The sequence below is a fragment of the uncultured Amphritea sp. genome, assembly GCF_937127095.1.
Lineage (GTDB): Bacteria > Pseudomonadota > Gammaproteobacteria > Pseudomonadales > Balneatricaceae > Amphritea.
Map to the genome: position 1 here is coordinate 57,672 of NZ_CAKZLP010000068.1, position 55,686 is coordinate 113,357.

Sequence of the window (55,686 nt, forward strand, 5' to 3'; positions counted from 1 at the left end):
CGACTACGCCAGCTCTCAGCCCAGAGCGAAGAGCAAACCGCCCGGCTGCAATTACTGAGCTATCAGGCTGAAGAATTAGAACAGCTGGGCATGGCTGAAGGTGAATATGAAAAACTGGCTGAGGAACAAAGCACACTGGCCAATGCCGGTGAGATTCTGCAGTCCGGCCAACAGGTATTGCAACTGACCAGTCAGGATGAAGAGATCAACTGCTTAAGCCTGCTCAATCAGTGTCAGCATCTGCTGGGCAAAATAAAAAGCTCCTCACCCTCTGTCAGACAAACCATTGAGATGCTCAACAGCGCTCAGATCCAGATAGAAGAAGCCGCCCAGGAGATTAGCCATTACATGGACCGGGTCGAACTGAACCCGAAACGTCAGGCTGATGTTGAAGAGCGGCTCAGCAGCATTTTTGACATGGCCCGCAAACACCGCATCTCTGCAGAACAGATGCCGCAGTTCTATCAGGACATTCAAAAAGAACTGGAAGGCCTGAGTATGTCAGATCAGGCACTGGAGCAGTTACACGAGGAAACAGAGAAGGCACGTCAGGCGTTTATCAAAAGCGCTGAAACGCTGAGCGCCGCACGTAAAAAAGCGTCACTGGCACTAAAAAATGATGTTAACAAACAACTTCACAGTCTGGGCATGACCGCAGCAGAGTTAAGCGTGTCGATCACCCCTTATGACAAAGACCAGCTAAGTGCTCACGGTCTGGAAGAGGTTGAATTTCTGATTACCACCAACGCCGGTCAGCCACCCCGTCCGCTAAATAAAGTGGCTTCAGGCGGCGAGCTGTCAAGGATATCCCTGGCCATTCAGGTCATTACCGCACAAACGTCCAGTACACCAACGCTGATCTTTGATGAGGTCGATGTCGGTATCGGTGGTGCTATTGCCGAGGTGGTTGGCCGACTGTTGCGCCAGCTGGGCGAAAACAGTCAGATACTGGTTGTTACCCACCAGCCGCAGGTTGCCTCTCAGGGGCACCAGCACCTGTTCGTTAGCAAACAAACCGTTAAAGATAAAACCATTACCCGCATCGACCGGCTCAACATGAATCAGCGCGTCGGCGAAGTAGCCCGCATGTTAGGCGGCATCGATGTCACCGAAACATCGCTGGATCATGCCCGCGAGATGCTCGGCCTGGATGGATAACAAGCGAATATAACTCGCCGATAGCGTTGACTGACTGCATAGAAAAACCGGCCAGGCCGGTTTTTTTTATATCTGAAATATTTTCACAACGCTTATTTAGGGCTGCAGCCATCGGCGCACTCGCCGTACAGATAGAGAGTCCGGTCAGTAATTTTAAATCCCAGCTCCTGAGCGATCTGATCCTGACGTTTTTTTAGCGCAGGATCGCTAAACTCGCGCACTTTGCCACACTTCACACAAACAATATGGTCGTGCTGCTCATCCTGAGTCAGTTCAAAAACTGAATGACCGCCTTCAAAATGATGCCGTGAAACAAGACCTGCAGCCTCAAACTGAGTCAGAACACGATAAACCGTTGCCAGTCCAACATCTTCGTTATGTTCCAGCAGAAGCTTGTAAATATCTTCTGCACTGAAATGATCACTTTCGCCTGCTCTCTCAAGAATTTGATAAATTTTCACCCGAGGCAGGGTAACCTTCAGGCCAGCTTTACGTAATTCTTGATTTTCAAGTGCCATAATCTTTCTCTATGATGTTTATCTCAACGAATGTTAGACTTGCGAACTCAATTATCTGATTTTATACGCGAAAGTGGAAGTCATTTACTAATGCAAAAAATTCTTATTAGCGTTATCGCCGCTATTTTACTGGCCGGGTGCGCCGAGTTCCCCGGTGTTTACAAGATTGATATTCCACAGGGCAATGTGGTTACCCAGGAGATGGTAGATACTCTCCGCCCGGGAATGACTCAGAACCAGGTGCGTTATGTGCTGGGTACACCGCTGGTGACCGACAGCTTCAACAACAATCGCTGGGACTACATCTACCGTAATCAATCGGGTGAAACCGGTGTTATCACCCAGCAAAGCCTGACCATTCTGTTCGATGCCAACGGCAACCTGTCGGGCATGGCGGGTGATTTCCGCCCCGGCGGTGGTCAGCAGTAACGACCGTCTCACTGGCGCATAAAAAACCGGACCTCGTCCGGTTTTTTACGTTTCAACGAAGCTCTGTGTTACAAAGGTTCTGCTACAAAGACTCTGCCACACAAAACGTTCGATCTGACAAACTCAGTCAGATCAACCCTGCGCGTCTCGCTCTGCTTTCGCTTTTGCCGCCCGGCGTGCTCGCACCTCTTTCGGATCGGCAATCAGCGGCCGATAGATTTCAACCCGCTGATCTGGCTTAAGAATATGCGTTTTCGGATCGGCTATCGCCTTACCAAAGATCCCCATCGGATCGCTCTCAACATTGATCTGCGGAAAGATCTGCGCAATATGCGATTGCACCACCGCTTCATAGGCAGAACATCCCTCTTCCACCTGCAGCGCGATAATCTTCTGCTCATCAGGCAGTGCGTATGCCACTTCAACTTTAATCATGCCCGTTACCTAAATCCTTACGCCCTTAACTCTGAAGAGCCAGCCCTGAAGCCGCTTAGCCATTCAGCCATAGACCTGATCGGCGCGACTAACAAACGCGTCAACCATCGTCGCCGCCATCTGATTAAACACTTTACTCATCGCCAGATTTGTCAGCTTACCGGAAAAATCAAAAGTCATGCTCAGGCTCACTTTACATGCCTCATCACTCAAAGGCTTGAATGTCCACACCCCTGACAAGCTGGAAAATGGCCCTTCAACCAGTTCAATACGGATCATTTCCGGACGTTCCAGTTGATTGCGGGTGGTAAAACTATACTTGAGGCCCGCCTTGGCAACCTTCAGACTCGCCTGCATCGTTGTCTCAGTCGACTCAATCAGTGTGCTACCGGCGCACCAGGGTAAAAACTGAGGATAGTTTTCCACATCATTTACCAGATCAAACATCTGCTCTGCCGTATGGAGCACCAGGGCACTCCGGTCTACCTGTGTCATGCGCTCAGCCCAGCTTATCAATCAGATTGAAAATAAAGATCGCAGCAACTGCGACCGGAGCAATATAACGGATCGCGACCGACCAGGCCAGATAGTAAGCCGGATTAGAAACCGCCAGTTCATCGCGCGTAATACGCTGGGTCAGCACCCAGCCCGTAAAGCAGGCGATAAGCAAACCACCCAGTGGCAGGAATATATTAGCGGTAATAAAGTCGAGGAAATCGAAAATATTCATACCGAACAGTGATACATCACTGCCGAAGTTAAACGAACTCAGTGCCGCGATGCCCATCAGCCATACCACCAGCCCCAGCATAATGCAGACAGGCCCCCGTTTCAGGCCAAAGCGCTCAACCATCCAGGCAACCCCCGGTTCCATCAGCGAGATCGCCGAGGTCCAGGCGGCCAGCGCCACCAGCACAAAGAACAGAAAGCCAAACACCTGACCACCGGGCATATGGCCAAAGGCCACCGGCAAGGTAATAAACATCAGACCAGGCCCCGCGCCGGGGTCCAGCCCATTAGCAAAAACGATCGGGAAAATCGCCATCCCTGCCACCAGCGCCACAATCGTGTCCAGTGCAGCAATCGTCAACACGGTTCCACCAATCGAAGCCTTCTTAGGCATATAAGATCCGTATGCCATGATCGACCCCATCCCCAGCGACAGGGTAAAAAACGAGTGCCCCAACGCTACCAGCACCGCATTCCAGGACAGTTCCGATGGATCAAAATGGAACAAAAAATCCAGACCTTCACCAAACGAGCCGGAGGTCATCGAATAGCCTAGCAACAGCAACAGCAACACAAACAGTGCTGGCATCATAATCTTAGTAGCGCGTTCCAGACCTTTGTTAACGCCACCCAGCAATACCACCATCACCAGCACCACAAACACGGAATGCCAGATCAGCAGAGCCTGAGGGTTAGCCAACAGCTCATTGAATGCTTTACCCGCCTGTTCACTACCAATATCAAGAAACTCACCATTTGCCATGGACGCCACATAGGCCAGCACCCATCCGGCCACCACCGAATAGAAAGAGAAGATCAGAAACCCGGCTAATGCACCCACCCAGCCGACCAGAGCCCACTTAGGTGACTGATCCGACTCGATGGCGACCTCCCGCATTGAGTTAATCGGGCTTTGACGCCCACGCCGTCCTACCAGCACCTCAGCCATCATAATCGGCACGCCGACCGCAAGAATAAACACCAGATACATCAGGACGAATGCACCGCCACCATTCTCACCTGCAATATAGGGAAACTTCCAGATATTACCCAGGCCAACAGCAGAACCGGTCGCAGCCATAATAAAGACCCAGCGACTGGCCCATGAACCATGAATATTTTGACGATCTTTCATCTGAATCTCTTAACGTAGGCGGATATTTCAAACAACTCATGCGAATCGTTAAACAGCCCGGCATTGTCCTTATTTTGGCCACTCAATTCAATGACACAGGCCAGCCCCCGGCAAAAAACCCTTTTTCACTCAGCAATACACAGACTCAAGCCCCTCGCCACTCAATTCTCTTTCATTGAACTGTAACGCTCTATATAATCCCGCCCCATGGTAAAGAAGAAAGCAAAACCCAGTGGCAATACCATCTGCCAGAACAGAAAAGTCCGACATGAGTATTCTATTGATACCAAGTTCGAGGCCGGACTGTCTCTCACCGGATGGGAAGTAAAAAGCCTCCGCGAAGGTCGCGGCCAGCTTGTAGACTCCTATGTAGTTCTGCATAACGGCGAAGCGTGGCTTGTTGGCGCCCATTTTACGCCCCTGAAAACTGCATCCACCCATGTTGTGGCTGAACCCACACGCCAGCGCAAACTGCTGCTGCACCGTCGCGAAATTGATCGTCTGATCGGCGCGGTTCAGGCTAAAGGTTTCACCTGCGTCGCCCTCTCCCTTTACTGGAAGAACGACCGGGTCAAATGCGAAATTGCCCTGGCCAAAGGTAAGAAACAGCATGACAAACGGGATGCAGAAAAAGAGCGTGACTGGAACCGTCAGAAACAACGCGTACTGGCAGCTAAGTAACCTGTTACTGAGATAAAGCTATATTCTTGCTGTAAACCGGCTATAATGCCGGCCCGTCTTACATAACATCCTGACGAATTGCTTCAACAGAACTATCAGGCAATTATGTGGTCGGAAATACTATGGGGGTGACTTGGCTTCGACGCTGATTACGAACCCTTTGGTGCATGTCGTGAGTGTAGTGAATCACGTAAATCAATTACTACACAGTTATAGTTGCAAACGACGATAACTACGCTCTAGCAGCTTAAGTCTGCTTGCGCTGCTCCTTCAGGTGTCTATAACTAGAGGATTTTGCAGTGTCATTCGAGATAGAATCGCCCGGAAGCTTTGTCTCAAGACGAAGGGTTAAAACTAAAGAGGCTCGCCCTAAACGCCCTGACCTTCGGGCCGTGCTGGGTTAATTAAGTAGAAGTGTCTAAACATGTAGATCTAGAGGCAGAGGATTGGCGGACGCGGGTTCGAAACCCGCCACCTCCACCAAATGCAAAGAAAAAGGGCTGCCCTCCGGGTAGCCCTTTTTCTTTGCTCTGATGAAAGTTGGGTGGGTATTGAGCAGCCGCGGAGCGGGTTCGAACCGAGCGCGTTTTTTTGCGCGACACATCATCGTCGCTCTTCACGATGACCCGCAGGGCAAGGCCGGAACGGCCGCAGTAAACCCACCTCTGCACCTTGAAGAAACGGACTTTTGTATATCTGTCACTATGGGAACTGTGGTTTATCAAAAAGATTTACATGTTCCTACAGATGGCAGAGACTTACAGAGCCAGGCGGATGCTGCAATGTACGAGTCTACAAAGGCTGGCAAAGAGGGATAAGTAAACCCTGACTATATAGAAACCGACGAATATAGCGTTTCACGAGCCAGCCAAAACGCTCTGCTATGCTCAAAATACTATGCGCAAGCGCTTAAGCCGCGTTTGATTAAATGATATATGCCCACTGCTGGAGTCAACTGTCGTGCTCTTTGGACTATTTAGAATATTTAGTAGAAACAAAAAGAAAACAGCGGATAAGAAGCCGAAGCCAACCAGGCAGTCCAGCCAGTTGACGGGTAAACCTTCAATGCCTTTTGGAGAACTCTTGAATGAGCCCGCTAATTTGGGCGCGTCCGGATTGTCGCAAGAGATGCTCGCTTCGCTTACCGGGTTTGATCTGTTTGTCGCAACACAGATTGATGAAAAACAAGCAGACCGGGCCCGACAATTATGCGAAAGGCTGCCAGACCCGCACCCCGTGCAATCGAAGTTAGCGGGCGGCCTGGATACACCACAGGAGCTGGTTGCCACCCTTGCCGCCGATCCCGGACTGACAGCAGGTGTGTTGCGAACGGTGAATTCTGCAGCATTTGCGTTAACCTCCCCTATTTCTAGCGTCCAGCACGCGGTAAATTATCTGGGTGTCAGTTTTGTTAAGGGTCTGGTCTCCCAGGCGGCCACTGCTGATCAAACTAAAGACTGCTCTGAAGCACAGAGAGCTGCCTTGCAGCGTGTATGGTTATCCACTGCTGTGGCGAGCGCTTTTGCTAATTTATTGGGACAAAGTTCTGGTCATTACCGCCCTTCGGTGCTGGCAACCAAAGCCCTGTTTTTTAATCTCGGCGACTTAGGTATTATCCTGGGTGAGGAAGCCGCTCACGCCTGGTATGCAGAAGGCATGACGGTGCTGGATAGAATTAAAGCACAGCAACAAGGTTGCGGTTTGAACTCATCGATCGTTGGCTCAACATTAGCCCGGAACTGGGGATTACCAGAGGATATTGAACATGCAATCGCCAATTCAATGCTGCCTCTGGTCAAAACGCCCGCGCAGTTGTCGTTTGTTGTGAAAGAGGATGAACTGAAAGATACCGTGTTACTTTATCTGGCTGGACGTATCGGAGACCGTGTAGCGTATCAAGGCCTGCGTGACTTATCCGAATTCAATATCGAAGCAGCAGATGAACCCTGCACCTTTTTTATAAAAGGCCACTTGGAAGCTTCCGACCAAAAGTTGGTTGTTAATTTGCTGTCAGATCCAGGTTTTCGTAAGAAGTTTAATCGACTTCTGTCGTCATTAGCTATTTGAACAAAATGCTAAGAAAGAAGGCCGCCCACCCGGGTCGCCTTTTTTTGTTACATGTTTTTTACCTTTACACCGTTTATTAACATAAGGATTATCCATCATGGAAGCACGACAGAAGCACAACCGCCGCCTGCGTAAAAAACTATACCTGGGTGAATTTGCCGTTAATCTCTTTGAAATACAGGTAAAGCTATCCACCAGCGAAGAGCGTGACCTGGACGCATTCATTGGTAGTTTCGTTGACCAACTTGAAAAGCAAGGGCTGACCTACTTTGGTTACTCTGATGCTGACGGGATTGAGGGGCATGTACTCTCTCAAAAGCGCTACGAGTCACCGACAGAGGGTCAGAAACAGGAACTGTCCGAGTGGTGCGGCGCATACCCCGGTATTAAAAGTTACGACCTGGGTGAGCTTGTGGATATTAATCAGGCTTAGCACTCTAACGTCTGACGGGTCAGCAGGCCTGGCCAGTTAGCAAACAGCAGAATTTATGGAGCATGCCGACGGAGCAGCCCCTCTTCATATGATTGCTGACGTTGGTGGGTATTGAGATACTGTAAAAGGATTCAAACCTAACGTGTTTAAAACCCATCACCGCTGCTCGTCCTATGAGCAACGGTGATCTGATTTACGCTCTACTCAAAAAACTCCCTGCGATCCGCCAGAATAACCGCGGGAATATCGATCCATCCAGCGATATCACGGCTCCAGATAAGTTTTCCGATATCAGCGCTTTATCCAGACCCACTGATGTCCACATCTTCTGAGTGCGACCTTCACAGAACCATTTATCCTGATTGCGCTTAGTCTGCTTACAGAATGCCAGGGACTCCACTAAACGCTTACCTTTTTTCACCGGCTTGGGCTTAGATGGAGTCGTGTCATTATTGGCCACCGATGAGTCAGGGCTGGACGAACCACCGCCCGGATTAATGGTGACTGTGGTTGTACCCCCAATTTTGGTCGCTTTCTCGATGTCTTTCACCGACACCGCATTTGGCACCTGAATATCGAATGACTGTTGCTGAGGACAGCCTTCATAAGCGGTTTTCTTCTCAGTTGTCGGCGCTTTTCTTATAGCCACCGGCGCTTGTTTCCGGCTATTTATCAGGGCCTGCTGCTCTGCCCGTTTCCGATTTAGCTCAGCCAGTTTCTGCTGCTGATTAAGCCGCTTAGCTTCCTCTGCTCGCCACCATTACTCTTGACCACAGCAGGGAAACGTCTGCCATCACAGGCACCGATCAACAGCTGCTGCTGAGCATCGCATTTCTCCAGATATCCCTGACTCCATCGGGTATAAACAACGCCAAAGAAAAGACCAAAAACCAAACCCGTTAATATGATCTGACAATGCAGCAGATGTAGCCATAATCAACCAGACATCCATTCTTAAACAAAAAAAACAGGCGCCGAATCTCTCCGGCGCCTGTTTAATACCTGTCTATCTTAGCCTGTGATTATCTGGCGACTGGTAGATAGATCCCCTCAAAGAAGGCTGTCAGTGCCTGATAGCCATCCAGTGGCAGAACCTGAGCAATGTACTGATCCGGGCGCACAACAATCATGCAGCCCTGCTCACGGCTAATGCCACGCATATCGTAGATATCACCCAGGCCTTTATGATCGACACAGAACACTTTCTCGTGATCCTGCAGACCAAGCTTACCTTTGGTCGGGCAAAGCAACGCAGGCATATCCTCATAAGCCAGCTGATCGAAGGTTTGCTGGAAGACCGCGCGCAGATCAATCAGCCCATCAATGTCTTCATCTTTACCGGTAAATTTCACCACCGGTGAGTTCAAATCGTTCTGCAACCAGTCTGCCAGTTTATGAATCGCTGAACCCGGCGCAGAGCTGTCGTTTTGTCCGGCAAAGGCATAGATTCTCCAGCGGGTATCGGCTTCAGCTACATGGCCAAGCTGCATCTGTTTGGCATCCGCAACGCGAACCACCGGAGCGGAATGGAAACGGCGACCGATCTGTTCACCGGTCGCCAACGCCTGATGCGCCAGCGGGCCGATCAGCGCGGACTCATCATACTTAACCGCCAGGCCGCCAGTGAACTCCAGATTAGCTTTGAACTGCCGTATAAAGCGTGGCTCTTCACCATTATCCAGCACAGATTCGCCAGCCGGGGCTGACATAATGCGGGCCCATTCATGGTCAGTATCGACCAGACGTTTAGCTTCAGCCCAGCGCTCAGCAGAATAACTGTGCAACAGCGCCGCATCGGCACGCCCCTGTAGCACATGCGCCAGTTTCCAACCGAGGTTAAAGGTGTCCTGCATCGAAACGTTCATCCCCTGTCCCGCCTTAGGGCTATGAGTATGGCAGGCATCACCGGCGGTAAACACGCGGGGATTACGAGTGGCAGACTCGCCTTCCGGCACATCATCAAAGCGGTCGGTCATCCGGTGCCCGATCTCATAGATAGACCACCAGGCAACCTCTTTAACATCGATACTATAAGGCTGCATAATGCGGTTAGCCCCGGCGATCAGGTCATCAACGGTAAAATTACGACTAGACACACGCTCATCCGAATTAAGCTTATCCAGCTCGACATACATGCGGAAAAGATAACCGCCCTCCCGTGGCAAAATCAGCACATTACCCTCATGAGCAGAGGTGATCAGGCATTTCTGCCGCACATCGGGAAAATCGGTGTTCGCCAAAATATCCATCACACCCCAGGCCTGATGCGCTGCATCACCGTGGAGCTCGCCACCAATCGCTCTGCGTACATTAGAGCGTGCGCCATCACAACCAACCACATAGTTAGCCCGCACCGTCTTCGTTTCGCCGGCATTGATGCCGGTGTTTGCCAGCGTTACGGTAACGGGATAATCATCCGTAGTGGTATCGACCTCAACATCCACCACAGACCAGCTATAGTCTGGCGTAAGGCGTGTCCGGGAGTTCTCCATCACTTCAAGGAACAGTTGATGCACCCGCGCCTGATTGATCAGAATATGCGGCATCTCGGAGGAGTCATCGGCAACATCCTGCACCCGACCAATACGTTTGATATTGGCAGGTTTTTCCGGGTCAGGCATCCAGAAATTGGTCTGATTAACCCAGTAACTCTCGCGCTTTACCTTGTCGGCGAAGCCAAATGCCTGAAACATCTCCATGGTGCGGGTGTTGATGCCATCGGCTTTACCCTTTTCAAGAGGACCGGGAGCCGGGTCCACAATCATAGTGTCGATATCAGCGAACTGAGACAGCTGTGCCGCCAGACACAGACCGGTAGGGCCACAGCCAGCGATCAATACATCTACTTTTTCCGGCAGCGGCGCAAACTCGCTGCGATCACGACGTTTCTCTGTCGCAATTTTTATATCCGGATCAACCCCACGAAAACCATCTACATAATACTGCATCGCTTACACCTTCCGATCTTCTTGTTATAAAAAGAGGACCACTTTAACGCATCTTAAATATAGAGAATAATTGATTTTTATATACAGATATAAAGATAACGAATACATAAACCCTAACCTGCTGAAACAACAGATGATCGTTATAAAAGCTGAACTCAATCTTTCCGCTTTAAATTCACTCAGCGCCTCTAAGACCATTGTCACAATTAATAAATTGACTCTGTCTACTTTTTGACCTTATATTAGACACATCTAATAAATATAATAGTGTTAACAAACACATTCTCTGGAGGGAAGTGTATGGCGCATATCATCATCCTCGGTGCCGGTCTTGGCGGCGTTCCTATGGCCTACGAAATGAAAGACCTGGCCGGACCAGACGATCAGGTAACGATTGTCAGTGATAAGGATTACTATCACTTCGTGCCCTCAAACCCCTGGGTCGCGGTTGATTGGCGCAAGCGCTCAGACATCACCGTGCCACTGGCTGCGCCGATGGCCAAAAAAGGTGTTGAGCTGGTCGTTAATGCGGCTAAACGTGTTCACCCGGAAACCAACGAACTTGAACTGGCCGACGGCACTAAACTGAGTTATGACCATCTGGTCATCGCCACCGGTCCTAAACTGGCTTTTGATGAGATCGAAGGGTTTGGGCCGGAAGGCTTCACCAACTCAGTCTGCCATATCGATCACGCCGAAGTCGCCTGTGAAGAATGGCAAGCGTTAGCAGAAAAACCCGCCCCGATTATTGTCGGCGCGGTACAGGGTGCCAGCTGTTTCGGCCCCGCCTATGAAACCGCCTTCATCATGGATTCTGATCTGCGTAAGCGCAAAATCCGTGATCAGATCCCCATGACCTTTGTCACCTCAGAACCCTACATCGGCCACCTCGGTCTTGATGGCGTCGGCGACAGCAAAACCATGCTCGAAAGTGAATTGCGTAAGCATCATATCGACTGGATCTGCAACGCCAAAGTAGACCGGATAGAAGATGGCCTGATGCACGTTATCGAGTGTGATGAGCAGGGCGAAGAGAAAAAGCGCCATGAACTGCCCTTCGGTTATACCATGATGCTGCCCGCCTTTACCGGTATCGACGCCGTGCGTGATATCGAAGGACTGGTGAATCCACGCGGTTTTATTGTGATCGATAAACATCAGCGCAACCCTAAATATCCCAATATCTGGGGTATTGGTGTTGCCGTCGCCATCGCCCCGAAAAAGCCAACTCCCGTGCCCACCGGCGTGCCGAAAACCGGCTTCATGATTGAGAGCATGGTCACCGCCACCGCCCACAACATCCGTTCAGTCATTGATAACAAAGAACCGGAAAGCGAAGCCACCTGGAACGCCGTCTGTCTCGCCGATATGGGTGACAGCGGCATCGCCTTTGTGGCGATGCCACAGATTCCACCACGCAACGTTAACTGGATGAAGTCCGGTAAATGGGTGCATCTGGCGAAAGTCGGCTTTGAAAAATACTTTATGCACAAAATCCGCAGCGGTGTCAGCGAACCAATTTTCGAGAAATTCCTGATGAAGATGCTGAATATAGATAAGTTGAAGAAGTAATAGGTAAAAAGAGCCTCCCGGTCAATACCGGGAAGGCTTTCTAAGACCATTACACATTGTGTACGAGCCTAACTCACCCTAGCCATATACTCAGATGGCCTTAAATCACAGAGCTCTTCTAAATTACCCTGTAACACGAATACCTTTGGATCTGCACGAAACTTGAACACCCGGTACAGGTGGTAACGTTTTGCATTCGCTTGTGAAAAACGCAGCTCGTTTGGCGTCACATAGAATGGCGTGTTTTTACCATACTTGGTTGTTTTAGCTTCGATAAAGCGATCGGCACCATCCTCTTCAAAGGAGCGGATGTCAAACCCTGCGGCAGGGCCTTCAGTCACCGACACCTGCTCTATCCGCTCAGCCAAAGATTCTTTACCCGCTCGAATAAGCCGCGCTTGCTCAAAATTGATAACGAACTGTTCTCCCGCATCACCTAACTTTTGGTTTTGCGCTTCCTGCTCCAAATAGTTTACTGCGTTAGGGATATAGATAGCTGCAACTCCAGAGAGAGTATTTAAATTGCGCTCTTCCGGTTTAGGTGGTGTATCAAAGGCGGCTAAGAGATCTGTAACCGTTGGCACCGCGGGGACAATCTCAGCATCAGCTTGGAAAAGAGACAACAATTGAGAATTTTTAACTAAATAAGAGGCCACTGCCGTTGGTAAAATCTTACGTTGGTAGTTATAACGTGGCTTGTAACCATCGATATAGGGGATACCCAATTCAATTAATACAGCGCTAATATTTTGATGTTTGAGCTCAACTGAGCTATCAGTGCGGCCCTCAAGTTGCTCCATCAACGCCCGGCGATGTTCTGCTTTGTTATATCTCTCTCCCTGTAACTCAAGACAAAGCATATTGAAGTAGTCTTGAACGGCGGCCGCTACCTCAGACTCTGACCAATTGTTAGCCATCTACATCCCTGAAATCTAAAATGCTAATTAATTTGCTGATATCTTAAAAATGGTGAGACTTAAATCTACGATTACATCAATATTGTGTCTACAACATATTGAAAAAACATCTAAAAATCTAGAACATCTTAGATAAATAGGGATAACCTCTTCGATCAGGGAAACGTCATGAAAAAGATCATATTTACCGTCATAGTAATGGCTCTCACTGCTAACTCCAACGCAGGCTCAATCAATGTTAACGGTGCAACTGTAGGCATTGGCGACCACCTATCAAAAATCTACGATGGCTGGGGTAGCCCACAATACAGAGTTACCAGTGATAAGACCTGCCACCCCTTCGACAAAAAGAGATGCTCGTACTCAAGGTTAGTCTGGAAAAGAGATAACACCTTCTACTTGGTACAGGAGATCCGATCAAAGATCATCAACATCCGAACCACAAGATCTGAAGCGGATATTAGGAAACCGTTCTAATGCTCTTATCTCCACTCTCCAACTTAAGACACCCAAAAAGTTAATCAGATCATCTGTTTTTAACAGTGGAACTTAAGCAAACACCTGCCAGATCAATGATCCGGCAGGTTGTTAAATAGCTGTTCTAACAGTTTATTCAGGCGCTTGATCTGCGCTTCGGTCATGTCTTTGAAGCTTTCGCGGAACAGGTCATGGGTTGCCACCTGAATATCGGCAATCGCCTCGATGCCTTTTGCGGTCATCATCACTTCGGTGACCCGACCATCATCACTCCGAATACGTGTCTCGACCAAACCGTCTTCTTTCATCCGCTGCACGATCTTAGTGACGGTGGGCACTTTGGCAATAGCATGATGAGCGATTTTCGAAATGCTACAGGTGCCTTCCTCTTTGAGGGTAAAGAGAATGCGCCATCGAGGGATATCCAGGTTGATTTTTTTAAGCTTTTTTTCCATGGACATAGCGTAACGACCATGAACCTGAGCCAGCCAGTAAAATGGAAAATCTTCTTTGTGAAAATCTTCACTCGCAGGGTTGTAGCGCTGGCTGCGGGGGTTTCGAACGGGTTTTGTCATTGAGGTTGTTTGTTCCTGTAGTGATGAGCTTCATTGAAAAACACCCATCATTTTTCAACAATGAACCAGGCGTTTACATAAAGACTCATAGCGTGCCACCAGAGGGCTAATTACCTTAATAAAACTATACTTCAGGGTTGGTAATACACCTTTCTATACGAGGCGCATTACCATGATGGATCATTACCAGCACAGGCCTTTTTCGGCTTCCATTTTGCGCACCATCGCATCGTAAAATTTAGTGGCGAAACCGCTGTCTTTAATTAGCATCTGGGTTAAGTCAGCGCACTTTTGACTGATCGCCTCTTCCAACAGCACATCCTCACCTCCTAATGCACCCGCGGCTAGCTGTATTTCAGCGGCCCGCTGGACTGTCCATAAGAGGAAAAAGGTCCGCTCAATATCAAACTCACCGACAGCGATACCGTGGTTTCTCAGTACCAGAATGTGCTTTTGCCCAAGGCTTTCCAACATCCGGCCTTTTTCTTCTTCAAACAGAGTGATGCCCTCAAAGGCGTGATAGCCAACCCGACCATATAATTGAGCCCCGTAGAAGCTGTCATGGGTAAAGCCGGTTTTTTTCATCGCCACCGCGGAGACTTCGTTGGTGTGGGTGTGGATGACACAGTGAACATCTTCGCGGGCGGCGTGAATCGCGCCGTGCAGCGCAAACCCTGCCGGATTGCCATCGTAAGGCGAGTCGTCCAGCTTATTGCCATTAACATCAACCTTAATCAGGTTGAGAGGGGTAATCTCTGTGTAATTCAGCCCAAATGGATTGACTAAATATTCCCCTTCCACATCAGGAAGCCGTGCAGAGATATGGTTAAAAATAGTTTCTGTCCAACCAAAAAAATCGACCAGATGGTAACAATGCGCTAATTTAATCCGTAATGCCCACTCCCCTTCGCTGATATGCTCAGGGCGGCTGATAGTGTCACTCATAATACTCTCTCCTGTAATGAATTAGCCTGATCGGCTTAAGGCTGGCGCTGAGCCGCAATAAACGTTGTAAGATCCAATATACTTTTTGTCACCACCATCGGGGTGTTGACCTTCCGGGCGAGTTCTAATACGGAATAGCCGATGGCATTAAGCTCCAGTGGCTGACCATCTTCGTAATCCTGTAACATCGAGGTTTTCACCGCGCCCATTGCAGCCCCCTGCTCCATAAAGGTTTGCGGATCAAAGTTAATCCGTGCGCCATAGGCCGCTGCCGTCAGAAGCACTTCGTTCAACATGCTGCGAACCAGCTGTTTTAAATGATCATCCGCGTAGATCTGTTCCAGCGTGCCTTTAGTCACAACAGAAAGGGGATTAGAAGTGAGGTTGGCGGCCACTTTTGTCCAGATATAATCCCGAATATTATCGATGGCCCTGGCTTCGATGCCGGTGTTCTCAATGATCTTTCTGACCTGCTCAACACGACCACTGAACTTATGGTTTATTTCACCCATCACCACTAAGTGGGGCGTGGTTGAACTGACAACCCCAGGCGCACGTCTACAGGCGGTAATAAATACCACACAGCCGATCAGATGATGCGGAGCAATGAGATCACTCCCTCTGCCTTGCGGATCGACTGCCTGAATGATTTCACCGGAAAAACGACTTTCAATACCCTGGAAATACCACCAGGGAATACCGTTGACGACCGGGATAACGATGGTATCTTCATGCAGCATTGGCTTGATGAGCGCCAGCATGACAGGCAACGCTGGAGCTTTGGTGCAGACAAAAATAAGGTCTTGCAGGCCTAATGCTTCGGTTGAGTCAGATGCATTGACGCTAACACGGTATTCACCATCCATATCCGTCAGATGAATACCCTCTTTTTGTAAGACATCCAGTGTCCGGCCTCTGGCCAGCACATTTACCGTTTGCCCCGAGTACGCTAAACGGGCTGCCAGGGTACATCCGATTGCGCCGGCGCCTGCGATACATATTCTCATCGTCGATACCTCCCTTATAAATTGATAGCGGGCTATTCACTGAAAAGTGTCTTAGAGTCAGCCATCAGCCGGGTGGCTATCTATTCAAAAGCGTCAACGGCCACTTCATCTGGTATCAGTACCGCGCTGGCCGTTAAAAATGACTCCGTCACTTTTTATATCAATATTTTTTATATCAATATTTGCCAGCCGTGCCCTTAACAATGGCGCTCAGCAACATTGAAAAAGCATCTGACCAGACAGCATTAAACCCCTAAAAAACACACACATTTCAACAAATAAAATCATAAAAATCTGCTTTATGTCAACAAAATACTCGATTTATTAAAGACACTTTATTCTCAATATCAACTTTTTTAAAAACACCGGCAACTTATCAAAACTCAAAAAACAATTAAATATAACCATATATATCAATAATTTAAATAAAATATAACCTTAATCAATCTACTTCTGTTTAATATTTAAACACAATTTTAGTTTCATTTAATATTTTTTTATCTGAGCATACGACCAATTATCGTCTTTACTTTTAATTGAAAAGTCAGTTGACAAATCAAGCAAAAATGACGACCTTATAGGTCATCAAAAGATCACCTCAGGGTTAAACCATTGATTGTATTGAGTCCATTTACGGGTTAGTGGCGTTAGGAGTGAGTAATGCGCAGATTTTATAAAGGCCCGGATCTTTCCCGGGTGCTGAGTGTGGCCGAAATGGCGGCGCTGGCACGTCATCGCTTACCCGACTTTGCCTGGGAATATTTAGCCGGAGGCGCGGAAAATGAGCAGACGCTGCATGCCAATGAAACCGACTTTTCCAGACTTCGACTGACAGCACATACCCTGGTCGCCAATCACCACCCCTCTCTGGAAACCTCATTGATAGGCTCAACCAGCGCCCTGCCGATGATGATCGGGCCCAGCGGCTTTAATGGTATGCTCTGGCCGCAAGCCGACATCGCTTTAGCAAAAGCCGCCAGAGCAAAAAGGATTCCATTTTGTTTAAGCACAGTCTCAAATGCATCGATGGAGCAGGTTCGGGATGCGGTAGACGATCTGGACCTGTGGTTTCAACTCTACAGTTTAAAAAGCCCCTCACTGAATGGCGATCTGTTAGCCAGAGCCAGAGCGATTGATATAAATACCCTGGTGATTACCTCTGATGCGCTGGTCGTGGGCAACCGGGAATGGGACAGACGCAATTTTGCCAGACCCAGACAGCTGACCTGGCGTAATAAACTGGATCTGCTCAGACACCCCAACTGGATTCGACGCGTGATGCTGCCCAACGGGTTGCCGACCATGGGCAATCTGAACCCTTACCTGCCTGCCAATGAACAAAGCGCACTGGGCGCGATGAAATTTATTCAGGAACAACTGGATACGTTATTGGATTGGGACAAAGTCGCCAGACTTCGGGACCAATGGCAGGGCAAACTGATACTAAAAGGTGTGCTGCACCCCGATGATGCGATACAGGCGATGAAGCTGGGTTTTGATGGTCTGGTGGTGAGCAATCATGGTGGTCGCCAGCTCGACGGTGCGCTGTCTTCAATCGAGGCATTGCCTGCTATTGTCGACGCTGTGGGTGGTCAGATTGACCTCATGCTTGATAGCGGTATTCGTCGCGGTAGCGATATCGTAAAAGCGACTGCGCTGGATGTGCAGGGGGTGATGCTGGGCCGGGCCACTTTGTTTGGTGTCGCCTCGGGAGGCCAGGCGGGTGCCTCCCGGGTTTTGGATATACTGGAAGAAGAGCTCATTCGCTGTCTTAATTTAATGGGCGTTCAGAGCATCGATGAACTGTCATCAGATCATCTTTATCGATCTTAACGATGCTCTTATCCCCTTTTGTAGTACAAGGATCTATTTACTTATGAATACCACAATCAATCTGAATGAGATGGGCTTATGCCAGATGCTGCGGGCGATCGATGCCGGTGATTGCACCACCGAGGCGATTATCCACGCCTGCTTTGATCGTATTGACGCCCGTGAACCCAACGTTGGTGCCTGGCAAGTAAAACGCTCACGAGAGGCCTATCTGACCTATTATCAGGCGAATAAAGCGACTCTGGATGCAAGCCTGCTGAAAGGTTTGCCTCTGGGTGTGAAAGACATCATCGATACAGTTGAGATGCCAACAGAGATGGGCTCGCCTATTCATCAGGGCAGACAACCGATTGAGGATGCCAGCTGCGTAGCACAGCTGCGAGCTGCGGGAGCCATAGTGCTGGGTAAAACCGTAACCACCGAGTTTGCCTATTTCAAACCGGGAAAAACCAAAAACCCAGCGGACTTACAACGCACTCCCGGCGGTTCTTCCAGCGGTTCTGCGGCGGCAATAGCCGATAATATGGTGCCGATGGCGCTAGGGTCTCAGACGGCGGCATCCGTGATTCGCCCAGCCGCTTATTGCGGCGCTATCGGTTACGTTGGCAGCCGCGGTGAATTCTCTTTACGCGGCGGACAACCCCTGGCCCAATCCCTCGATTCATTAGGCTTATTCGCCCGACAGGTAGAAGATATTCAATTGTTGCGGTCGATATTACTGCGTCAACCAGCCTCAATCGACCCGACTAACGCTCAGCTGCCCACATGCGTATTGGTCTGCCATGGCGAGTCCGTTGGTGATCTGTCGTCTGCGATGCAAACAGCAACCGTAAAAGCGATCAGCCTGTTGCAAGCGAAAGGCATTAAGGTGATCGAGCTGGAGGCGGGTGATCGAATCCGGGAGATGGTAAACCACCACATCAACATTATGGCCTGGGAAGTCTGCCGTAATCTGGTGATTGAATCTTTTCATGCCGATCAGCTCAGCGCACCGCTGGCAGCACTGATCGAACAGGGGCTTTCTATGGATCGGGCCAGTTACGTGGCCTCACTGGATGCCGCCGACGCCTGTCGTGACTGGTTGTGGTCATACTCCGATGAGGCCGAAGTTATTTTGACACCGGCATCGCCGGGGATCGCGCCTTTAGGTCATGATGCGACCGGCGCGCCTCATATGAGTCGCCCCTGGCAGGCGATGGGATTACCGGTAATTAATGTGCCCGGTATGACCGATGAAAACGCTGTGCCGTTAGGACTGCAATTAGTTGGCAAGCAACGACAAGATGATGACCTGCTGCACTATGCCCGCGGGATAATGACACTCTTTGCTCAAGAGTGATGGGATTGAATAGCGCTGCCCGATAGCATCATCAATGTCCCTTAGGCGGCTTTCCACAACACTGATGTTGATGAACCGCATGGGCCCTGAGGTTTTCATCGGTAAAACCCTTCAAGCCTGCTTTTATATTCTGCCAACGGCTCTGTTTAAGGGGGATACCGAGCTGTTGTAGTTGCTGTTGCAGCTGAGGCAAACCGGTCTGCATAATGTTGCAGCGGATGGTCAGGTGTTTAGCCTGCCATTCAACCGACAGCACACCCTCAGTGATTGCCAGGACCTCCTGTTGTGCGCTGTCCGGGGTGAAACCTGCCATCAGCGCAAAGCTGAAACCTGACTCGACGTTTGCTGCTTGTTTATCAACCATATCAATCTCCTCCGTGTTAGCTTTCACAACGGCTTAACGCGCTATTCATCCCGGTTAAACAGATAGTATGCAATCGCATTCCTATCCTGCTGCTGCAGGTAAGCAGTGCCTTCACGCACCACTTCCGCCATGCTGCCACCGAACACGTCACCATCGGCTTTGACGCCGGTTTTCAGCGCATAACCCAGATCCAGCTCACTCCATCCCGCTTCAATCAGAGCTTTAGCCGTTATCGAAGGAATATTTCCCTCTTGCTCCAGCGCTGACGCACCTCCCGTATAGAGCGCGCCACTATCCAGTGCACCTAACAGGTTTCTCGGGCTGTGGCAGGCCGCACAATGGGCCGCACTCTCAACCAGAAATTTCCCCCGATTGTAACGCTCATCTTTATCGGGTTCTGCTGCGAAGGGGCGATCATCCAGAAACATCGCCTGCCACAGGTAGAGACTCCGGCGCAGATTAAAGGGAAAGCCCAGCTGATGCTCTGTACTTGTCTGAGCGACCGGCGGAACGGTCTGGAACGCAACCCAGAGATCAGTAATATCCTGATCACTAAGGCCGGCATAAAACTCATAGGGAAACGCCGGATAATAGGGATCACCCGATGGCGAAACACCATGACGCAGCGCAATGGCAAACTGCTCCAAAGTCCAGCCACCGATACCGTTTTGCACATCGGTAGTCAGGTTAGGCGGATAGAAAGTGCCAAACTCCGTTTTCAGTGGCGCGCCACCAGCCAAAGGAGCACCTCCACCTTTAACATCGGTATGACAAGCGATGCAGCCACTGGCTCTGGCCAGATAAGCGCCCCGGGACACATCACCCCTGGCTGTGCTCAGATTCAGCTCAGGAATACTGGCCAGCAGCGGCAGACTAAACCAGCCCGTCGCCGCTACCATCAATCCGACTACAACAAGCAACCCGTGCTTTTTCATCAGCCGGATCACTCCTCTACGCGATAGCGCTCGTGACAGGATGAACAGTTATCGGTCAGCATCTGAAACACCGCACTGGACGGCATCTTAGCAAGCTGTTCGGGGTCATCCATCATATGTTCATTACCACCCATCATGCCGCCTGACCCCATCATGCCATCGGAACTGCCCATCATCCCGGAGCCACCCATCATATGACCCGCGTTACCACTTTCCTGATTGTCTGCGGCTTGATACAAACCATCTGCCAGCCGGACCTGACGGTCTGCAAGGGTTTTAAAGCGCTGCCACTCTTCCCAGATCAGCGGCTTGGCTTCAGAATGACCTGACACGCTGCCCTCAGGAAACAGCTTTGTCATGGCATCACCGGAGTGGGTTTTAATCGTTTCGGCGGCGTTACGAATAGTGTCAGCGTTATACTCTGCTTCGCCTTTATAGATAGCACTGACCTCTTTTACGACATCTTTCATACCCTCCATCAGGTCCATCCGTTCTTTAATGACACCGGTTGCACCCCCATGGGCTATTACTTGCTGAGTGGTCAGTGTGGTCACTGCCACAAGACAGGTCGATAAGATTATTTTTTTCATAGCAACAGAATTCCCTTAATCATAAGAATAACAACAGATAGCAGTGTGTAGAGATGATCAGATCAAAGGGATCGAGGGGGCGGTGTTTCCTGCGCCAGAGAAACAGATGAGAGCCGCCATAACGGCTCCCACCTCGCGAACTGTGTCAATTTTCTGACCGGCTGTAACCCGGCGGTTATCGGTGGCAGCATATGCCCAGGGTGACACTCGCTCAGATGACCGTGGTATTCGGTGTCATCTGAACTGCTGTCATATCCCGAATGAACGCCATCATCAGTGCCATGACCATGGTACAGCTGGCCAACGGAGTGTCCCGACTGCAGTGTTTGCAACTCAACAGCATGCACATGCACTGGCTGCAGCTGAACGCTCAGCACCAGTAACACGATAATCAGCTGTTTAAGCTTGACCCACATACTATATCGGCTCCGTTTTAATCTCTTCTGCCACGCCCGTCCGAGCTGACAGTCACACTGAGTATAAAGGTTCCGGTTGGGGGAATGTCAAGACGAGACTTATACAGCGGGTATGCAGTGTACTTATTCTATACTCAGTTCCCGCTTCCTGATCGCCACCGCCGTTCGCAGCCGGCCACTGCCAAACGCAGACATCTTATCGAAGTCCTGCCGGGTGATGGGCAGATACTGGTTATCGATGGCCAGTTGGCTGACATCCTCAGCATCGGGGTCATGAACGTAAAAGCAGCGTTCATCAATGCCGGTCATAGCCACCCAGTGCGGCGCTTTCTTACCATCCAGCCGGAAAGTGCTGATGAGGATGATCACCGCATAGCCCTGTTGCAGCCAGTCGGAGATGCGCTGCTGATCGAGTTCTTCATAGATCACCCGGATATGCTCATCGCGGTCGGTTTTTTCGACAAACTGCTGATGAACCACCGCCAACACCTCTTTTTTATGGCTGGAGCGTACGCCATCAACAAACAGCGGGCCTTCGGTGTTGATCAACGCCTGCACAGCAAACCCCCGCTGACTGGCGGCCAGCGCCAGCCCCAGCGGATGACAACCGCCGTGCCCGGTGGTCATAAAGATGGTGGTGGCTTCACGCCAGATATCCAGTTCCTCTTTCTGATCCACCAGCCGCGTCTCATCGAGGCTGGCCATCACCATCATCAGCGCCGCCGGGCCACAGGTAAAGGGAGTGGTTTGCTGATACCAGGGAGTTAAGCGCTGGATTTTATCGATACTCAGATACTGAATCGTCTTCTGCATCCGCAGTGCATCGGAGTGATCTTCGTAATAATCGTGATATTCACCAAACACCCGATAACCACAGCGGCGATAAAGCGCGGCGGCCGCCTCGTTAGATTTGGCAACCTCCAGGCGCATAAACAGATAACCCCGTTCGGCGGTCACCAATTCCAGTTCGCGCATCAGCCTGACCGCCGTGCCGCTGCCCCGCATCTCTGGCAACAATGCCAGCGAATACAGACGCGCCAGTCGGGTGCCCTTATGGCACCAGACCAACCCATATCCAACCACAAGGTTTTGACACACCGCGACGATAAGCTCTCCATGGGGGGCTTTTATCCAGTTACGCAGGCTACGGCGGTGTAGCCGATCACCGTCAAAGCAACGTTTCTCGATCTGTTCCAACCTGTCCAGATCATCGAGAGATGCCCGACGAAACGTGACGCTCTGAAGTTCAGGTTTAGCGTTCATCAACGGTTATCCCCGATCATCGCCTACCGTCCCCGCAGTTCAAAGCGGCGCAGGAACTCATGCATAATCTGCATATACAGCTCTTCGCCCAGGTAGAGATCTTCCACATCGCTGTCGATACTGGGGTTATCGTTCACCTCAATCACATAGGCACACTTATCCACCTCTTTGATATCGATACCGTAGAGACCATCACCCACCACCGCGGCCGCTTTCAGGGCAGCATCCAGCACCACCCGAGGCACTTCAAAGGTCGCCAGGGTATCAAAGCCACCGGAGAAGTTTCGCTTCGACCCGTGGTTATAGATCTGCCAGTGGTTACGGGCCATGTGGTAGCGGCAGGCATAGATCGCCCGGCCGTTTAGCACCCCGATACGCCAGTCATAGTCGGTGAACATATATTCCTGTGCCAGCAGTAACGCCGACTCCTGAAACAGCTGATCCAGCAGGGTTTTCAGGGCGTCGCGGCTCTCAGCTTTAAATACGCCTTTAGAGAACGAGCCTTCCGGCAGTTTTAACACCACCGGAAAACCAAACTCCGCCTCAAGACTGTCCAGTGTCACCTCACTGGCATCAGTAATCACATGAGTTTTGAGGCTGGGCACCTTTTTGTAATTAAAGGCATCGTGCAGATAGACTTTATTACAGCAGCGCAGTATCGAGCTGGGATCATCCAGCACCACCAGTCCGCTCTCTTCCGCCTCACAGGCCAGCCGATAGGTATGGTGATCTATCGCGGTGGTTTCACGGATAAACAGACCATCAAAGCGACTCAGGTGGTTGAGCTCATCCGCGGTGACGGTTTGCGCCCGGATACCAAACTTGGCCGCCGCTTTAACAAACCGGGAGATCGCCCGCTTATCACTGGGAGGCACTTTCTCCTGTGGATCGACCAGAATCGCCAGATCCCAACGATACTTTTTACTGCCACCTTTGGTGTGCCAGCTAACCCGGGCGTATTCATCCATCACCCCGAGCGAAAAGCTCAGTTGTTCGGCGGTCAGGGATGACAGTGAACAGCGGCTCAGGCGGATATCATGGCCTGACTCGCTGACACTCAGGGTCATCTCCAGCAGGGGCGCGGGGAACTGCTGAAACGCCTTGCTGGCGACTTTCTTAAAGCGCGGGTCGGCCACTTCACCCATACAGATAATGTGAGTGCCCTCAGTTGCCTGCTGCTCAGCCAGTCCGGCCAGCAGTGAACTACTCAGCCACAGGCCGGAATTACGCCGGCTGCGCAAGGCGTTGATCACTTTCACACTGGGCAGCACCTGATGCTGGCGGGCTTCAGCCAGCAGCGAGCAATAATACCCCTTACTCAGATAACGCTCGGTATCACACAGGTTGATGATGCGGATTTTCGGCTCGCCCAGTTTAGGGTAATCCCGCAGGTAGGTTTCAAAGGTCAGAGTGTTTGATGGCAGTCCGGACAGGGAAACGTCGTCATCCACCACGAAAAGAGTTTTATACATATGTCAGTCCAAAAGTTTGGGGCGATGCTTGAGCACATCAATCACTGACGGTTTGGGCACCCCACAATTACAGGGTTATTAAACAGTTTTGCTTCCGGCGACCCCGGAATCCTTTATTACCGCGCTCTTTGCAGCGTTCTGTCAACAAAGAGCGCAACACAACAGCGTTTACAGCGCAGATTTTTTCAGTGTGGTCAGCACCGCAGCCAATAAAGCGATGCCCTCATCCACCTCTTTTTCAGTCAGTGTCAGCGCGGGCATAAACCGCAGCGAATCTTCCCGGGGCGCATTGAGCAACAGACCTGCGTCTCTGGCCAGTTCAACAATCTGCGGGCCGGAATAGTTACCGGTATTGATCGCCAGCAACAGGCCTTTACCCCGTGTAGCACCCAGACCAAACTCTTTAGCCAACTCAGACAACTGCTGGCAGAAATACTCACTGACCCGATTCACCTGTGCCATAAAGCCTTCAGCCAGCACTTCATGCAAGACTGCAGCGGATACTGCACACATCAGCGGATTGCCGTTATAGGTGCCTCCCTGATCACCGTAATCAAAACAGCTGACCGCTTTATCAATCACCATCGCCGCAATTGGCACACCACCGCCCAGCCCTTTACCCAGGGTCATGATATGTGGCTCAGCCTGATACTGCTGATAGGCAAACAGGCTGCCGGTCCGGCCGATCCCGGTTTGCACCTCATCCACAATCAACAGCAGATTATGCTGTTTACACAGCGCATCCAGCCCGGCAACAAACTCAGCATCTGCCGGAATAACCCCCGCTTCGCCTTGAATCAGTTCCAGCATGATCGCTACGGTCTGATCATCAATGGCGCTTTCAGTGGCTGCCAGGTCATTATAGGGCACCTTGGTGAAACCGCTCACTTTCGGCTCAAAGAGTGGCGCAAATGCCTCTTTACCAGTGGCCGACATAGTGGCCAGGGTCCGGCCATGAAAACTGTACTGAAAGGTGATGATTTTAAACGCGCCACCTTTGTTTTTCTGACCCCATTTCCGCGCCAGCTTAATTGCACCTTCGTTGGCTTCTGCACCACTGTTGGTAAAGAACACCTGGTCAAACCTTGAGTTTTCACACAACAGTTCCGCCAGTTCCAGCATCGGCTGGTTATAAAACGCGGGGCTGGGGTTGATCAGTTGTGCCGACTGTTTTATCAGCGCCTGCTGCATCACCTCAGGGCTGTGCCCCAGGGTGTTGACCGCCCAGCCCTGAATCCAGTCGAGATAGCCTTTATCATTCTGATCAAACAGATAGTGGCCAGCACCACGCATAAAACAGAGTTCTGGCCGCTTAGTGATGGGGATCAGGTAGTTTTGTTTCTGTAACACATTTGTTGTCGATGAATTTGTCATCACAATATTCCTTAAAATCGTCTGGTTCTGGCATCGCCGGACGTGCTCGCCCGCGGCATACCGTACATCCTGTACATAAAAAAAACCGCAGGGGTTACCTGCGGCTTTTTGAGTATTTCTTCAGCTTAGACGGTTATCGTCGTCGGCTTACCACACCCAAACAGACACAGGCATACGATACATGGCGTCGCAATGTATTAAGGTATTCAGTCACTGATATTGGTGTGTTTTTAGATAGTTTCATAATGGCGCGAGTATCGGGCTAATCGGGGTGCCGGTCAATAGCTCATATTATATTTTTTTGTTATTTATGATGCCGGATAGCAAGCTGATTTATGCTCGATTTAACAACATAATGACTCAGCTTTCACATTATTAAATTCATCGCTCTCAGGATGTAGCTGCAGGCCATTTAAGGTCATTTTTTATCCGTGTATTCCTTAGTCTGTTTACGCCTTAAGTTGAGTATCCAGCACATCACTCATCAGGGTTTCAAACTCTGCCTGAGTGTAATAACCCAACGCTTCGGCAGCACTCGCAAGGGAGCCGTTATGCTGATGGGCCTGATGCACAATCGCCGAGGCGACATCGTAGCCAATCTGCGGTGCCAGCAGGGTGATGGTTGAGAGATTGTGCGCCATATTCGATCTGATCTGCTGCTGATTCAATTCGAGACCCACCACACAGTTATGGGCAAATGAGTTCATCGCATCGGTTAACAGTTCGATGCTTTCCATCAGATTGTGGATAATCACCGGGCGATAGGTATTCAGCTGCAACTGACCTTGCGATGCGGCCATTGATACCGTCAGATCGTTACCGAACACCTGTAAACAAACCATACTCAGCGCTTCACACTGGGTGGGATTGACCTTACCCGGCATAATCGAACTGCCCGGCTCATTCGCAGGCAGTTGCCACTCATTCAGGCCACAGCGGGGACCGCTGCCGAGCAGACGAAAATCGTTGGCCAGTTTCAGTAGCACAGCGGCTAACTGCTTCAGTGCCGCGCTGAAGCGCAGGGAGTCACTCTCACCTGATACGGCAGCATACAAATTTTCATGCGAGGTGAAGGGCAAGCCATACTGATGTGCAAGACCTGCGGCCACCTTTGCACCGAAACCTTCCGGGGCATTGTTGCCAGAGCCGACCGCGGTGCCACCCACCGCCAGTTTATAGATGCCACCCAGACTATCGCTAATCGCCACTCCCGCCTCTTTTAACTGTGTAACATGTGCTGAAAGCGCTGCACCGACGGTCATCGGCAGGGCATCCATCAGATGGGTACGCCCGACGCTGTAGATAGCGGCAAATTCGGTTTGCTTATCACTCAGTGTTCGGGTGAGATGGTTGAGCGCGGGAAACAGTTTCTCATCGCTTTGCTGCGCCACCACCAGATGCATAGCGGTGGGAAACACATCGTTGGATGACTGGGACATATTGATATGATCGTTGGGGTGAATAACGCTGTTGCCTGACTCTCTATCTACATTGAGGAAAGCGTTTGCCAGAGCGCAGACCACCTCATTGACGTTCATATTGGTCTGAGTGCCGGAGCCGGTTTGCCATACCCGCAAGGGGAACTGATCACGATGACCGCCCTTTAGGATATCATCACAGGCCTGCACGATGGCATCACAGTACTCAGCCGATAACAGCCCTTCCCGGTGATTAACCTCTGCACAAGCCCGTTTTACATGCACCAGCGCATCGATAAAGCCGCGTTCAAAGCACTGCTTACCGATATTAAAGTTGATCAATGAACGTTGTGTCTGGACACCCCAAAGCATCCCTTCTTCAACCGTTACCGGGGCAAAATAATCCGCTGTTGGATTCGCCCCTGTGCTGTTTTCAGATGTGCTTTTTTTCATCATCACGCCCCCTTAGTGTCTATCCGGAGGCGGAGCCAGACTTGACTACCATTGCAGATATTCCGCTGGCAATCCATTAAGAAAAATTAACCGAAAACCTTTAACATCCGGAGCTGAACCCTGCGCCTCCACCCCTTAACCATAGACTAAACAACGGCAGCTCTCTAATTTCGACAGTTCTATTTAATCGCATGGGTGATAAATTTCTGAATCGCATCATTATCGACCGGGTGAGCGATGGCCGGACTGATCAGCTCAGGTTTTAACAGATAGCCTTTATCAATCAGCCCGGTGATCACCGGCAGATGTTCAATCGACACTTTGCCCGACAGCAGATTATTAAAATCAGGCCGGTTTTCATAGGCATTCAGCATCTGATGCAAGCCCTGCAGATAGAGATAATCCTTGGTCAGACCGCCACCCCGGTAGACCCGTGCGGTAATAGTAAACGCCTGCTCATCGGCCACATTATGTTGCTCTTTAAGCAGCAGAAAGGTCTTTTTAAAGTCGTTCTCTTCAATCATCGATTCCACGGCCAGAACCCGCAACGCGAGCACTTTCAGGCGCGGCAGGGTCATACAACCGGCAAGATACTCACTGAGTATCGCCAGCCCTTCCTGAGTCATGGTATTCACCGGACAGCCCATCGTCAGAATTTTAAGCGGCTGACTACGGGCGTTCAGCGTCGTCACCAGGTGTACACCCAGTTCATGATGCGCCAGCGCATTCACTTCCGTTTCGGATGCCTGGGCAGCACTGTTCACCTTCACCGTAAGACCGGACACCAGCGCATTCGCAATCATGCTGTCATCCAGCTTTATCTGGTACTGATACCCCTCAGACTGTGCAAATGCCTCCAGTCGGGTCACGATCTCATCAGATGCGAGAATCCTGTCATCATTAGGATCAAGGTCCGGCAGGTGCAGAATAAAGTTAGCGTTGCGGATATCTTTTTCGCTGGGTTCACCGTAATAGCGAAGCGACTCATAAAGAAAATCCGGCGTGCCGATCGATTTATACTGATCGATCTTATCCACATAGGACTCAATCACTTCACTGTATAACTGGCTCAGCTGATCTTCAGCCAGCTCATCAACCGGCAGGTTAAACAGACTGCGCTTGAGACAAAAGGAATCCACCTTTTGAGTAGAGTAGAGAAAATCAGGACTTTTAGAAAAGTTGGATTCAAAAAATGCGACTTTCTCCGGCCGGTAATTTACCGGGCTGACGCTATCGAGAATATTGATCCCTTTAACCAGTTCATACAGTCCGTCATCCAGCCTTCGCAGAGGCGCCGTAATCAGTTCATTAAAGCTCATAATTTTGTCCTTCCTGACCGACCTAACGTCTCATCTATTTTTTGGTGTACACCCTGGGTCAGCACCCGTAGCCGGTTCTCGAGAAACTCCACACCACACAAAATCATCACCACCAGCAATGACAGTTTTATCGCCGGCAGCAGATAGCCCATACTGACAAGCACTCCAAGCGCGGCCAGCATCCAGATAGCGGCCGCAGAGGTAACTCCAATCACCGCACCATGCTTAGACAACATCACCCCAGCGCCGAGAAAACCGATGCCGGTGATCACCTGCCCCACAACCCGCGTGGGATCTGATGCTTCACCCTGTAACAGAAACGCACAGGCAAGAAACAGGTAAGTGCCCACAGTAATCAGCGCTGAGGTACGAATGCCTACCGGTTTACCCCGCACCTGACGTTCGCAACCAATCACCGCACCACAAAAAAGCGCCGTACCGATGGCAGCCCAGCTAAATGGGGTGATATCAACCAGCGCAAAAAGATCCTCTTCAAAACCGCTCCAGCTCAAAGTCGTCTGCCTCTATTTTTGCGGGCTGTCGTTGAATAATAGTTTCTTTGACGCCAGAAACTGCTGCCCCAGCTTGCGAATAGCGGTGGCATTATCCTGTTCCAGAGCCTTCTCCAGCAGTTTTTCTGCGTCCTCCCGGGAGATCTCACGCAGGATCCATTTGATCAGTGGAATTTTCGCCGCACTCATACTCAGCTGCTGAATCCCCATGCCTAACAATAGCGTTACTGCAACCGGGTCTGACGCCATCTCGCCACACACACTGATGGGCAGCTTCATCTTCTTCGCCATACTGCTGATGCGCACCAGTTCATGCAGCACTGCAGGATGCAGTGAGTCATACCATTTACCCACCAGCGGACTGTTGCGATCCAGCGCCAGCAGATACTGACTCAGATCGTTGGTGCCGATAGAGATAAAGTCGAGTTTATCGCGCCAGAAAGGCAGCAAAGAGATACAGCTTGGCACTTCAACCATGATGCCAACCTTTGGCCGACAGACGGAGAACCCTTCATCCAGCAGCTGCTGGTGCACCTCTTTGAGTATCGCCAGACACTGATCCAGCTGTTCGGTTGAGGCGATCATCGGCAGCAACAGGTGCACATGCTCACTGCCCGCCGCCGCGCGCATCACCGCCCGCAACTGTGTTATTAACAATGGCTGATTATCAAGAATATAGCGAATACCGCGCCACCCCAGTGCCGGGTTATCCTCTTTCACCACCGGCAGGTACGAAAGGGGTTTATCGGCACCAATATCCAGGGTACGAAAATAGACCGGTTTATCTTTGTAATGACTGATCAGGCTGGCGTATATTTTTTCCTGATCATCTTCTGACGGCAGGCTGGATCTGACCATAAAAGGCACTTCGGTACGAAATAAACCGATCCCTTCTGCGCCGAATTTTAATCCGGGTAAAACATCCGCCTGCAACCCGGAGTTCGCCAGCAACGTCACTCTGATATTGTCTTTTGTCACCGCAGGCAACTGACTGTCAGCCTGTAAACGACTCGCCAACGATAACCTTTCGGAGATAATCCGTTTGTACTCTCTGAGGGTCGCCCTCCCAGGGGAGCAGATCACCTGGCCGGTATCACCATCAACCACCATCTGCTCACCATTCTGCACGGACACATCACCTAACCCCATCACCGCAGGGATGCCCAGGGCGTTGGCAAACACCGCAATATGGGAGAGGGAGCCGCCGGCAAAACAGACAATACCCGCCAACCGTTCAGTGGTCAGGTTGACGATATCCGATACACTGATGTGATCGCCTACCAGTATCAAAGGGTCATTACCGGATGGAGCCTCTGGCTCAGAGGTACGCTGCCAGATCTGATACAGTTTTGCTCCGAGCTGCTCAATATCCTCATGGCGCGCCCGCAAGTAGGGGTCATCCATCGCTTTAAACTTATCAGAAAAGAAACTGACCGACTGTTTGACCGCCCAGGGCAACTGAAATCCGGCGGCGATCTCATCAATAATCCGCTGTTCAAAGGTGACATCCTTCAGGAACATCTGATAGGCATCCAGCACGGATGCCAAACCCTCACCCAGGGTGTCCTTAACCGTATCGCGCTCCTCGCGCAGCTCATTCATCGCTTCGACTTTGAGGTTTACCCAGCGGACCTGCTCAGCCTCGACATCATCCGTTTTCAGCTTCTGAATTTCAGCCAGCTTCGACTGCTTACGAATAAAGACCTTGCCCAGGGCAACGCCCTGCGCACCGCTAATACCCTGATATAACTTAGACTGCGAGTGACTGAACAACACATCTTTTGAATAGGTGGCTAATAACATCGCCAGATGGGTTGCCAGGGTTGAAAGCAACGCCACATAGTCGGATTGCAGGACTTCAGCACGACGGCTCTGAACCACCAGAACACCGTTGACTTGTGCCCGGTACACCAGCGGCACACCACAAAAACTATGAAACCGCTCCTCTTTAGAGTTCGCAACATAGTAATACCCAGGACGCTGATCCGGCTCTTTAATATTAATGGTGTTTTGCAGTTGCAATACCTGGCCAACCAGACCCTGTTTAGCCGGGATGATAACCGGGTGCTTTCGAATCAGACCATGACTGGCGACCAGTCTCAGACTGTCATCCGGCTGTCGCAGGTAAAGACTGCACACATCAACAAACAGCGTCTCACTGATCGCATCAACAATGTGCTGAACCTGTGCTTCAATGGTATTCGCTTTAGCGGCCGACTGGATGATCTGTGTGAGTTTTGCGAACGCACTCTCACTGGAATTCTGGTTCATAACACACGCCTTGTCTCTACAACCCTAAACAACTTAAACCCCAGGCTTAATGACTGACCTATACGCCCCCGCAAAGTGACCTACAGCGGGAACAATTCATACTCTGTAGATTAAACTTATATCGCTCCCAAAGCGCCGTGACAATCAATAACTATGGCTGCAGCCAACTTAATGCGCTAAGCCCTGCAAAACAGGCGTTCTAAGCCTGAATATCCACAGAGTAAGGCTTATTTTAACGACGCGTTATTGCAGACACGTTCTGAGCTGAGTAACACAAAGCCAAGACGATACTCACCGCGATCCGTATACTGATAGGGAGCCGTGATATAACCCGACACTGAATCGGTCAAATCAACCCCGAGTGAACGCAGATAGTGGTCGAGACCTCTCGGCATAGCATCCTCCCGGGTTGCTTTCCAGGCGATCAGGCACTGCCCCTCTGACTCGCTGCTACGGCTATCTGCGATGAAGAGCTCTGTTTTCGGACTCAACAGTCGCGCATTCTCAAAATAAAGGCCAATATTGGCCGCCGTCAGATTACTATCGCCAATCACTGTGCCCCCGTTGAACCCCTGCAGCTTGAGCTGTTCGGCCAGATCCGCCGATGGGTACTGCATCCGACTGGGGTTTTTCTGAACATAGGGCGCCAGCCAGAACTGGCTGAAGCGCAATACGATAACGGTGGCCGCAAAAAAGATAATCACTGAACGCAGCAGAGTCTCACGACGGGGAGAGATACCGACAGCCTCAGCCCGGCTAAGAAAATACAACGGAAAAATAATCAGCAGCGGCTGAAACCAGCGACTCTGGAACTGAGTGGTACCAAAGATGACGATCAACAGCACACAGACCAACACCGCAGCGATCAGAAAACGCGCGGCTAACAATCGGTGTGGATTGACACTCCCGGCAGCTAACGGCCGATACGCTGACGGAACAAGCAGCGTTAACACCAGCCATACCAGAATCAAAAACTCCGCTGAATTTTTCACCAGACTGGTAAAACCGCTGACGACGCCCGCCAGATAACCGGTCTGCGAACCTTCACCCACCTGATCACCAATAAACGCCCTGATCTCATCCAGATGCGCTATAGCCCAGAGCATATGCGGCAAAAAAAGCAGAACAGCGATGATGGCTGAAACGATAATGCGCCGATCAAGAATCAGCCTACGGTACTCGCGTATCGAAAGCGCGGCCAGTAACAGGCTGAGAGCAAACAGAGCAAAGCTATACTTAGCCAGCATACCGCAGGCCAGCAGCATGCCCAGTACCCCATAGCCGGTCCAGGAGCGCTTCTGATAGATGTGGATTGCCGTATAAAAAGTGGCCGAGGCAATCGCGGTGGCCAACACTGTGTGAGTCAGGTCTCTGACCGACTCCCAGGCAATGCTGGGAATCAAAAACAGTGAAAAAGCCGCCAGCAACGCAATACGCTGATTCCGGATAAGCTTTCCCGCTGTCAGCCAGGTAAACAGATAGATAGAAAAGAGTAACAGCGATTTTAATACCGCAAGGGCAAAGACCCCCTCGCCAAACAATTGGAAGAACAGCCACTGCAGCCAGCTATACAGCGGTGGCTGGGTATTATAACCCAGTGCCAGCTGCTGGCCTAAGATCAGCTGTTCTGCCTCATCCAGCTCCAGAGTTCCGCCCATTGCCAGACGAATAAGCAGATGGAGCAGCACATACCCAAGCAATAACCATAGAAACTGACGAGGTGATGACATTGATTTGTCAGAAAGAGTCACCGGAAGTCCTTAATCCCAGAGAGTAAGCTGAACATGTTATCACTGAGACAGGTAAAAACCGAAAACTGTTCAGTTTAAAACCTTTGATGATCTATCCGTACCGGTTTTTTTGATCTGTTCTGAGCACTTATGCGTAATCAACAGTGAAGAAAACAACATAAAACAGTGTTGCCAAGCCTCTACACTTAACCACACAATAATATTATCAGGTGATGGATATGAAATACCTCTCTATGCTGGGAACGATAGTCGGAATTAGCCTGTCTATTTCATCAGTGGCCCAGGCGGGTGAGATCGTCAAATATCAGGTCAACGGTCTCGACTATGAGGGTTACTACACCAGCCCCGCTGAAGGCGCCCCCATGGTGCTGTTGGTTCACGACTGGGATGGCCTCACTGACTACGAAATGAAACGCGCCGAAATGCTGGCAGAGATGGGATATTCTGTATTTGCTGCGGATCTTTTTGGTGCAGGCATCAGACCTACAGAAGTGACTGATAAGAAGCAACACACCGGAGAACTCTATAAAGACAGGGAAAAAATGAGAAGTCTGCTTGAAGGAGCAATGAGTAAAGCCAAACAACTCGGCGGTAACACCGATAATAGTGTCGCCATGGGATATTGCTTTGGCGGCGCTGCGGTTCTGGAAATGGCCCGATCGGGTGCCCCTCTGAAAGGCTTTGCAACCTTCCATGGCGGATTGAACACACCTGAAGGCCAGGACTATTCGAAAACCCAGGGCTCAATACTGGTTATGCATGGCAGTGCAGATAGCGCGATTACGATGGATCAGTTTGCCAATCTGGCTAATGAACTTGAAAGCACGAAAGTGAAGCATGAAATGATCACCTACAGTGGCGCGCCGCACGCGTTCACGGTATTTGGTTCAGAGCGGTATCGTGAAGATGCAGACACTAAATCATGGGATCGCTTCAGCAACTATCTTGCCGCCACGCTGAATAACTAATCCCGGGAAGGAGCAAACAGATACCGGGCAATCACTGACAGCATCAGGACTCCGGATCAACCCTGTTGCTGTCAGAGCTGTTGATACGATACCAGCCAGCAATACTGTAACGATCCGTCATGGTGGGCAACACCTCATGGGGGAACTCTTCGCTGAGGAAAATTACCACTGTGCCATATTCAGGTTGCACTTTCAGCAGCGGGGTACGGCCCTTTTCCGGGTAGACAAGCAGCTCTCCACCATCGCTGTCACTCCAGTCAGGATTAAGGTAGGTGACTACAGTCAAGACACGGTTCTGTTGTCCTCGGAAGGCATCGAGGTGCACTTTATAATAATCCCCGGGACAGTAATGCGCATAATGACTTTCGAATGAAAACAGCCCCAGAAACAGTCTCCTGTTGAGTGCCTGTTTCAGGCCATCAGCCCAGACCAGCCAGGCTTGTCCAGCAGCTGTACTACTGTCTATCCAGCAAATCTCATCACGACGAATCGCTTCAATGTTCTGATGATCGGCCTGACGGCCAATACCGGCACGACTGAAACGGTGTTCGGGTAAACCTCTTACCTCTGCAGCCAATGCAGCACTCAGCGTTTCAGGCAGCGCATTACGGAGTACACAAATCCCATGTTGATAGACTTCATCGGCTATCTGGTCGAATAACCTGCTGTCTGACGCTGTGTTTCCCATTTGCCGCGCTACCTTGATTAGAAAAGCGCATTTGATAGAAAAACAATGTCAGCGGCAATCTATTTCTGCATATAGTCTGATCTGTATTTCAACAGCCGGATAACAAAAAGGGCCGCAATAGCGACCCTTGTATCAGCGCAACACCATTCTGTATCAGCTGCGACGATCTGCAGGGCTGCCACGGCGTTCACTGCGACCAAAGGTTGGCGCCACATCGGTGCTGCGAACATAACCGACCACACAACGCTCCGGGTCAATCACTTCACTCAACACTTCACGCCACTTATCAGAGTTTAATACCACATGAGAAGAATCGCTGAACTCAAGCCAGCCATTTTCCACCATCGCTTTAACTTTACGGCGCACCGTCTCATAGGGGATTCCAGTAGCAATACTGATCGAATGGTTGTTACAGGAAAAACCAGCAACACCCTGACGATTTTCTGTTTCTTCACGCTGACGCAGCGCCCACAGAGAGATTACATTAAAAATAATGGCCGATTTGATATCACCATCAAATACGCGGTAACAACGAATCAGAAAGTCAGTTGAAAAAGAAACAAAACCCAGCTTCTGCGCCAACTCGTCGGCATCATAACTGGCACGCAGGCTCGTTGGCATGCCCCCTCCAAAATTTGATGTTTTTATGTTGTCTGAACCAGCCCCGTGAGCAGTATTCTTATCCATTTGATCCCCCTTGTTATAATTCTGTGTGAAAATCCGTTTTACCCTTACATTTCACCCATACAGAGGCTAAATCAAACAGATCTCTCATTTTGAGTATAAAACAGAACATATACTATTCCGCCCCCGCCCGACAACAAAAACCCTGTAATAAATAGGAAATTTAACCTGCGAAACCTTTTTGTCACAATTTTCTAAGAGAATATATCGGCAAAATAGAAGAAAGGTTTAAAACAATGAAGACGAATTCAATTGAGCATCAAATCGCACAACTCCTACGCGATGGCCATAGCGCCGAACAGATTATCAGCATCATTAACCTGCCTGCCGATCAGGGAATATCCCTATATAGAGACTATATAGCGCAACGCAAACTGCAACAGCTTAGAGCATCTAACCAACACAATCAGGCTGCCTACGCCATGAGTCTGGGGCGCTGAGAGCACTTTTGATCTGTATTAGTTTTTTTTGATTCAGCTTTGATTAAGACCTTTTGAGGTATTTACAGTAAGTAGCCATATGCATACACTGCGATGACTAAAAATTCCGGGGCCGGTTAAACGGCAGCGATAAACGGATACTAATAAAGGTGAGATGAGATGAAAAAAACGATGATCCTGGCAATCACTGCCATGCTGATGACCCCTGTTGCTGCGATGGCTGAACGTGATGGCGCTACACTGTATAACACTAAGTGTATGGCGTGCCACATGACTGGTGCCGCCGGCGCTCCGATTGTAGGTAATGCAGAACAGTGGGCGCCTCGCGCAGCGAAAGGTATTGACGCTCTGCTGGTCAGCGCAACCAATGGTCTGAATGCTATGCCACCAAAAGGCACTTGCATGGATTGTACTGATGGTGAAATGAAAGCGGCTATTCAGTACATGCTGGACGGCTCTAAGTAATATTACTTTGCTATAAAAAAACCCGGCTCTCTGGCCGGGTTTTTATTGTCTGACTATATTAGTAATCAGAATACATCCTGCGGCTCCAGCGGAGCAAACTCATTATCTCCCGCACCCTGCGCTTTCAGCTTTTCCAACGCTTCCGGATCATCACCTTTCTGAATAATAATCTCTACCCGACGGTTCATACTGCGGTTTTCCGAGGTATTATTCGGTGCCAGAGGTTTTGTATCTGCAAAACCAATGATGGTAAAGCGTGACTGATCAATGCGTGGATCGGCAAACAGCTCATGTCCAACGGCCAGCGCCCGGGCAGTGGATAACCCCCAGTTGGACTCATACTGGCCGCCGGAGATAGGAATATTATCGGTGTGACCTTCGATGGCAACCTTACCGCCGACATTCAGCAGTACATCGCGAATCTTGGCGATCACCGGGATATAGGCATATTTCAACTCGGCCGAACCGGAATCAAATGAGCCTTTCTCCTTTACCCGAATAACAATCTTGCGGCCATCTGTGTCAATTTCTACACTGCCCTGACCTATCTCCTGACGCAATGCTGCGGCGAACTCGACCGCCTCCTTTTTCGCCTCTGCTTCAGCCTGAGCTTCCATCTGCTGTAACATCTGCTGTAGCTGTTGTGCCGTCTCGCCTTCAAGCTTATCACTGACCTCAGACTCACCCTCCTTAGTCCTGACATCCAGTGTTTGCAGGTCATTACTGAGGGTCATCTGCCTTACTTCATTCAGCGGAGTAGGCTCCGGACGCCCGGGACTAAACTCCTGAGCGATGATACTGGTGCCTTTGGGAATATCTTCAACCTTAACCTGAGTCTGCACTCCAAACGCTTCGCGCATAGAACCGGCCAGCTGCTTAAACTTCAGTACATCCATCTCCGAAAACGAAAGCAGCAGTACGAAAAAGCACATCAACAGCGACATAAGGTCGCCGAAGGTCGCCAGCCATCCAGGCAAACCAGCGGGACAAGGGGGACACTTGTGTTCTTCTTCAGTCATCCCACTATCCCTTATTCTGCTGGCGCGGCAGCACGTTTGTTCTCAGGAAGATAGTTGCGCAACATCTGTTCGATAACCCGTGGGTTCTGACCAGCCTGAATCGCCAGCAACCCATCAATAATCAAGGACTGATTCAGTTCCTCTTCGGCTTTACGTGCATCCAGCTTATCGGAAACAGGCAGCGCGAACATGGTCGCCATCATTGCGCCGTACAATGTGGTCAACAATGCCACCGCCATCGCCGGACCAATCGACTTAGGGTCAGACATATTGGATAGCATCTGCACCAGACCGATCAGGGTACCGATCATGCCCATTCCCGGCCCCACATCGCCTATCGCTTTGAAAATATCTGAGCCAAATCCATGCCGCTCTGAGGTCAGGGTTTTCTCTTTATTCAACAGCGTTCTGACAATATCCGGGTCATGTCCGTCCACCAGCAACTGGATACCCCGCTGCATAAAATCACTGCTCACCTCTTTATCTTCCAGTGATAACAGCCCCCCTTTACGGGCAGCATCAGCCAGATCAACGGTTTCAGCAATAATATCTTCCGGTTTCACCGACTTAAACTTGAAGGCTTTTCCCGCCACTTTGGCCAGCCCGAGAAAGTGCGCCAACGGGAATTTCATCAGGACAACGAACAGGCTCCCGCCCACCACGATCAACAGTGACGGAACGTTGACAAAAACGCCGACATCACCGCCGGTAACCATTGCGGCAACAACGATACCAAAAGCACCTAAAATACCTATGAGCGTGGCTATATCCACTCTTAAATTCCCCAATTGAACAAATTAATTTGGATAAACAAACGACCCATGTCGCCAATATAACCTATTATCGCCTGATACCCATTTAGCTGTAGCCAGATAATATCAAAAAACTAACCGGGTTCCCCTATATCCCTCTGTTTAGAGTACAATTTATTGGTCTGATTGACCCGGACGCGACTGTCCGGTAATTTGTTGCCCTTTAAACGGTTCCCACCCCGACGGTATGCTCTATGTGCGCAAAGAAAAAAACACCTGATTTTGAAACATCTCTGGCACAGCTGGAATCGATGGTAACTCAGCTGGAACAGGGAGAGCTATCTCTGGAACAATCTTTGCAAACCTTCGAGCAGGGTGTCCGCCTTACCCGCGACTGCCAGTCAATTCTCGCCGATGCTGAACAAAAAGTGCAGATGTTAATTCAGCAAAATGGGGAGTTAAAAGAGGTGCCCTTTGACCTTCCTGAGGAGTGATCTGATGGATGCTAAGGCGTTGCTGCAACAATACCAGCACAGAGTAGAGCAACAGCTGAAAACCGTGCTGAGCCACTCAGGAGACGCGGCAAAGGTGCGCCAGGCGATGGAGTACTCGCTGTTTAATGGCGGTAAACGTGTGCGACCAGTTCTCGTTTATATGGCAAATCAGTTGCTGGGCGGGCAACTGGAGCAGGCCGATGCTGCTGCCTGTGCGATCGAGTGTATCCACAGTTATTCTTTGGTGCATGATGACCTCCCCGCGATGGATGATGATGAACTGCGCAGAGGCAAACCTACCTGTCATATCGCCTTTGATGAAGCCACTGCGATTCTTGCCGGTGACGGGCTTCAGGCGCTGGCCTTTGAATTATTGGCGGCAGATACCACACTGCCATCCGGGATCTGTCTGCAGATGATCAGAATACTGGCGTACAATAGCGGCTATCTTGGCATGGTCGGCGGTCAGTCTATCGACCTCTGCAATGAGGGCAAACAGATCACCAGCGAGCAACTGGAACTGATGCACCGACATAAAACCGGCGCACTGATCAGCGCCAGTATCGAGATGGGTGCCCTGTCGAGCAACCATGCCACCGAGAAAGATCTGCAGGCGCTGAATGCTTACTCCCGCGCTATCGGACTCGCTTTTCAGGTAAAAGACGATATTCTGGATATTGAAAGCAACACCGAAACACTTGGCAAACCTCAGGGCTCTGACCTGTTACTGGATAAATCCACTTACCCGGCGTTGCTGGGAATGGCCGGAGCAAAACAGAAACTCGCGCTGCTGAATCAACAGGCTCATGCCAGTATCGAGTATTTTAATGATGCAGCTGCACCGCTTCACTGGCTGGCTGACTATATTGTTGAGCGCCAGTATTGATCACTATGTTTCATGCTATCCCTGAATCCCGTCCGGCAACACCTTTGCTGGACAGTATTGATAATCCCGCTGACCTGAGGCAACTACCGGTTGAGCAACTGCCGCAGCTGGCCGAACAGCTTCGTGCATTTCTGCTCTACTCAGTCGGTCAGACCGGTGGACATTTTGGTGCCGGGCTTGGGGTCATCGAACTGACGATCGCCCTGCACTATCTGCTAAAAACACCGGAAGACCACCTGATCTGGGATGTGGGTCACCAGAGTTATCCCCATAAGATTCTGACCGGCCGAAGAGAATCGATGCTGAGCATCCGTCAGAAAGGCGGCCTGGCACCGTTCCCCCGCATCAGTGAAAGCCTATATGATGATTTCGGCACCGGCCACTCAAGCACCTCCATCAGTGCCGCACTGGGTATGGCGCTGGCGGACAGGATTCAGGGACTCAAGCATAAAACAGTCGCGGTGATCGGTGATGGCGCCATGACCGCCGGGATGGCATTTGAAGCGCTGAACCATGCCGCCCATACCAACGCCAACCTGCTGGTGATTCTCAACGATAACGATATGTCGATCTCGCGCAATGAGGGTGGACTAGCGACCTATCTGGCGAAAAACCTTAAGGATAAAATGGGGGCCACCACGGCAGCCCTGTTTGAAGCGCTGGATTTTCACTATAACGGCCCGGTGGATGGCCATGACTTCAACCAGCTATTACCCGCGTTGCAACGATCACTCAACAGCACAGGCCCACAGTTTCTCCATATCACCACCCTGAAAGGTAAAGGCTTTGCACCGGCAGAAAAAGACCCGGTGGGCTATCACGCCATTACCAAGATTGAGCCAATCATCCAACCGCCAGCCGCACCAAAATCGAAGCAACCCAATTTCGCTAATATTTTTGGCCGCTGGATCTGCGATCTTGCCGCACAGGATACCCGCACCGTTGCGATTACCCCGGCCATGAGTGAAGGCTCTGATCTGATTGAGTTTTCCCGCCGTTTCGGCGAACGCTTCTTTGATGTTGCCATCGCCGAACAACACGCGGTGACACTGGCTGCCGGGATGGCCTACCGCAAAATGAAACCGGTAGTGGCGATCTATTCGACGTTTTTGCAGCGCGGCTATGATCAGCTGATTCACGATGTCGCGATTCAGAATCTGGACATATTGTTTGCCCTCGACAGAGCCGGACTGGTCGGTGAGGATGGAGCGACTCATTCGGGCTGTTTTGATATCAGCTTTCTGCGCTGCCTTCCCGGCATGTTGATTATGACCCCGTCCGATGAGCAGGAGCTGTGCAACCTTTTACAAACCGGTTATGAACACGCAGGCCCCGCCGCCGTTCGCTACCCCAGAGGCAAAGGTCCGGGCACTGAGCTTAGCAAAGCGGTAGCGCTTCAACCGGGGACAGCCCGGCCGATACGGGAGGGGGAACGCGCTGCGCTATTGAACTTTGGCCCGCTTCTGAACGAAGCCAGAGTAGCGGCTGAGCAGCTCAACCTGACACTGATAGATATGCGCTTTGTGAAGCCGCTGGACGCTCAGTTGCTCGATCAACTGGTAAAGTCGCACCCGCTACTGATCACCCTTGAAGACCATGCTGTCAAAGGGGGTGCGGGTGCCGAGGTGAGTGAGTACCTGCATTCACGGGGATACAGCAATCAACTACTCATGCTTGGCATCCCTGATCGCTGGATTGAACATGCGACACGGGCAGAGCAGCTGGCTGAATGCGGACTGGATAGTCAGGGAATTATTAAAGCGATTACTGCGCGTTTATAAAAGCAGATTTATAGAACCAGATTTATCGAACCATACTTATAACGCAGGGACAGAACGATCTAGACTAAAACGCTCTGTGCTAAAAAGCTCAGTAATAAAAAAACCGGCATTTGCCGGTTTTTTTAATTACTCTTCTTCATCATCCTGAAAATGATGTTCGCTCATCAGGTGACCAAGCTTACCCATTTTGGTTGCCAGATACTGTTCGTTATGATGATTTTTGCCCACTTGTAACGGCACACGGGCAGCAACGTTTAGACCATACTCCTGCAACGCTTTCACCTTACGCGGATTATTGGTCATCAGGTTAACGCTGGTAACACCCAGGTGTTCGAGCATCACCTGACACATGCTGTAATCACGCATATCGGCAGCAAAGCCCAGTTTCTCATTCGCTTCAACTGTATCAGCCCCACCATCCTGCAGATGATAGGCTCTGATTTTGTTCAGCAGACCGATACCACGGCCTTCCTGACGCAGGTATAGCAGCACACCGCAGCCCTCTTCACTGATCCGCTTCAGTGCTTCCTGCAACTGAAAACCACAGTCACAGCGCAATGAGAACAGCGCATCGCCGGTCAGACATTCAGAGTGGATACGCGCCAATACGGGCTTAGGAGAATCCGAACCCGCAGAACTCAGATCACCAAAGGTCAGCGCCACATGCTCTTTCCCGGTTGCCAGGTCTTCAAACCCAACCATTGTAAAGACCCCCCAGGGGGTCGGCAGCTTGGATGATGCGACGTACTTTACAGACACTAAGGGAATTCCTTCGAAAAATGAGGCGGTTATTCTAGCAGCGATAGCGCCTTTCACATACCCTGAAATGGGGGCATTATCGGAATATTAAAGGCGTCGGGGAATTAATTTCACTCGGGAAGCTCAAGATCGGCACGCCGCGGCAGCATCACCTGCACTTCCAGCCCACCCAGATTTGCTGAAGAGCCCAACATAAAACGCCCCTGGTACTGACGTACAATCTCAGCAATGATACTCATACCCAGGCCATGTCCACTGGTTGACTCATCAAGACGTTCGCCCCGATTCATCAGTCGTTCACGGGCCTCAGGAGCGATTCCCGGGCCATCATCCTCAACCACCAGCTCAAGACAATGGTCATCCATAAGCGCCTTGATACGGATCTGACTCTGCGCCCACTTACTGGCATTATCCAGCAGATTTCCCATCAGCTCGACCAGATCATCCCGCTCGCCAGGGAAATAGCTTTTTGCACTGATATCCAGATCAAAGACTAACGCTTTCTCCCGATAGATCGCTTTGAGGGTTCGGATCAGCTTTTCCAGCTCCTCCCCTACATAGATCCGCTGCCCCGGCAACGCTGCACCGGCGATCCGTGCCCGGGTCAGCTCACGCTCGATCATCTCCCGCAGCCGTGCAGACTGCTCTTTGATCGGTTGTCCCTGTGGGTTGTTCTGCTCCAGCAAGGTATCAATATGCCGGTCGATTACCGTAAGCGGGGTTTTCGCCGCGTGGGCCAGGTTGCCAACCGCATTGCGGGAACGCTGTAAACGCAGCTCCATATTCTGCACCAGATAGTTAATCTCGGTGACCAGCGGCTCAATCTCGGTGGTATTGGTCGGTGAAAGCTGGCGGATATCGCCGGCTTTAAGCCGCGATATATCCTGCTTCACTTCGGTCAGCGAGCACAGGCCACGACGAATAATAAAGATCTGCAATGCCAACAGGATGATCAGGCCAACCAAACCCAGCCCCGCCAATAACCATCCCAGCTGACTCAGAGATTGTTCAATTCGACTGATATCTTCAGCCAAAACCACCTGAATCTCACGCCCCTGCTTCATGAAGGTCTTTGAGTACACCAGTGTCGGCTTATGATCCTGCTGAATCAGGCGGATATTCTCCTGACCGATATCCTGCCCCTCTTCAACGGGGATCTGCCCATCCCAGAGAGAGCGGGAGTAAAACCACTTACCATCCACAGAGACCTGATAATAATGTCCCGACATCGGCTGCTGATACACCGAAGAGGTGTTATCCACATTGATACGCCAACCGGCGCCAATATCCATCTCTACCGCACGCAGTACAGTATAAGCATCACTGGTCAGGCGCGCGGCGACAAAGTCATAGGCCATCTGCCGCAAAAACCAGCTCTGTCCCACCCAGAAAAGACTGAACAGAATCAGCGTCACCGCAATGAAGTTAACGTTAAGCCGGGACTGTATCGACCTCAACGGCTGGCTCCGAATACATAACCCTGACCCCGCTTGGTGGAAATCATCTCGTGGCCGATCTTTTTACGTAACATTTTGATATACGCTTCCACCACATTGCTGTCGTTTTCAGCGCAATCATCATACATATGTTCGACTAACTGCAGCTTTGACAATATCCGCCCCGGGTTATGCATCATATAACGCAGCAGGCGGTACTCAGTACCCGTCAGAGCGATCTCTCTACCCTCTGATATAACCGACTGAGTATTTTCATCCAGCGTCAGGCCCGAGGTTTCCAGTTGTGATGTTATCTGCTGATTGGCACGCCGCAACAGGGCGGTCATCCGTGCCAGTAACTCTTCTGTATGAAAGGGCTTGGGCAAGTAATCATCCGCACCGGCATCAAAGCCGTCGACCCGCTCCTGCCAGGCACTTCGGGCCGTCAGCACCAACACAGGGATATTGTTTTTCCCGGCCCGCCAATTGCGCAACACGTCCAGACCGGAGCGGTCAGGTAGTCCAAGATCCAGCACCACCAGATCATAGATATCCTCTTTACCCATGACCTCACCATCAATACCATTGACGGCCAGATCAACGGCATAGCCATGCTTCGCCAGTGAGCTTTTCAGTTCCGGCCCCAGCGCCGCATCATCTTCCACTAAAAGAATACGCATCTATCCGTACTTCCCTATTTAATATCCCGAACAACCGGATCAACGACATTGCCATTACGGGCATCGACATAGAGCATCGACACCATGCCATCTACACCGGCTATCTCCATCTCATAGATATAGGACTGCTCTTTTTGCAGCAGATGGGTATCAATAATCTTGCCTTCAGACAAGGTACTTACCAGCTGCATCAGCTCGGTCATTGAAAGAATCTCGCCAGCCTGCACCAGCAGGCGGCACTCTTCGGCATCCAGTGTTTTCATCCCGATACCTTCACTGTGCAAAGCGGGGGATGCCAGCAGGTATAAAAATACAATTTTAATCATCAAAGCTTTCATAGTTACTCCACTGCCAGCCGCAACAGCCACATGGTTCTCGGTATCAGTATACAGCGATTTGGCCTCAGGCTTTGCAGCCCGGGTCACGATCTACCTGGTCATCAGTACACTGTAATTTTACAAATATACCGATATCAGGCCCGAATCGTTATCAGACTACCCACAAAGATTAGCAGCGATGTCTGAATTCAAACTGAAAGAAGAGGGTAAGACCGAAGGAAGGCGAACTGACAACAGCCCGGGAAAAGCACTGAACGAAACTAAAAGAACAGCGTTAACAGCTGCAGACATACCAGTGCCATCAGGCCCGCCAGCACATCATCAAGCATAATACCCAGGCCACCGGCCACTTGCTTGTCCGCCCAACTGATGGGCCAGGGTTTAATAATATCGAACAGGCGAAACAGCACAAAGCCGATCACAATCCAGAGCCATCCTGGCGGTGCGGCAAACATCGTTATCCAGTAGCCAACAAACTCATCCCAGACAATGCCGCCGTGATCATGCACCCCCATATCGTCAGAGGTTTTACCGCACAAGTAGATACCGACAACAAAGGTAATCACTAAAACCACGGCATACCAGGCAAGAGAGAGCGGCTGAATCAGCAAGAACAGTGGAATAGCAGCCACAGTACCGGCAGTACCCGGTGCCCAGGGAGAGGCACCGCTACCCAGACCAAACGCGAGAAAATGGACTGGGTTTCGCCATACAGACGCGGGGGCCTGGTTCATTTGTGTATCCCTTTATCTGGAAAATGGTTATAACCCTGTGGCGTCACCGGCCAGACCTTGCCATCCTCCGCCAAAAGGATACCCGGGGTTGCCGATATCTGCCCGATACAGGTGACTGCAACGCTGTGATCATGCAGCGCCCAGGCCAGCGTAGGTTCAAGCAGCGCCGGTACGGTAAAACAGAGTTCAAAATCTTCGCCGCCAGTCAGAGCCCATTGCCGCGACTGCTTCTCGCCAACCCAGTGATACAACTCCTGGGAGATCGGCAGTTCCGCCGGATTGAGCATCACGCCGACCTGACTGGCGACAAGAATATGGTTAAGATCCGCCAGCAAGCCATCAGAAATATCGATCGCAGCAGTGGCAAATTCAGCGATCAGCAATGCAGTACTAATGCGGGGCTCCGGGCAATAAAAACGGTGTTGCAGGTAAGGCACCTGCTCGCCATGGATATTTTGCAGCAGGGTCTCAAGCCCCCCTTTTGAATCCCCCAGCGTGCCGGTGACAAAAACCCGGTCGCCCGGACGGGCACCACTGCGCAGCAGTGCTTTATTGGCAGCGGTCCAGCCATGTACCTGAATGCTCAGGGTTAACGGCCCCCGGGTAGTGTCTCCACCCACCAGCTGAATACCGTAATCACGGGCAAGCTCGCCAAGCCGGGTACTAAAGGCCCGTAACCAAATTGGATTCGTGTCAGGCAGAGTCAGTGCCAGCGTAAAAAAGGCGGGAGTTGCCGCCATGGCGGCAAGATCACTGAGTGCAGCACCCAGCAAACGCGAGGCGACTTTGTCGCCAGAGGTACCGGGCAGAAAGTGAACACCCTCAACCATGGTATCGATTGAAACTACCAGATCCCGCTTAGCGGGCGGAGTAATTACAGCGCAATCATCCCCCACAGAAAGACGAACCGACCCTGTCCGGTCTGCTCCCAGATCGGAGAAATAGTTCCGGATCAGTTCAAACTCATCTGTGGCCACTATCGATCAGTTACCGCGCTTCGCATTAATTTCAGTCATACGTACCCGTGCAGCCAGCTTATCCAGTATGCCGTTAACATACTTATGACTTTCGGTTGCACCGAAGATTTTTGCCAGATCAACGCTTTCATTAATCACGACTTTATACGGTACGACGATACGATAGATCAGTTCAAAACTGCCGATACGCAGCACGGCACGCTCGATCGGATCAAGATCAGACAAAGCCCGATCCAGAAACGGCTCATAGGCTCTGTCGAGCTCAGCTACGTTAGCAGGTACGCCATGTAACAGCTCGTTGAACAGGCTCAGATCGGTGCCGGACATATCATTATCCATGCGGAACTGCAGCTCAATATCGCTGACCGCATTACCGGACATCTCCCACTGATACAACGCCTGGAGGGCGAAGCTTCGGGCGGCCCGGCGCATCTCTGTATGAGACGCTTTTTTTGCCTTTTTAGGTGCAGGAGTGTCGCTCATCTTAAACCTCAAGCTGACGCAGCAGACTGACCATTTCCAGCGCAGACAGTGCAGCTTCTGCACCTTTATTACCCGCTTTAGTACCGGAACGTTCAATCGCCTGCTCAATAGAGTTAACTGTCAGGATACCGTTGGCCACAGGAATACCATATTCCAGGGATACCTGAGCCACACCTTTGGAGCTCTCTCCGGACACGTATTCAAAGTGTGGTGTACCCCCACGGATAACCGCACCCAACGCGATGATGGCATCATCTTTTTTCTGCGCGGCGATCTTCTGTACCGCTAATGGAATCTCAAATGCACCCGGCACCCGAACCACTCGGATCTTTTCTTCCGCGATACCATGACGCTTGAGGGTATCAATTGCACCGTCCAGCAGACTCTCTACCACAAAGCTGTTAAAACGACCGACAACAATCGCGTACTGACCATTACCGGTCAGGAAATCACCTTCAATATACTGTACTGACATATTCTTTACTCTTCGCATGCAATGTAATCAACAATCTCAAGATCAAAACCGGAGATTGCATTAAATTTCATAGGTGAACTCAGCACCCGCATCTTTCCTACCCCCAGATCCCGCAGGATCTGGGAACCGGTACCCACCGTCAGGTAGGAACCGGAAGCACTTATATTATGCTGACGGATCTTTTTCTCAGTGTTGAGCATCTGATTCAAGGCATCGCCCAGATCGACACGCACACCGGTATCCAGCAGCAACACCACGCCCTTACCTTCATCCGCCACTTTTTGCAGCGCACGACGCATCGTCCACTTCAACTCTTCACCCTGCGCCGCACCCACCACGTCACGCAGCACTTCGGTCCGCAGGTGAACCCGTACCGGGGTCGGCTCTTCAGGGGTGATATCGCCGAGCGTCAGCGCCATATGGGTACAGTTCTGAATCTCATCCAGATAGGTAACAAAATTAAAATCACCAAACTCAGTCGGCAGCACCCCTTCGCTCTCGCGCATCACCGTATGTTCATTGGTGGTACGATAATGGATCAGATCGGCAATAGTCCCGATCTTCAGATTATGCTTCTGGGCAAACTCCTCCAGATCGGGGCGACGCGCCATGGTGCCATCGTCATTCATGATCTCAACAATCGCCGCCGCAGGCGTCATCCCGGCCAGACGCGCCAGATCACAGCCTGCTTCGGTATGGCCTGCGCGGCTTAAAACACCACCCGGCTGCGCCATCAGCGGGAAGATATGACCCGGCTGGACGATATCTTCAGGCTTGGCATCCGCGCGCACCGCGGTGCGTACGGTATGCGCACGGTCCGCAGCGGAGATTCCGGTGGTCACACCCTGAGCCGCTTCGATTGACATCGTAAAGTTGGTGGAAAACTGTGCACCATTGCTCTGCACCATCAATGGCAATTTAAGCTGCTGACAACGTTCACGGGTAAGCGTCAGGCAGATCAGTCCGCGGGCATGCTTTGCCATAAAGTTGATATCATCGGCACGCACCATCTCCGCAGCGATCACCAGGTCACCTTCGTTTTCCCGGTCTTCGTCATCCATCAGGATAACCATTTTGCCCTGACGGATATCTTCTATCAGTTCCTGTGGGGTATTCAGTTCCATTAACCTAAAGCCTCTGTTGCCGTACTAGCGGCGGTTCAGGAAACCCGCTGTAGCGAGGGTAGCCATACTCACCCCGCCCGCCGTTTCCGTTAAATTATGTTCAGCATCATCGGTGTAGTTGATCAGTCGTTCCATATAGCGGGCGATGATATCCACTTCGAGATGTACTTTCCGACCAGACTGATAGCTGGCTATTATAGTTTCCTGCGCCGTATGCGGCACAATATTCAGATCAAAAACATGCCCTTCAACCGCATTCGCCGTCAGACTGACACCATCTACTGTGATTGAGCCTTTCGCAGCGATATAGCGGGCAATCGCTTTCGGCGCACTGATCTTATAGCGGATGGAGCGAGCGTCCGCTTCAATCGATACCACTTCCCCCAGTCCATCCACATGGCCGGTGACAATATGACCACCAAAGCGGGTGGTCGGTTGCATCGCTTTTTCCAGATTCACCCGTTCACCCGGTGAAAGATCCGGAAACCGGGTATGTACCAGTGTCTCCCGCGATACGTCTGCCCAGAAACCATCACCGGGCAGTGCCACCGCAGTCAGGCAGACGCCATTCACCGCAATACTGTCACCCAGTTTAACATCGGTAAGATCCAGATCACCGGTGCGGATATACAGGCGCAGGTCACCCTGCACCTCTTCTGCTGCGGCAATCACACCGACCGCTTCAATTATTCCGGTAAACATCTTTATTTCTCCAGCTCAGGGGTCAGCGTCAGACGCAGATCATCCCCAAGCATCCGGCTATCAACGAGAGTAAGTTTTTTCTGCTCACTCATTTTATCCAGCGGCAGCTGAAACATCGGCAAAGCACTGCTGCCCAATAGTTTCATCGCCTGATAAAGTACCAGCTCATCCACCAGCCCCGCCTCAATAAAGGCCCCGGCCAGGGTAGCACCGGTTTCCACCAGCACCTCATTACACTCTCTACGCGCCAGCTCCTGCAGCAGCAGGTGCAGATCGATACCGCCCTGCTCTGCTGACAGTTTGAGCCACTCGGCCGACTCGATATCAGCCATAAAAGCGGGAGCATCGACGCAACTGACAATCAGGGTGCGCCCCGGCAGACGTAACATTTTTGCCTGTTGCGGCATCCGGCCGGTACTGTCCAGCACCACCCTTAGCGGTTGGCGGGCAGCCACTTCAGCAGCATTATCCAGCCCCAGCTCGGTTTGCCGAACATTGAGTGACGCATCATCACTGATAATCGAGCCGACACCGCTGATCACGGCGGAACTGCGCGCCCGCAACCGCTGTACATCCTGACGGGCCAGTGGCCCGGTAATCCATTGGCTCTCACCGGATGCCATCGCCGTTCGGCCATCCAGACTGGCAGCCATTTTAAGCCGGACAAATGGCATTTTCGTTGCCATCCGTTTAATAAATCCCGGATTCAGCGCCCGACACTGACTCTCCATCAGGCCAACACGCACGTTTATTCCAGCCTGTTGCAGTTTACCAATACCATTACCGGAAACTCGCGGATTTGGATCAACCATACCCACAACAACATCACTTACCCCCGCCGCGATCAGCGCATCGGCACAGGGCGGGGTTTTACCAAAATGGCTACAGGGCTCCAGGGTGACATAAGCGGTGCAGCCTTTCGCCTGTTCGCCCGCACTGCGCAGAGCGTTAACCTCGGCGTGGCCCTCACCCGCTTTACGGTGGTAACCTTCAGCGATCAGCTGGCCATCTTTGACCAGCACGCAACCCACCCGCGGATTGGGCTCCGTAGTGTAGAGTCCCTGCCAGGCGATCTGCACCGCACGGGACATAAAGGTATGATCTGCAACACTCCACTCTGCCATGCCGCTTACTCTGCCTGAACGGCATCCTCTTTCTGTTCTGACAGCCGGTCGATCTCTTCTTTGAATTCGTTGATATCCTGGAAACTGCGATACACCGATGCAAACCGCACATAGGCGACCTGATCCAGCTTACGCAGCTGACTCATCACCGCTTCACCCACCGTACGGGAGGGCAACTCACGCTCACCGGTGGCCCGCAGTTGCTGTTTGATACGGCTGATACAGGCTTCGATATCTTCAACACTAACGGGACGTTTCTCCACCGCGCGTTGAATACCGGCACGCAATTTATCTTCATCGAAAGGTTGGCGGGTGCCATCGGCTTTAATCAGACGGGGCATCAGAAGCTCTGCAGCTTCGTAGGTGGTATACCGCTCATGACAGGTGATACATTCGCGCCGACGACGAATCTGCTGACCTTCTGCCACCAGGCGTGAATCAACCACCTTGGTTTCATGGGCATTACAGAACGGACAGTACATATATCATCCTCAAAGAGCGTGGCTGCGCTTTCAGCCTGAAAAGAGCGATTCATCGTTTATATAAGAGCTTTTTAAAAGAGCTTCTTATAAGTGCCTTTTATAAGCGTTTATATAAACAACCGGGGCGCACAAGGCGCCCCGATAGGGAAACTGATAGTAAAACAGTTTCTATTGTAACGGTTTACTTATAAACCGGGAAGCGTGCACAGATATCCAGAACATTCTGTTTAACGGTGTTAATCACATCTTCATTGTCGATGTTATCCAGAACATCGCAGATCCAGTTGGTCAACTGCTCAGCTTCAGCCTCACCAAAACCACGACGGGTAATCGCCGGAGTACCGATACGCAGACCGGAGGTCACGAACGGAGAACGCGGATCATTTGGCACAGAGTTTTTGTTAACGGTGATGTTTGCACGACCCAGCGCCGCATCTGCATCTTTACCGGTATACTCTTTACCAATCAGGTCAACCAGGAACAGGTGATCATCGGTACCATCAGACACGATTTTAATACCGCGTTCCTTAAAGACTTTTGCCATCGCCTGGGCGTTCTTAACAACCTGAGCCTGATACGCTTTCCAGTCATCCTGCATCGCTTCTTTGAAGCAGACCGCTTTCGCAGCGATCACATGCATCAACGGGCCACCCTGAGACTCCGGGAATACCGCGAAGTTAAGTTTCTTCTGCAGCTCTTCATCGGCATTAGCCGAGAGGATCAGACCGCCACGCGGGCCACCCAGAGTCTTGTGGGTGGTGGTAGTTACCACATCAGCCACCGACAACGGGCTCGGATAAACACCTGCAGCAACCAGACCGGCAACATGTGCCATATCAACAAACAGGAAGGCACCCACTTTATCGGCGATATCACGGAAACGCTGCCAGTCAACAATACGGGAGTAGGCAGAGAAGCCCGCTACGATCATTTTTGGTTTGTGTTCCAGCGCCAGACGCTCAACTTCGTCGTAATCGATCTCGCCGGTTTCAGCTTTCAGACCATACTGAACCGCGTTGTAGATACGGCCGGAGAAGCTGACCGCAGCACCGTGAGTCAGGTGACCACCGTGGGCCAGGCTCATCCCCAGAACAGTATCACCTGGCTGACACAGAGCCATATAAACCGCTGCGTTTGCCTGAGAACCGGAGTGCGGCTGAACGTTCGCATACGTCGCGCCAAACAGCTCTTTGGCGCGATCAATCGCCAGCTGCTCAACCACGTCAACATACTCACAACCGCCATAGTAACGCTTGCCAGGGTAACCTTCCGCGTATTTATTGGTCAGTTCAGAACCCTGAGCCTCCATTACCCGTGGGCTGGTATAGTTTTCAGACGCGATCAGTTCGATATGCTCTTCCTGACGCTTGGCCTCAGCCTGCATCGCAGCATACAGATCCGGATCAAAACCAGCGATAGTCATCTCTTTGCTAAACATTAGCGGTCCCCAAGATTGAGATTTACTCCGGCCCGGTCAATCCGCCGTTTCAGCGTCGATATTCCGGGCCTTGGAAAAGCCGCGTATTATAGTCGAATTTCTATACAAAACGCACATGAAAGTAAGTCAGTTAGTAGAGAATTTCGCTCATAAAGGAAAAACTTACGGCAACGCCGCTCAACAGCTTAGTCACAGTGGTCAATGCAGATTTAGCGTTTCTTCGGTTCAGATCTGCAGCCAACGCCTGAAAATGCAGCGCTGTACTCGCTATCCCAATGATTTGATCCGGATGAAATGGCATTAAAGGCACTCAACGGCTAATATATGCGCAGTTTTGAGATAACAGTTAACAACAGGTTGTGTAATGGCTCAGTACGTTTACAGCATGAATCGGGTCGGCAAAGTCGTGCCACCCAAACGCGAAATACTAAAAGATATCTCCCTGTCGTTCTTCCCGGGCGCCAAAATCGGTGTTCTGGGCCTGAACGGCTCAGGTAAATCATCTCTGCTGAGAATCATGGCAGGCGTGGATAAAGAGTATATTGGCGAAGCCCGGCCAATGCCCGGCATCAATGTGGGCTATCTGCCACAGGAGCCACAACTGGACGAAACCAAAACCGTTCGTGAAGTGGTGGAAGAAGCGGTCGCCGATGTCAAAGAAGCGCTGGATGGCCTGGAAGGGGTTTACGCCGCTTACGCCGAGCCGGATGCCGATTTTGACGAGTTAGCCAAGCAACAGGCGCGTTATGAAGACCTGATCGCCGCCAAAGATGGCCATAATCTGGACATCATGCTGGAGCGTGCCGCAGATGCTATGCGCCTGCCGCCCTGGGATGCTGAGGTGAAAAACCTCTCCGGCGGTGAACGCCGCCGGGTCGCCCTCTGCCGTCTGCTGCTGGACAAGCCAGACATGCTGCTGCTGGACGAGCCAACCAACCACCTGGATGCGGAGTCCATCGCCTGGATCGAGCGTTTCCTGAAAGAATATCCGGGAACCGTTGTAGCGATCACCCACGACCGTTACTTCCTCGACAACGCCGCAGGCTGGATTCTGGAACTGGACCGGGGCCGTGGGATTCCGTACGAAGGCAACTACTCCAGCTGGCTGGAACAGAAAGATAAGCGCCTGGAGATGGAATCGAAACAGGAAGCGGCACACCATAAAGCGGTGAATGCCGAGCTGGAGTGGGTCCGTCAGGGCCAGAAAGGCCGTCAGGCCAAATCCAAAGCCCGTCTGCGTCAGTTCGAAGAGATGAACTCCCGCGAATTCCAGACCCGTAACGAAACCTCCGAGATCTACATTCCACCAGGACCTCGTCTGGGCGAGAAAGTGATCGTGCTGAACAACGTGACTAAGTCGTTTGGCGAAAAGGTACTGTTTGAAGATCTGTCGCTGACCATTCCTCAGGGGGCTATTGTCGGCATCATCGGTGGTAACGGTGCCGGTAAGTCCACCCTGTTCAAGATGATCACCGGACTGGAAACTCCCGATTCAGGCAGCATCGAGATCGGCGAAACCGTCAAACTGGCCTATGTTGACCAGAGCCGTGACCTGGCGGGCGAAAAAACCGTCTGGGAAGAGATCTCCGACGGCCAGGACAACATTGTAGTGGGTAACTACACAACATCATCCCGTGCCTATTGTGGTCGTTTCAACTTCAAAGGCGCTGATCAGCAGAAGTTTGTTAAAGACCTGTCCGGCGGGGAACGCAACCGTTTACATATGGCCAAACTGCTGAAAGAGGGCGGCAACGTGCTGTTACTCGATGAGCCGACCAACGATCTTGACGTAGAAACCCTGCGGGCACTGGAGGAAGCGCTGTTGGCGTTTCCGGGTTGCGCCGTGGTGATCTCTCATGACCGCTGGTTCCTCGACCGGGTATGTACCCACATGCTGGCCTATGAGGGCGAATCAGCAGTGGAGTTCTTTGAAGGCAACTACACCGAATACGCTGAAGATTACAAACGCCGTTACGGCAAAGACCATCAGCCAGAGCGGATCAAGTACAAGCGGATTGCCAAGTAAGCCTCCGCTGTATTCCAGATGTAACCAAAACCGGCCTAGTGCCGGTTTTTTATTATTCCTCACTCTGAGTATCCGTAAAAGATACTCCTGAGAGAATATGCTCTAGAATGATTGTTGATAACAGAGACAAAAACGGAGCACAGGAATGACAGAAGAGCGGCGCCGCTTCCAGCGGATCACCTTTGACGCAGATTGCGAGATCCGCACCGATGATTGCAGCTGGCCGGTACAGCTGATTGATATCTCCTTTCAGGGAGCACTCACTTCAGTGATTCTGACACCCTTGTTACACACCGGTGATGCGGCTGAACTGGTTATCCGCCTGTCGAATGACACCGTTATTCTGATGCCGGTTATTCTGCGCCATCAACTGGGTGAGTATCTGGGCTTTGAAGCACAGAAAATGGATATCGACAGTATCACCCATCTGCGGCGGCTGGTTGAACTCAACCTGGGTAACGAAGAACTCCTCGAAAGAGAGCTTGTGCACCTCAGCGCCAACTAAGCGGGTGCTTAAGCAGATCTCTCAGAGCGGAGCCTATCAAAATCGGGCAATCAAAGCGCATCCAGCGCCTCAGATAACTGGCTCACTCCGATAACGGTCATCCCCTCCGGCGCCTGTTTCGGCACATTTGCCTTCGGCACAATCGCCCGTCGGAAACCATGCTTTGCCGCCTCTTTGATCCGTTCCTGACCATTCGGTACAGGACGAATCTCGCCAGACAGACCCACCTCCCCAAAGACAATCAGATCCTGCGGCAACGCGCGGTCACGAAAGCTGGACACGACCGATAGCAGCAACGCCAGGTCGGCACTGGTTTCCAGCACCTTCACCCCACCCACCACGTTGACAAAGACATCCTGATCACCGGTCTGCAGCCCGCCATGACGGTGTAGCACCGCCAGCAACATCGCCAGTCGATTATGATCCAGACCCACCGCCACCCGCCGTGGATTGTTCATATGGCTCTGGTCCACCAGCGCCTGGACTTCCACCAGCAATGGCCGGGTGCCCTCCCAGATCACCATCACCAGACTGCCGGGGCTGGCTTTCTCACCACGGTTGAGAAAGATGGAGCTGGGATTTTTCACCTCTTTCAGGCCCTGCTCCAGCATCGCAAACACCCCCAGTTCATTCACCGCACCAAAGCGGTTTTTATGGCTCCGCAGGGTACGAAAACGGCCATCACTGTCACCTTCAAGCTGCAGTGAGCAATCGATCATGTGCTCCAGCACTTTCGGACCCGCCAATGAACCATCTTTGGTCACATGACCCACCAGAAACAGAACCGTGCCGGTCTGCTTGGCAAACCGGGTAAGATAAGCCGCGGCTTCACGCACCTGGGATACACTGCCGGGTGCCGACTGAACATCATCGACATGCATCACCTGAAT

General features: G+C 51.2%; 57 protein-coding genes and 1 other RNA gene (1 of these 58 cut by a window edge). 18 read left to right on the forward strand and 40 right to left on the reverse strand.

The features are described from left to right. Positions 1-1,158, forward strand: the 3' portion of a protein-coding gene (gene recN, locus Q0499_RS17560) for a DNA repair protein RecN (RefSeq protein ID WP_299202066.1). 510 nt of this gene lie to the left of the window's left edge; the window shows 1,158 of its 1,668 coding nt (coding positions 511-1,668); the start codon falls outside the window, past its left edge; it ends in the stop codon at positions 1,156-1,158. 92 nt (positions 1,159-1,250) lie between these two features. Here the strand turns inward: recN and fur are convergent, their stop codons facing one another. Continuing rightward, a complete protein-coding gene (gene fur / locus Q0499_RS17565) occupies positions 1,251-1,676 on the reverse strand; it encodes a ferric iron uptake transcriptional regulator (RefSeq protein WP_299202068.1) in 426 nt (141 codons plus the stop codon). A gap of 90 nt (positions 1,677-1,766) precedes the next feature. On the opposite strand from fur, the gene bamE reads away from it, so the two are divergent. Continuing rightward, positions 1,767-2,105 carry an outer membrane protein assembly factor BamE gene (gene bamE, locus Q0499_RS17570; RefSeq protein ID WP_299202071.1) on the forward strand — a complete coding sequence of 113 codons (339 nt, stop codon included), beginning with the start codon at positions 1,767-1,769 and terminating at the stop codon, positions 2,103-2,105. Between the two features lie 132 nt (positions 2,106-2,237). On the opposite strand, the gene Q0499_RS17575 is transcribed toward bamE, so the two are convergent. The 3 genes from Q0499_RS17575 to Q0499_RS17585 form a co-directional block, all read right to left on the reverse strand. Beyond that, entirely contained in the window at positions 2,238-2,540 is a 303-nt protein-coding gene (locus tag Q0499_RS17575) for an RnfH family protein (protein ID WP_299202074.1), read from the reverse strand. A 63-nt stretch (positions 2,541-2,603) separates the two neighbouring features. Then, the gene (locus Q0499_RS17580; protein ID WP_299202077.1) at positions 2,604-3,035 is read right to left on the reverse strand and encodes a type II toxin-antitoxin system RatA family toxin; all 432 of its coding nucleotides are present in this window, start codon (positions 3,033-3,035) and stop codon (positions 2,604-2,606) included. Positions 3,036-3,039: 4 nt separating this feature from the next. Beyond that, on the reverse strand, positions 3,040-4,404 hold the full coding sequence (locus Q0499_RS17585) for a sodium-dependent transporter (RefSeq protein WP_299202079.1): 1,365 nt from the start codon (positions 4,402-4,404) through the stop codon (positions 3,040-3,042). Between the two features lie 207 nt (positions 4,405-4,611). Between Q0499_RS17585 and smpB the strand changes: the two genes are divergently transcribed. From smpB to Q0499_RS17605, 4 genes are all read left to right on the forward strand, one after another. Beyond that, positions 4,612-5,085 (forward strand): SsrA-binding protein SmpB, encoded by a 474-nt coding sequence (smpB, locus tag Q0499_RS17590; RefSeq protein ID WP_299202081.1) that lies wholly within the window; start codon positions 4,612-4,614, stop codon positions 5,083-5,085. A 124-nt stretch (positions 5,086-5,209) separates the two neighbouring features. Further along, positions 5,210-5,568: a transfer-messenger RNA gene (ssrA, locus tag Q0499_RS17595) on the forward strand. A gap of 477 nt (positions 5,569-6,045) precedes the next feature. Further along, complete coding sequence (locus Q0499_RS17600) at positions 6,046-7,152, forward strand: HDOD domain-containing protein (RefSeq protein WP_299202083.1); 1,107 nt, start codon at positions 6,046-6,048, stop codon at positions 7,150-7,152. 97 nt (positions 7,153-7,249) lie between these two features. Next, on the forward strand, positions 7,250-7,585 hold the full coding sequence (locus Q0499_RS17605; RefSeq protein ID WP_299202085.1) for a 50S ribosome-binding protein YggL: 336 nt from the start codon (positions 7,250-7,252) through the stop codon (positions 7,583-7,585). 193 nt (positions 7,586-7,778) lie between these two features. Here Q0499_RS17605 and Q0499_RS17610 read toward each other — a convergent pair whose 3' ends face one another. Both Q0499_RS17610 and Q0499_RS17615 read right to left on the reverse strand, forming a co-directional pair. Continuing rightward, positions 7,779-8,234 (reverse strand): hypothetical protein, encoded by a 456-nt coding sequence (locus Q0499_RS17610; RefSeq protein ID WP_299202089.1) that lies wholly within the window; start codon positions 8,232-8,234, stop codon positions 7,779-7,781. A 373-nt stretch (positions 8,235-8,607) separates the two neighbouring features. After that, a complete protein-coding gene (locus tag Q0499_RS17615; protein ID WP_299202092.1) occupies positions 8,608-10,533 on the reverse strand; it encodes an FAD-dependent monooxygenase in 1,926 nt (641 codons plus the stop codon). A gap of 300 nt (positions 10,534-10,833) precedes the next feature. Between Q0499_RS17615 and Q0499_RS17620 the strand changes: the two genes are divergently transcribed. Then, positions 10,834-12,105: an FAD/NAD(P)-binding oxidoreductase gene (locus tag Q0499_RS17620; protein WP_299202095.1), complete on the forward strand. Its 1,272-nt coding sequence runs from the start codon at positions 10,834-10,836 to the stop codon at positions 12,103-12,105. 68 nt (positions 12,106-12,173) lie between these two features. Here the strand turns inward: Q0499_RS17620 and Q0499_RS17625 are convergent, their stop codons facing one another. Beyond that, the gene (locus Q0499_RS17625) at positions 12,174-13,022 is read right to left on the reverse strand and encodes a DUF3883 domain-containing protein (RefSeq protein WP_299202098.1); all 849 of its coding nucleotides are present in this window, start codon (positions 13,020-13,022) and stop codon (positions 12,174-12,176) included. A 168-nt stretch (positions 13,023-13,190) separates the two neighbouring features. Between Q0499_RS17625 and Q0499_RS17630 the strand changes: the two genes are divergently transcribed. Then, on the forward strand, positions 13,191-13,499 hold the full coding sequence (locus tag Q0499_RS17630) for a hypothetical protein (RefSeq protein WP_299202101.1): 309 nt from the start codon (positions 13,191-13,193) through the stop codon (positions 13,497-13,499). Positions 13,500-13,591: 92 nt separating this feature from the next. Here the strand turns inward: Q0499_RS17630 and Q0499_RS17635 are convergent, their stop codons facing one another. From Q0499_RS17635 to Q0499_RS17645, 3 genes are all read right to left on the reverse strand, one after another. Beyond that, positions 13,592-14,074: a MarR family winged helix-turn-helix transcriptional regulator gene (locus tag Q0499_RS17635; RefSeq protein ID WP_299202105.1), complete on the reverse strand. Its 483-nt coding sequence runs from the start codon at positions 14,072-14,074 to the stop codon at positions 13,592-13,594. Positions 14,075-14,257: 183 nt separating this feature from the next. Further along, complete coding sequence (locus Q0499_RS17640; protein WP_299202107.1) at positions 14,258-15,019, reverse strand: class II aldolase/adducin family protein; 762 nt, start codon at positions 15,017-15,019, stop codon at positions 14,258-14,260. 35 nt (positions 15,020-15,054) lie between these two features. Beyond that, the gene (locus Q0499_RS17645) at positions 15,055-16,026 is read right to left on the reverse strand and encodes a 2-dehydropantoate 2-reductase (RefSeq protein ID WP_299202108.1); all 972 of its coding nucleotides are present in this window, start codon (positions 16,024-16,026) and stop codon (positions 15,055-15,057) included. Positions 16,027-16,686: 660 nt separating this feature from the next. On the opposite strand from Q0499_RS17645, the gene Q0499_RS17650 reads away from it, so the two are divergent. Both Q0499_RS17650 and Q0499_RS17655 read left to right on the forward strand, forming a co-directional pair. Continuing rightward, complete coding sequence (locus tag Q0499_RS17650; protein ID WP_299202110.1) at positions 16,687-17,859, forward strand: alpha-hydroxy acid oxidase; 1,173 nt, start codon at positions 16,687-16,689, stop codon at positions 17,857-17,859. Positions 17,860-17,902: 43 nt separating this feature from the next. After that, positions 17,903-19,198 carry an amidase gene (locus Q0499_RS17655; RefSeq protein WP_299202113.1) on the forward strand — a complete coding sequence of 432 codons (1,296 nt, stop codon included), beginning with the start codon at positions 17,903-17,905 and terminating at the stop codon, positions 19,196-19,198. A gap of 31 nt (positions 19,199-19,229) precedes the next feature. Here the strand turns inward: Q0499_RS17655 and Q0499_RS17660 are convergent, their stop codons facing one another. The 12 genes from Q0499_RS17660 to Q0499_RS17715 all read right to left on the reverse strand — a co-directional run bounded on the left by Q0499_RS17660 (position 19,230) and on the right by Q0499_RS17715 (position 33,315). Further along, positions 19,230-19,562 (reverse strand): hypothetical protein, encoded by a 333-nt coding sequence (locus Q0499_RS17660; RefSeq protein WP_299202115.1) that lies wholly within the window; start codon positions 19,560-19,562, stop codon positions 19,230-19,232. A gap of 41 nt (positions 19,563-19,603) precedes the next feature. After that, entirely contained in the window at positions 19,604-20,497 is an 894-nt protein-coding gene (locus tag Q0499_RS17665; protein ID WP_299202118.1) for a cytochrome c, read from the reverse strand. A gap of 8 nt (positions 20,498-20,505) precedes the next feature. Continuing rightward, positions 20,506-21,087: a cytochrome c gene (locus tag Q0499_RS17670; RefSeq protein ID WP_299202120.1), complete on the reverse strand. Its 582-nt coding sequence runs from the start codon at positions 21,085-21,087 to the stop codon at positions 20,506-20,508. 62 nt (positions 21,088-21,149) lie between these two features. Further along, the gene (locus Q0499_RS17675; RefSeq protein ID WP_299202122.1) at positions 21,150-21,503 is read right to left on the reverse strand and encodes a hypothetical protein; all 354 of its coding nucleotides are present in this window, start codon (positions 21,501-21,503) and stop codon (positions 21,150-21,152) included. Between the two features lie 123 nt (positions 21,504-21,626). Continuing rightward, on the reverse strand, positions 21,627-22,766 hold the full coding sequence (locus Q0499_RS17680) for a GNAT family N-acetyltransferase/peptidase C39 family protein (RefSeq protein WP_299202124.1): 1,140 nt from the start codon (positions 22,764-22,766) through the stop codon (positions 21,627-21,629). A 23-nt stretch (positions 22,767-22,789) separates the two neighbouring features. Beyond that, complete coding sequence (locus Q0499_RS17685) at positions 22,790-24,238, reverse strand: RimK family protein (protein ID WP_299202126.1); 1,449 nt, start codon at positions 24,236-24,238, stop codon at positions 22,790-22,792. Positions 24,239-24,406: 168 nt separating this feature from the next. After that, positions 24,407-25,612 (reverse strand): acetylornithine transaminase, encoded by a 1,206-nt coding sequence (locus Q0499_RS17690; protein WP_299202128.1) that lies wholly within the window; start codon positions 25,610-25,612, stop codon positions 24,407-24,409. A gap of 449 nt (positions 25,613-26,061) precedes the next feature. After that, entirely contained in the window at positions 26,062-27,483 is a 1,422-nt protein-coding gene (locus Q0499_RS17695; RefSeq protein ID WP_299202130.1) for a class II fumarate hydratase, read from the reverse strand. 179 nt (positions 27,484-27,662) lie between these two features. Then, positions 27,663-28,802, reverse strand: a complete 1,140-nt coding sequence (locus tag Q0499_RS17700; RefSeq protein WP_299202132.1) for a flavohemoglobin expression-modulating QEGLA motif protein — start codon at positions 28,800-28,802, stop codon at positions 27,663-27,665. Continuing rightward, on the reverse strand, positions 28,799-29,314 hold the full coding sequence (locus Q0499_RS17705) for an MgtC/SapB family protein (RefSeq protein ID WP_299202135.1): 516 nt from the start codon (positions 29,312-29,314) through the stop codon (positions 28,799-28,801). Before Q0499_RS17705 ends, Q0499_RS17700 begins: the two co-directional genes overlap by 4 nt. A 12-nt stretch (positions 29,315-29,326) precedes the next feature. Next, complete coding sequence (gene ptsP, locus Q0499_RS17710; RefSeq protein ID WP_299202139.1) at positions 29,327-31,585, reverse strand: phosphoenolpyruvate--protein phosphotransferase; 2,259 nt, start codon at positions 31,583-31,585, stop codon at positions 29,327-29,329. A 227-nt stretch (positions 31,586-31,812) separates the two neighbouring features. Then, positions 31,813-33,315 (reverse strand): glycosyltransferase family 39 protein, encoded by a 1,503-nt coding sequence (locus tag Q0499_RS17715; RefSeq protein ID WP_299202141.1) that lies wholly within the window; start codon positions 33,313-33,315, stop codon positions 31,813-31,815. A gap of 239 nt (positions 33,316-33,554) precedes the next feature. Between Q0499_RS17715 and Q0499_RS17720 the strand changes: the two genes are divergently transcribed. Then, positions 33,555-34,304 carry a dienelactone hydrolase family protein gene (locus Q0499_RS17720; protein ID WP_299202143.1) on the forward strand — a complete coding sequence of 250 codons (750 nt, stop codon included), beginning with the start codon at positions 33,555-33,557 and terminating at the stop codon, positions 34,302-34,304. Positions 34,305-34,347: 43 nt separating this feature from the next. Here the strand turns inward: Q0499_RS17720 and Q0499_RS17725 are convergent, their stop codons facing one another. Together Q0499_RS17725 and Q0499_RS17730 are read right to left on the reverse strand one after the other, a co-directional pair. Continuing rightward, complete coding sequence (locus Q0499_RS17725) at positions 34,348-34,992, reverse strand: 2OG-Fe(II) oxygenase (RefSeq protein ID WP_299202145.1); 645 nt, start codon at positions 34,990-34,992, stop codon at positions 34,348-34,350. A gap of 153 nt (positions 34,993-35,145) precedes the next feature. After that, positions 35,146-35,679 (reverse strand): hypothetical protein, encoded by a 534-nt coding sequence (locus Q0499_RS17730; RefSeq protein ID WP_299202148.1) that lies wholly within the window; start codon positions 35,677-35,679, stop codon positions 35,146-35,148. Positions 35,680-35,912: 233 nt separating this feature from the next. On the opposite strand from Q0499_RS17730, the gene Q0499_RS17735 reads away from it, so the two are divergent. Beyond that, positions 35,913-36,116, forward strand: coding sequence for a hypothetical protein (locus Q0499_RS17735; protein ID WP_299202150.1), 204 nt, complete (start codon positions 35,913-35,915; stop codon positions 36,114-36,116). Between the two features lie 159 nt (positions 36,117-36,275). Continuing rightward, the gene (locus Q0499_RS17740) at positions 36,276-36,581 is read left to right on the forward strand and encodes a c-type cytochrome (protein WP_299202152.1); all 306 of its coding nucleotides are present in this window, start codon (positions 36,276-36,278) and stop codon (positions 36,579-36,581) included. Positions 36,582-36,646: 65 nt separating this feature from the next. On the opposite strand, the gene Q0499_RS17745 is transcribed toward Q0499_RS17740, so the two are convergent. Beyond that, positions 36,647-37,600 carry a flagellar motor protein MotB gene (locus Q0499_RS17745; RefSeq protein ID WP_299202154.1) on the reverse strand — a complete coding sequence of 318 codons (954 nt, stop codon included), beginning with the start codon at positions 37,598-37,600 and terminating at the stop codon, positions 36,647-36,649. Positions 37,601-37,611: 11 nt separating this feature from the next. Then, positions 37,612-38,373, reverse strand: coding sequence for a flagellar motor protein PomA (gene pomA, locus Q0499_RS17750; protein ID WP_299202156.1), 762 nt, complete (start codon positions 38,371-38,373; stop codon positions 37,612-37,614). Between the two features lie 233 nt (positions 38,374-38,606). On the opposite strand from pomA, the gene Q0499_RS17755 reads away from it, so the two are divergent. Genes Q0499_RS17755 through dxs form a run of 3 tightly spaced genes read left to right on the forward strand, consistent with a single transcriptional unit; the run spans position 38,607 to position 41,513 of the window. Then, positions 38,607-38,846 (forward strand): exodeoxyribonuclease VII small subunit, encoded by a 240-nt coding sequence (locus Q0499_RS17755; protein WP_299202158.1) that lies wholly within the window; start codon positions 38,607-38,609, stop codon positions 38,844-38,846. A gap of 4 nt (positions 38,847-38,850) precedes the next feature. Further along, on the forward strand, positions 38,851-39,732 hold the full coding sequence (locus Q0499_RS17760) for a farnesyl diphosphate synthase (RefSeq protein WP_299202161.1): 882 nt from the start codon (positions 38,851-38,853) through the stop codon (positions 39,730-39,732). 5 nt (positions 39,733-39,737) lie between these two features. Continuing rightward, positions 39,738-41,513, forward strand: a complete 1,776-nt coding sequence (gene dxs, locus Q0499_RS17765; protein WP_299202163.1) for a 1-deoxy-D-xylulose-5-phosphate synthase — start codon at positions 39,738-39,740, stop codon at positions 41,511-41,513. Between the two features lie 126 nt (positions 41,514-41,639). Here dxs and ribA read toward each other — a convergent pair whose 3' ends face one another. The 13 genes from ribA to glyA all read right to left on the reverse strand — a co-directional run bounded on the left by ribA (position 41,640) and on the right by glyA (position 52,265). Then, on the reverse strand, positions 41,640-42,272 hold the full coding sequence (gene ribA, locus Q0499_RS17770) for a GTP cyclohydrolase II (RefSeq protein ID WP_299202166.1): 633 nt from the start codon (positions 42,270-42,272) through the stop codon (positions 41,640-41,642). Between the two features lie 110 nt (positions 42,273-42,382). Continuing rightward, positions 42,383-43,729: a sensor histidine kinase gene (locus Q0499_RS17775; protein ID WP_299202169.1), complete on the reverse strand. Its 1,347-nt coding sequence runs from the start codon at positions 43,727-43,729 to the stop codon at positions 42,383-42,385. Beyond that, on the reverse strand, positions 43,726-44,388 hold the full coding sequence (locus Q0499_RS17780; RefSeq protein ID WP_299202172.1) for a response regulator transcription factor: 663 nt from the start codon (positions 44,386-44,388) through the stop codon (positions 43,726-43,728). Before Q0499_RS17780 ends, Q0499_RS17775 begins: the two co-directional genes overlap by 4 nt. Before the next feature lie 14 nt (positions 44,389-44,402). Beyond that, entirely contained in the window at positions 44,403-44,726 is a 324-nt protein-coding gene (locus Q0499_RS17785; RefSeq protein WP_299202175.1) for a hypothetical protein, read from the reverse strand. A 260-nt stretch (positions 44,727-44,986) separates the two neighbouring features. Next, a complete protein-coding gene (locus Q0499_RS17790) occupies positions 44,987-45,460 on the reverse strand; it encodes a phosphatidylglycerophosphatase A (protein ID WP_299202178.1) in 474 nt (157 codons plus the stop codon). Then, positions 45,457-46,437, reverse strand: coding sequence for a thiamine-phosphate kinase (thiL, locus tag Q0499_RS17795; protein ID WP_299202181.1), 981 nt, complete (start codon positions 46,435-46,437; stop codon positions 45,457-45,459). The genes Q0499_RS17790 and thiL overlap by 4 nt, the downstream gene beginning before the upstream one ends. A gap of 6 nt (positions 46,438-46,443) precedes the next feature. Continuing rightward, a complete protein-coding gene (gene nusB, locus Q0499_RS17800) occupies positions 46,444-46,920 on the reverse strand; it encodes a transcription antitermination factor NusB (protein ID WP_299202184.1) in 477 nt (158 codons plus the stop codon). Position 46,921: 1 nt separating this feature from the next. Beyond that, positions 46,922-47,395 (reverse strand): 6,7-dimethyl-8-ribityllumazine synthase, encoded by a 474-nt coding sequence (ribE, locus tag Q0499_RS17805; protein ID WP_299202187.1) that lies wholly within the window; start codon positions 47,393-47,395, stop codon positions 46,922-46,924. Positions 47,396-47,400: 5 nt separating this feature from the next. After that, positions 47,401-48,519 carry a bifunctional 3,4-dihydroxy-2-butanone-4-phosphate synthase/GTP cyclohydrolase II gene (gene ribBA, locus Q0499_RS17810; protein ID WP_299202190.1) on the reverse strand — a complete coding sequence of 373 codons (1,119 nt, stop codon included), beginning with the start codon at positions 48,517-48,519 and terminating at the stop codon, positions 47,401-47,403. A 24-nt stretch (positions 48,520-48,543) separates the two neighbouring features. Further along, complete coding sequence (locus Q0499_RS17815; RefSeq protein WP_299202193.1) at positions 48,544-49,221, reverse strand: riboflavin synthase; 678 nt, start codon at positions 49,219-49,221, stop codon at positions 48,544-48,546. A gap of 2 nt (positions 49,222-49,223) precedes the next feature. Then, a complete protein-coding gene (ribD, locus tag Q0499_RS17820; protein WP_299202196.1) occupies positions 49,224-50,345 on the reverse strand; it encodes a bifunctional diaminohydroxyphosphoribosylaminopyrimidine deaminase/5-amino-6-(5-phosphoribosylamino)uracil reductase RibD in 1,122 nt (373 codons plus the stop codon). Between the two features lie 5 nt (positions 50,346-50,350). Further along, a complete protein-coding gene (gene nrdR, locus Q0499_RS17825; protein ID WP_299202200.1) occupies positions 50,351-50,827 on the reverse strand; it encodes a transcriptional regulator NrdR in 477 nt (158 codons plus the stop codon). Positions 50,828-51,008: 181 nt separating this feature from the next. Then, on the reverse strand, positions 51,009-52,265 hold the full coding sequence (gene glyA, locus Q0499_RS17830; RefSeq protein WP_299202203.1) for a serine hydroxymethyltransferase: 1,257 nt from the start codon (positions 52,263-52,265) through the stop codon (positions 51,009-51,011). Positions 52,266-52,629: 364 nt separating this feature from the next. On the opposite strand from glyA, the gene ettA reads away from it, so the two are divergent. Both ettA and Q0499_RS17840 read left to right on the forward strand, forming a co-directional pair. Next, positions 52,630-54,291, forward strand: a complete 1,662-nt coding sequence (ettA, locus tag Q0499_RS17835; protein WP_299202206.1) for an energy-dependent translational throttle protein EttA — start codon at positions 52,630-52,632, stop codon at positions 54,289-54,291. Positions 54,292-54,436: 145 nt separating this feature from the next. Then, positions 54,437-54,796 (forward strand): PilZ domain-containing protein, encoded by a 360-nt coding sequence (locus Q0499_RS17840; protein WP_299202209.1) that lies wholly within the window; start codon positions 54,437-54,439, stop codon positions 54,794-54,796. A gap of 50 nt (positions 54,797-54,846) precedes the next feature. On the opposite strand, the gene radA is transcribed toward Q0499_RS17840, so the two are convergent. Beyond that, positions 54,847-55,686, reverse strand: an 840-nt coding sequence (radA, locus tag Q0499_RS17845; protein ID WP_299202213.1) for a DNA repair protein RadA, incomplete at its 5' end; no start/stop codon positions are given.

Excerpts from the sequence above, each read along its gene's own strand:
- fur (WP_299202068.1), bottom strand. The coding sequence starts at position 1,676 with ATGGCACTTGAAAATCAAGAATTACGTAAAGCTGGCCTGAAGGTTACC.
- bamE (WP_299202071.1), top strand. The coding sequence starts at position 1,767 with ATGCAAAAAATTCTTATTAGCGTTATCGCCGCTATTTTACTGGCCGGG.
- Q0499_RS17575 (WP_299202074.1), bottom strand. The coding sequence starts at position 2,540 with ATGATTAAAGTTGAAGTGGCATACGCACTGCCTGATGAGCAGAAGATT.
- Q0499_RS17580 (WP_299202077.1), bottom strand. The coding sequence starts at position 3,035 with ATGACACAGGTAGACCGGAGTGCCCTGGTGCTCCATACGGCAGAGCAG.
- Q0499_RS17585 (WP_299202079.1), bottom strand. The coding sequence starts at position 4,404 with ATGAAAGATCGTCAAAATATTCATGGTTCATGGGCCAGTCGCTGGGTC.
- smpB (WP_299202081.1), top strand. The coding sequence starts at position 4,612 with ATGGTAAAGAAGAAAGCAAAACCCAGTGGCAATACCATCTGCCAGAAC.
- Q0499_RS17605 (WP_299202085.1), top strand. The coding sequence starts at position 7,250 with ATGGAAGCACGACAGAAGCACAACCGCCGCCTGCGTAAAAAACTATAC.
- Q0499_RS17615 (WP_299202092.1), bottom strand. The coding sequence starts at position 10,533 with ATGCAGTATTATGTAGATGGTTTTCGTGGGGTTGATCCGGATATAAAA.
- Q0499_RS17620 (WP_299202095.1), top strand. The coding sequence starts at position 10,834 with ATGGCGCATATCATCATCCTCGGTGCCGGTCTTGGCGGCGTTCCTATG.
- Q0499_RS17625 (WP_299202098.1), bottom strand. The coding sequence starts at position 13,022 with ATGGCTAACAATTGGTCAGAGTCTGAGGTAGCGGCCGCCGTTCAAGAC.
- Q0499_RS17630 (WP_299202101.1), top strand. The coding sequence starts at position 13,191 with ATGAAAAAGATCATATTTACCGTCATAGTAATGGCTCTCACTGCTAAC.
- Q0499_RS17635 (WP_299202105.1), bottom strand. The coding sequence starts at position 14,074 with ATGACAAAACCCGTTCGAAACCCCCGCAGCCAGCGCTACAACCCTGCG.
- Q0499_RS17640 (WP_299202107.1), bottom strand. The coding sequence starts at position 15,019 with ATGAGTGACACTATCAGCCGCCCTGAGCATATCAGCGAAGGGGAGTGG.
- Q0499_RS17645 (WP_299202108.1), bottom strand. The coding sequence starts at position 16,026 with ATGAGAATATGTATCGCAGGCGCCGGCGCAATCGGATGTACCCTGGCA.
- Q0499_RS17650 (WP_299202110.1), top strand. The coding sequence starts at position 16,687 with ATGCGCAGATTTTATAAAGGCCCGGATCTTTCCCGGGTGCTGAGTGTG.
- Q0499_RS17655 (WP_299202113.1), top strand. The coding sequence starts at position 17,903 with ATGAATACCACAATCAATCTGAATGAGATGGGCTTATGCCAGATGCTG.
- Q0499_RS17660 (WP_299202115.1), bottom strand. The coding sequence starts at position 19,562 with ATGGTTGATAAACAAGCAGCAAACGTCGAGTCAGGTTTCAGCTTTGCG.
- Q0499_RS17665 (WP_299202118.1), bottom strand. The coding sequence starts at position 20,497 with ATGAAAAAGCACGGGTTGCTTGTTGTAGTCGGATTGATGGTAGCGGCG.
- Q0499_RS17670 (WP_299202120.1), bottom strand. The coding sequence starts at position 21,087 with ATGAAAAAAATAATCTTATCGACCTGTCTTGTGGCAGTGACCACACTG.
- Q0499_RS17675 (WP_299202122.1), bottom strand. The coding sequence starts at position 21,503 with ATGTGGGTCAAGCTTAAACAGCTGATTATCGTGTTACTGGTGCTGAGC.
- Q0499_RS17680 (WP_299202124.1), bottom strand. The coding sequence starts at position 22,766 with ATGAACGCTAAACCTGAACTTCAGAGCGTCACGTTTCGTCGGGCATCT.
- Q0499_RS17685 (WP_299202126.1), bottom strand. The coding sequence starts at position 24,238 with ATGTATAAAACTCTTTTCGTGGTGGATGACGACGTTTCCCTGTCCGGA.
- Q0499_RS17690 (WP_299202128.1), bottom strand. The coding sequence starts at position 25,612 with ATGACAAATTCATCGACAACAAATGTGTTACAGAAACAAAACTACCTG.
- Q0499_RS17695 (WP_299202130.1), bottom strand. The coding sequence starts at position 27,483 with ATGAAAAAAAGCACATCTGAAAACAGCACAGGGGCGAATCCAACAGCG.
- Q0499_RS17700 (WP_299202132.1), bottom strand. The coding sequence starts at position 28,802 with ATGAGCTTTAATGAACTGATTACGGCGCCTCTGCGAAGGCTGGATGAC.
- ptsP (WP_299202139.1), bottom strand. The coding sequence starts at position 31,585 with ATGAACCAGAATTCCAGTGAGAGTGCGTTCGCAAAACTCACACAGATC.
- Q0499_RS17715 (WP_299202141.1), bottom strand. The coding sequence starts at position 33,315 with ATGTCATCACCTCGTCAGTTTCTATGGTTATTGCTTGGGTATGTGCTG.
- Q0499_RS17720 (WP_299202143.1), top strand. The coding sequence starts at position 33,555 with ATGAAATACCTCTCTATGCTGGGAACGATAGTCGGAATTAGCCTGTCT.
- Q0499_RS17725 (WP_299202145.1), bottom strand. The coding sequence starts at position 34,992 with ATGGGAAACACAGCGTCAGACAGCAGGTTATTCGACCAGATAGCCGAT.
- Q0499_RS17730 (WP_299202148.1), bottom strand. The coding sequence starts at position 35,679 with ATGGATAAGAATACTGCTCACGGGGCTGGTTCAGACAACATAAAAACA.
- Q0499_RS17735 (WP_299202150.1), top strand. The coding sequence starts at position 35,913 with ATGAAGACGAATTCAATTGAGCATCAAATCGCACAACTCCTACGCGAT.
- Q0499_RS17740 (WP_299202152.1), top strand. The coding sequence starts at position 36,276 with ATGAAAAAAACGATGATCCTGGCAATCACTGCCATGCTGATGACCCCT.
- Q0499_RS17745 (WP_299202154.1), bottom strand. The coding sequence starts at position 37,600 with ATGACTGAAGAAGAACACAAGTGTCCCCCTTGTCCCGCTGGTTTGCCT.
- Q0499_RS17755 (WP_299202158.1), top strand. The coding sequence starts at position 38,607 with ATGTGCGCAAAGAAAAAAACACCTGATTTTGAAACATCTCTGGCACAG.
- Q0499_RS17760 (WP_299202161.1), top strand. The coding sequence starts at position 38,851 with ATGGATGCTAAGGCGTTGCTGCAACAATACCAGCACAGAGTAGAGCAA.
- dxs (WP_299202163.1), top strand. The coding sequence starts at position 39,738 with ATGTTTCATGCTATCCCTGAATCCCGTCCGGCAACACCTTTGCTGGAC.
- Q0499_RS17780 (WP_299202172.1), bottom strand. The coding sequence starts at position 44,388 with ATGCGTATTCTTTTAGTGGAAGATGATGCGGCGCTGGGGCCGGAACTG.
- Q0499_RS17785 (WP_299202175.1), bottom strand. The coding sequence starts at position 44,726 with ATGAAAGCTTTGATGATTAAAATTGTATTTTTATACCTGCTGGCATCC.
- Q0499_RS17790 (WP_299202178.1), bottom strand. The coding sequence starts at position 45,460 with ATGAACCAGGCCCCCGCGTCTGTATGGCGAAACCCAGTCCATTTTCTC.
- nusB (WP_299202184.1), bottom strand. The coding sequence starts at position 46,920 with ATGAGCGACACTCCTGCACCTAAAAAGGCAAAAAAAGCGTCTCATACA.
- ribE (WP_299202187.1), bottom strand. The coding sequence starts at position 47,395 with ATGTCAGTACAGTATATTGAAGGTGATTTCCTGACCGGTAATGGTCAG.
- ribBA (WP_299202190.1), bottom strand. The coding sequence starts at position 48,519 with ATGGAACTGAATACCCCACAGGAACTGATAGAAGATATCCGTCAGGGC.
- Q0499_RS17815 (WP_299202193.1), bottom strand. The coding sequence starts at position 49,221 with ATGTTTACCGGAATAATTGAAGCGGTCGGTGTGATTGCCGCAGCAGAA.
- ribD (WP_299202196.1), bottom strand. The coding sequence starts at position 50,345 with ATGGCAGAGTGGAGTGTTGCAGATCATACCTTTATGTCCCGTGCGGTG.
- nrdR (WP_299202200.1), bottom strand. The coding sequence starts at position 50,827 with ATGTACTGTCCGTTCTGTAATGCCCATGAAACCAAGGTGGTTGATTCA.
- glyA (WP_299202203.1), bottom strand. The coding sequence starts at position 52,265 with ATGTTTAGCAAAGAGATGACTATCGCTGGTTTTGATCCGGATCTGTAT.
- ettA (WP_299202206.1), top strand. The coding sequence starts at position 52,630 with ATGGCTCAGTACGTTTACAGCATGAATCGGGTCGGCAAAGTCGTGCCA.
- Q0499_RS17840 (WP_299202209.1), top strand. The coding sequence starts at position 54,437 with ATGACAGAAGAGCGGCGCCGCTTCCAGCGGATCACCTTTGACGCAGAT.